Origin of the sequence: Pseudomonas sp. Tn43, assembly GCF_014192635.1 — a bacterium.
GTDB lineage: Bacteria > Pseudomonadota > Gammaproteobacteria > Pseudomonadales > Pseudomonadaceae > Aquipseudomonas.
Genome location: NZ_JACHYG010000021.1, coordinates 1 through 45,579 on the forward strand (window position 1 = coordinate 1; position 45,579 = coordinate 45,579).

Below are 45,579 nucleotides of genomic sequence, written 5' to 3' on the forward strand. Positions count from 1 at the left end.
CTCACTGGAATAAGATTTACGCATATCCACACACCTCAGATTTGGGCGCCATCTTAGCGCCCGATTGAAGTGTCCAAAATCATTAGGCCAGTTCAAGCCCGCTCCCACAGGATTTGTGTTTGACCCCTATCTTGTGATCGACGAAGAACACTGTGGGAGCGGGCTTGCCCGCGAAGAGGCCCTGACAGGCACCAGAGATATCGGATCAGCAACAAAAAAGCCCCCGGACGATCATTCATCCGAGGGCTTTTTCATGTCACGCGAAACCTGATTACTTCTTCAGGCCGTAATGCTCATCGAGCATGCCCGGCGCGTTCGGGGCTTTGGGGGCGTAGTCGCGAGGCGGTTCCTGATCGCGCGGTGGCGTCAGGCGTTCCCGTGGAGCCTGCGCCGCGTCGGCGTGCAGGGCAGCCAGCAAGCGTTGGCGAGTCTGCTCGTCCAGGGCCAGACGATTGGCGCCCTCGGCGAGGTGATCTTGCACTTCCTGATAGCTCTGAGTCAGTTTCTTGACCAGTGTTGCAGTGCTGTTGAAGTGGGTGATCACTTCGTTTTGATAATTGTCAAAACGTTCCTGAATATCATCCAGCTGACGTTGCGTGCGGTTAGGCGCGGCATTCGGCACCAGGCGAGCGATCAGAAATCCAATGGCGACACCCACAACCAGGGCAAGAGTCGGTAACAACCAAACTAAGAGCGAGTGTTCCACGAGTCCTTCCTCTATAAACGGCTTTGCTTTACGTTAACGGCTCGAACCTGCGCTGTATACCGCGATTCACTCGCAATAGATTGGCACAGACAATTGGCTAGACGAGTCGACCCGATTCGAGGTCACGGAGTTCCTTCCTTGCTTATGCGCGAAACCCCCGTAATGATTGATGGCCCGGTCGGCCAACTGGAAGCCCTTTACCTGGATATTGAACAGCCGCGCGGCCTGGCGCTGATCTGTCATCCGAACCCGGTGCAGGGCGGCACCATGCTCAACAAAGTCGTCTCGACCTTGCAGCGCACCGCGCGCGACGCCGGCTTGATTACTTTGCGTTTCAACTACCGTGGCGTCGGCGCCAGTGAAGGCTCGCACGACATGGGCACGGGTGAAGTCGACGATGCCCAGGCGGCGGCCCAGTGGCTGCGGGCCAGGCATCCTGAAATACCTTTGACCCTGTTCGGTTTTTCCTTTGGCGGATTTGTTGCAGCAAGTCTCGGCGGACGTCTGGAAGCCAACGGCGAGCAGCTCGAGCATTTGTTCATGGTGGCGCCCGCCGTCATGCGCTTGGGCGATCAGGATCAACTGCCGCAACAAGGTACATTGACCCTGATCCAGCCGGAAACCGACGAAGTCATCGACCCGCAGCTCGTTTACGACTGGTCCGACGCACTCCAGCGCCCCCATGAGCTGCTGAAAGTGGCAGAATGCGGACACTTTTTTCATGGCAAGCTGACCGATCTCAAGGATCTGATCCTGCCGCGTCTTTCGAATTGATTGCAGTCTGACAAGCGACTACCCATGACGACTCGTACCCGTATCCTCACCGGCATCACCACCACCGGCACGCCGCACCTGGGCAACTACGCCGGCGCTATCCGTCCGGCGATCATCGCCAGCCATGACAGCAATGCCGATTCGTTCTACTTCCTGGCCGACTACCACGCCCTGATCAAATGCGATGACCCGCTGCGCATCCAGCGCTCGCGTCTGGAAATTGCCGCGACCTGGCTGGCCGGTGGCCTGGACGTGGACCGTGTGACCTTCTATCGCCAGTCCGACATCCCGGAAATCCCTGAGCTGACCTGGTTGCTGACCTGCGTGGCCGCCAAGGGCCTGCTCAACCGTGCGCACGCCTACAAGGCCTCGGTGGACAAGAACATCGAAACCGGCGAAGACCCGGACGCCGGCATCACCATGGGCTTGTACAGCTACCCGGTGTTGATGGCAGCAGACATTCTGATGTTCAACGCCCACAAGGTGCCGGTCGGTCGTGACCAGATCCAGCACGTGGAAATGGCTCGGGACATCGGCCAGCGCTTCAATCACTTGTTCGGCCAAGGTAAAGAATTCTTCACCATGCCCGAAGCGCTGATCGAGGAAAGCGTCGCGACCTTGCCGGGCCTCGACGGTCGCAAGATGTCGAAGAGCTACGACAACACCATTCCGTTGTTCAGCAGCGCCAAAGAGATGAAAGACGCGATTTCGCGGATCGTCACCGACTCCCGTGCCCCGGGCGAAGCCAAGGATCCGGACAATTCGCACCTGTTCACCTTGTTCCAGGCCTTCGCTACGCCGGCACAATCCGACGAATTCCGCAGCGAATTGCTCCAGGGCCTGGGTTGGGGCGAGGCGAAAAATCGTCTGTTCCAGTTGCTCGACAGCGAATTGGGTGAATCCCGCGAGCGTTATCATCAACTGATCGAACGCCCGGCGGATCTGGAAGACATGCTGCAGCTTGGCGCCAAAAAGGCCCGCTCGGTGGCGACGCCGTTCCTCCACGAATTGCGCGAGGCGGTCGGCCTGCGTTCTTTCGTCGCTCAGACCCAAGTCGCAGCGACCACGAAGAAGAAAGCCGCAAAAGCCGCGCGCTTCGTCAGCTTCCGTGAAGACGACGGCAGTTTCCGCTTCCGTTTGCTGGCGGCCGATGGCGAGCAGTTGTTGCTGTCGCGCAACTTCGCCGATGGTAAAACCGCAGGGCAAGTGACCAAGCAACTGCAATCCGGTCAAGCCTTGGATGTGCGCAGTGAAGACCTGAGCTTCAGTGTCTGGCTGGAAGGCGAGCGCGTTGCCGACAGCCCGGCCTTTGCCGACAGCGCTGCTCGTGATGCTGCCATCGGTGCTTTGCGCGTTGCCCTGACACCGGTTCAGGAATAATCAACGGCTCGGTCCGACCAAGGGCCGATTGCCATTCCCACGGGCCGTCGCTACAGTGACGGCCCGTTTTTGTTGCCTTGCTAACGAATTATGACGCCCCTAGAACGATATCAAGCTGATCTGAAACGCCCGGAATTCTTCCATGACGCCGCGCAGGAAACTGCCGTGCGCCATTTGCAGCGCCTGTACGACGACCTGGTCGCGGCCTCGCAGAACAAACCGGGCATGCTCGGTAAACTGTTTGGCAAGAAAGACCAGGGGCCGGTCAAAGGCCTGTATTTCTGGGGCGGCGTTGGTCGCGGCAAGACTTACCTGGTCGATACTTTCTTCGAAGCGCTGCCATTCAAGGAAAAGACCCGTACTCACTTCCACCGCTTCATGAAGCGCGTGCATGAGGAGATGAAGACTCTGGGTGGCGAGAAAAACCCGCTGACCATCATCGCCAAGCGCTTCTCCAACGAGTCGCGAGTGATCTGTTTCGATGAGTTTTTCGTTTCTGACATCACCGATGCAATGATCCTTGGCACATTGATGGAAGAGCTGTTCAAGAACGGCGTGACCCTGGTCGCGACCTCGAACATCGTGCCCGACGGCCTGTACAAGGACGGCCTGCAACGTGCGCGCTTTCTGCCGGCCATTGCGCTGATCAAGCAGAACACCGAGATCGTCAACGTCGACAGCGGCGTCGATTACCGTCTGCGTCACCTTGAGCAAGCGGAACTGTTCCACTTCCCGCTGGACGAGGCCGCCCAGGAAAGCCTGCGCAAGAGCTTCCGCGCCTTGACGCCGGAATGCACGGCAGCCATCGAGAACGACGTGCTGGTGATCGAGAACCGTGAAATCCGCGCCGTGCGTACCTGCGATGACGTGGCCTGGTTCGACTTCCGCGAACTTTGCGACGGCCCGCGCAGCCAGAACGATTACATCGAACTGGGTAAAATCTTCCACGCCGTGTTGCTCAGCAATGTCGAACAGATGAGCGTCACCACCGACGACATCGCCCGACGCTTCATCAACATGGTCGATGAGTTTTACGATCGTAACGTGAAGCTGATCATTTCCGCCGAAGTCGAGCTCAAAGACCTCTACACCGGCGGTCGCCTGAACTTCGAGTTCCAGCGCACGCTTAGCCGTTTGCTGGAAATGCAGTCACACGAATTCCTGTCCCGGGCGCATAAGCCGTAGACAATTCGAAAACATAAAAAAGGGCCTGCATATGCAGGCCCTTTTTTGTGCGCTGTAGAAACTCTCTGGCACACCAAGATCCCCTGTGGGAGCGAGCCTGCTGGCGATTGCGGCGTGTCAGTCACATCAATGTTTAATGTGATACCGCTATCGCGAGCAGGCTCGCTCTCACAGTTGGATTTGAGTATTACGCCGCTTGCTGAAACTGCTGCCGATACTGGTTCGGCGACAACTCGGTGTGCTGGCGGAACAGCCGGGCGAAGAAGCTCGCATCGTCGTAGCCGACCTCATAACTGATGGTCTTGATGCTCTTGCGGCTGCCGGACAACAAGCCCTTGGCGGTTTCGATGCGCAGTCGTTGCAGGTAATGCAGCGGTTTGTCGCCGGTGGCGGTCTGGAAGCGGCGCATGAAGTTGCGGATGCTCATGCCGTGTTCGCGCGCCACGTCTTCGAAGCGGAACTTGTCGGCGAAATGTTCTTCGAGCCAATGCTGGATCTGCAGGATGATCACGTCCTGGTGCAGTTTCTGCCCGCCGAAACCGATCCGCCCCGGCGCATAGCTGCGCTGCACTTCATAAAGAATGTCGCGGGCCACGGCCTGGGCCACGTTGGCGCCGCAAAAACGCTCGATCAAATAAATGTAGAGATCACAGGCCGAAGTGGTACCGCCGGCGCAATACAGGTTGTCGGCGTCGGTCAGGTGTTTGTCCTGATTGAGCTGAACCTGCGGGAAGCGTTCGGCAAAGGCATTGAAGAAACGCCAGTAGGTCGTCGCTTCCTTGCCATCGAGCAAGCCGGCCTCGGCCAGCCAGAACACGCCGGTGGCTTCACCACACAACACGGCGCCGCGTGCATGCTGCTGACGCAGCCATGGCAGGACCTGTGGATAACGTTTGCAGAGCGTGTCGAAGTCGTCCCAGAAGGCGGGAAGGATAATGACGTCGGCATTCTCCAGGCCACCGTCCACCGGCATGATCACATCGCTGAAGCTATTTACCGGTTTGCCGTCGGGGCTGACCAGCCGGGTTTCAAACGCCGGTGTCAGGCCGTGGCCCAGTTGTTTGCCGTAGCGCAGGCTGGCCAGATGGAAGAAATCCTTGGCTTGCATGAGGGTAGAAGCGAAAACCCGGTCAATAGCCAGGATGCTGACGCGCCGCAAGGGCGTGGAGACTTGGTTAGACATAATTCAACTTTATTCTTATAGGGGAAAGTGGTCACCAGACGGCTGGATCGTCTTATTTTTTGTCGGATGTGTCCAGTGTCCTGTATCTGAAGCGAGGCTTAGTCTCTAAAGGTCAATTCCGCCTAACAATAACGACAGGTGCCGCATGATTCCCAGAACCTTGTTCAGCTCCGAGCACGAACTTTTTCGCGACAGCGTGCGAACGTTCCTTGAAAAAGAGGCCGTGCCGTTCCACGGGCAATGGGAAAAACAAGGCTATATCGACCGCCAGCTCTGGAACAAGGCAGGGGAGGCGGGGATGCTTTGTTCGCATCTGCCGGAGGAATACGGCGGGCTGGGGGCAGACTTTCTCTACAGCGCGGTGGTGATCGAAGAGGTCGGTCGCCTGGGGCTGACCGGGATCGGTTTTTCACTTCATTCAGACATTGTTGCGCCTTACATCCTGCATTACGGCAGTGAAGCGCTGAAACGCAAATACCTGCCCAAACTGGTGTCTGGCGAAATGGTCACCGCGATTGCCATGACCGAGCCGGGTGCCGGTTCCGACCTGCAAGGGGTGAAAACCACCGCGGTGCTGGATGGCGACGAATACGTGATCAACGGTTCGAAGACCTTCATCACCAATGGCTTTCTGGCTGATTTGGTGATTGTCGTGGCCAAGACCGATCCGAAGGCGGGGGCGAAGGGTACCAGTCTGTTTCTGGTGGAGGCCAACACGCCGGGCTTCGCCAAGGGTAAACGTCTGGAAAAGGTCGGCATGAAGGCTCAGGACACCTCGGAGCTGTTCTTCCAGGACGTTCGGGTGCCGAAGGAGAACCTGCTGGGCCAAGCCGGGATGGGCTTCGCTTACTTGATGCAGGAACTGCCGCAGGAGCGTCTGACGGTCGCGGTGGGTGGTTTGGCGTCAGCTGAAGCGGCGTTGCAATGGACGCTGGATTACACCCGTGAGCGCAAGGCTTTCGGCAAGGCCATCGCCGACTTCCAGAACACTCGTTTCAAACTCGCTGAAATGGCGACCGAAATCCAGATCGGCCGGGTTTTCGTCGATCGCTGCCTGGAACTGCATCTGCAAGGCAAGCTCGACGTGCCGACAGCGGCCATGGCCAAGTACTGGGGCACCGATCTTCAATGCAAGGTGCTCGATGAGTGTGTGCAGTTGCATGGCGGTTACGGGTTCATGTGGGAATACCCGATCGCCCGGGCGTGGGCGGATGCGCGGGTGCAGCGGATCTATGCCGGGACCAATGAGATCATGAAGGAGATTATTGCGCGGTCGCTTTGATTGGCGTTGCCGGATGCCATCGCGGCAAACCGCGCTCCCACAGGATACGGTGATTTTCTATGGGAGCGTGGCTTGCCCGCGATTGGGCTTACGAATCGATCAAGGAGCCGGATTCGGATGGTCCTGGTGAATCGCCTCGATCCCCGCCAACACTTCGTCGGAAAGTTTCAGCTCGACGCTGGCAATGTTGCTGTCCAGTTGCTCAAGCGTGGTGGCACCAATGATGTTGCTGGTGACGAACGGTTGCTGGGTGACGAAGGCCAGGGCCATCTGCGCCGGATCCAGACCGTGTTCACGCGCCAGTGCCACATAACGGCTGCACGCTGCCTCTGACTGAGGATTGAAGTAGCGGCTGAAGCGGCTGTAGAGGCTCAGGCGACCTTTGGGTGGACGCGCGCCGCCTTCGTACTTGCCCGACAGGAAACCGAATGCCAGCGGCGAGTAGGCGAGCAGGCCGCACTGTTCGCGGATGGCGATTTCCGCCAGGCCGACTTCGAAACTGCGATTGAGCAGGTTGTAAGGATTCTGGATCGACACCGCGCGCGGCCAGCCCCGGGCTTCGGCGATGGCGAGGAAGCGCATGGTGCCCCATGGCGTTTCGTTGGACAGGCCGATGTGGCGGATCTTGCCGGCCTTGACCTGTTCGTCCAATGCTTGGAGGGTGTCTTCCAATGGCGTGAGGTTGACTTCACTCGTGTGCTTGTAGCCCAGCTGTCCGAAGAAATTGGTACTGCGTTCCGGCCAGTGCAGTTGATAGAGGTCGATGTAGTCGGTCTGCAAGCGCTTGAGGCTTGCATCCACGGCCTGGACGATGTTCTCGCGATTGTGCTTGAGGTTTTTGTCGCGGATGTAGTCGATGGTGTTGCCGGGGCCGGCGATCTTGCTCGCCAGGATCCAGTCGGCGCGATCGCCGCGACTTTTGAAGTAATTACCGATGTAGCGCTCGGTGGTGGCGTAGGTTTCGGCCTTGGGTGGCACCGGATACATCTCGGCGGTGTCGATGAAATTGATCCCCGCGCTCTTGGCCCGTTCGATCTGGGCGAAGGCTTCAGCCTCGCTGTTTTGCTCACCCCAGGTCATGGTGCCAAGGCAGATTGCACTCACGTTCAGATCGGTTCGGCCTAGCTGGCGATAGTCCATCGGGCGCTCCTTGGGCAAACAATCATAAAAGCAGGTTGAAATATTTTTCGCAATCTGCATAATTGCGCACCTCTTTCTGCAGTGGAAGTGATGCGCCGCCGCCGAAGAATCTTGCCGTTGAACGGACGCGCCGACCCGAGCCCCCGAAAGCGTCTGTATCCGGCTGCCTTTGACTTGTCAAAGTACGCACTATTCAGTAAGATCCGCCGTCTAATTTACAGGGCGGCCCCTGAGGCTATAAAGAATGAAAACTTTTACTGCTAAACCGGAAACAGTACAGCGCGACTGGTTTGTCGTCGACGCTGCAGGTCAGACCCTGGGTCGTCTGGCCACCGAAATCGCGAGCCGTCTGCGTGGCAAGCATAAAGCTGAGTACACTCCTCACGTTGACACCGGCGATTACATCGTCGTTATCAACGCCGAGCAGATTCGTGTAACCGGTGCTAAAACCACCGACAAAATCTACTACTCCCACTCCGGTTTCCCGGGCGGCATCAAGTCGATCAACTTCGAAAAGCTGATCGCTAAAGCCCCTGAGCGCGTGATCGAGACCGCGGTCAAAGGCATGCTGCCTAAGAACCCGCTGGGTCGCGACATGTATCGTAAGCTGAAAGTCTATGCGGGCGCTGTACACCCTCATACTGCTCAGCAGCCCCAAGAACTGAAGTTTTAACGGAATAGTTCATTATGTCGGCGACTCAAAATTACGGCACTGGCCGTCGCAAGACCGCAACCGCACGCGTTTTCCTGCGTCCGGGTACTGGTAACATCTCCATCAACAACCGTTCGCTGGATAATTTCTTCGGCCGCGAAACTGCCCGCATGGTAGTTCGTCAGCCGCTGGAATTGACTGAGACTGTCGAGAAGTTCGACATCTACGTCACCGTGATCGGTGGTGGTGTAAGTGGTCAGGCTGGCGCAATCCGCCACGGTATCACTCGCGCACTGATGCAGTACGACGAAACCCTGCGTGGCGCTCTGCGCAAAGCTGGCTTCGTTACTCGCGATGCTCGTGAAGTTGAACGTAAGAAAGTTGGTCTGCGTAAAGCGCGTAAGCGTCCGCAGTACTCGAAGCGTTAATTCGCTTTCACGTTCAAGAAGAACGCCCAGTTTCCTCGCGAAGCTGGGCGTTTTTTAATGGGCGCGATTTATCGAGGAATTGCGCTGTGACAACTTGCCACATCCGCAGAGGCCCTATACTGCAAGGCTTGGCAGTGAAGCCCCTCGGTAATTACCTTGTCAGGATTGGGGCTTTTCATTACCATTCGGCAAAATTTTTATAAGTTCAGATTTTTACTTAGTAGACGCCTGATTTAACAGGCCACAAAGCTGATGGGAGAGGACTGAATGAGCAATGACGGCGTGAATGCAGGCCGGCGTCGCTTCTTGGTAGCAGCCACATCCGTGGTGGGTGCTGCAGGAGCGGTGGGGGCTGCGGTCCCGTTCGTGGGGTCATGGTTTCCCAGTGCCAAGGCGAAAGCCGCAGGTGCACCGGTGAAAGTGAATGTCAGCAAGATCGAGCCAGGTCAGCAAATGATTGCTGAGTGGCGCGGCCAGCCGGTGTTCATTGTCCGCCGTACCGAGGAAATCCTGGGGAATCTGAAAAAGATCGAGGGCCAGCTGTCTGACCCGACCTCCAAGAACTCGACGCAACCGACCTATGTCGACCCGGTGACGCGTTCGATCAAGCCAGAAGTTCTGCTGCTGATCGGTATCTGCACACACCTGGGTTGCTCACCGACTTTCCGTCCGGAAGTGGCGCCTGCAGATCTGGGCAAGGATTGGGTCGGGGGGTATTTCTGCCCTTGCCACGGTTCTCACTACGATTTGGCTGGCCGCGTCTACAAGTCGCAACCTGCGCCTTTGAACCTGCCAGTTCCCCCGCATTCCTATGAGTCCGATGACATCATTGTCATTGGCGTCGATACGGAGAAAGCGTGATGAGCAAGTTCATGGATTGGGTTGATGCGCGCTTCCCCGCGACCAAAATGTGGGAAGACCATCTCAGCAAGTACTACGCCCCGAAGAACTTCAACTTCTTCTATTTCTTTGGCTCCCTGGCACTGCTCGTTCTGGTCAACCAGATCGTTACCGGTGTCTGGCTGACCATGAGCTACACCCCGTCGGCGGAAGAAGCGTTTGCTTCCGTCGAATACATCATGCGCGACGTCGAGCACGGGTCGATCCTGCGCATGTTGCACGCAGTCGGGGCTTCGATGTTCTTCATCGTCGTTTACCTGCATATGTTCCGTGGCCTGCTTTACGGTTCGTACCAGAAGCCGCGCGAGCTGGTGTGGGTGTTCGGCATGCTGATCTACCTGGCGTTGATGGCTGAGGCCTTCATGGGTTATCTGCTGCCGTGGGGCCAGATGTCCTACTGGGGCGCCCAGGTGATCATCTCGCTGTTCGGTGCGATCCCGGTCATCGGTAACGACCTGACCCAATGGATTCGTGGTGACTACCTGATTTCCGGTATTACCCTGAACCGCTTCTTCGCCTTGCATGTGGTTGCCCTGCCGATCGTGATCCTCGGTTTGGTGGTGGTGCACATTCTGGCGCTGCACGAAGTGGGTTCGAACAACCCGGATGGCGTCGACATCAAGAAGTACAAAGACGAAAACGGCGTACCGCTGGACGGCATTGCTTTCCACCCGTACTACACCGTGAAAGATATCGTCGGCGTGGTGGTGTTCCTGTTCATCTTCTGCTCGATCGTATTCTTCTTCCCGGAAATGGGCGGCTATTTCCTCGAGAAACCGAACTTTGAAGTGGCGAACGCCTTCAAGACTCCTGAGCACATCGCTCCGGTCTGGTACTTCACCCCGTTCTACGCCATTCTGCGGGCGGTTCCGGACAAGCTCCTGGGCGTAATCGCCATGGGCGCGGCCATCGCTGTGCTGTTCGTCCTGCCATGGCTGGATCGCAGCCCGGTCAAGTCGATGCGCTACAAAGGCTGGCTGAGCAAGATCTGGCTCTGGGTGTTCTGCATCTCGTTCGTGATCCTGGGCGTGTTGGGTGTTCTGGCGCCAACGCCAGGCCGTACATTGCTGTCGCAGGTATGTACCTTCCTGTACTTCGCCTACTTCATTCTGATGCCGTTCTACACCAGGCTCGAGAAGACCAAACCGGTTCCGGAAAGGGTGACTGGCTGATGAAAAAGCTATTTGCTGTAATGATTCTTGCGGCGATGCCCGTACTGTCTTTCGCATCGACATCCAGTGGCCCGGAGCTTGAGAAGGTCGACATCGACGTTTCCGACAAGGCGGCCATGCAGGACGGTGCGCGTACGTTCGCCAACTATTGCATGGGCTGCCACAGCGCGAAGTTCCAGCGCTACGAGCGTGTCGCCGATGACCTGGGCATTCCTCACGATTTGATGCTTGAGAAACTGGTGTTCACCGGCGCCAAGATTGGCGATCACATGAACATCGGCATGCAGCCGGCCGATGCCAAGACCTGGTTCGGTGCCGCGCCGCCCGACCTGACCCTGGTGGCTCGTGTTCGTGGCACCGACTGGCTCTACGGCTATCTGCGTTCGTTCTATGAAGACCCGTCGCGTCCATGGGGGGTGAACAACAAAGTGTTCCCGAACGTCGGCATGCCTAACGTTCTTGTCGGCCTGCAGGGTCGTCAGGTGGTAGGCTGCAAACAGGTTCAAGTCGTCGATGACGGCAAGAAGCAATACGATCCGCTGACCGGCACCGCTTTGACCCATGAAGCCTGCGATCAACTGACTGTATTGCCGAAAACCGGCACGCTGAGCGAAGAGCAGTTCGATGAGAAGGTCAAGAATCTGGTGACCTTCCTGGCCTACTCGGCCAACCCGGTGAAGCTGCAGCATCAGCGCATCGGTACCTATGTGTTGCTGTACCTGGCGTTCTTCTTCGTATTCGCTTACTTGCTCAAGCGTGAATACTGGAAAGACGTCCATTGATAAAGCTGTAAGCCATTGCTGTTAATCGCGCGCGCCCAGGGGCGTCTCTGAAGGTGTAACGAGTCTGGTGATCCAGGCGTTACGGGAGACGCCCTCTGGGCGCGTGTGTTTTTCCGTTTCCGATAATTTCAACAAGCGAGGAGGATCGCCATGGGCGTGACCAATCGGTTGGCCTGTTACTCCGACCCCGCCGACCACTATTCCCACCGAGTGCGCATCGTACTTGCAGAGAAGGGTGTCAGCGCCGAAATCATTTACGTGGAGGCTGGTCGCCAGCCGCCTAAACTGATTGAAGTGAACCCTTACGCAAGCCTGCCCACCCTGGTCGATCGTGACCTGGCGTTGTGGGAATCAACCGTGGTGATGGAGTATCTGGATGAGCGTTACCCGCACCCGCCGCTACTGCCGGTTTATCCCGTGGCGCGTGCCAACAGTCGTCTGCTGATTCATCGTATTCAGCGTGACTGGTGTGGCCTGGTGGATCTGATTCTGGATTCGCGGACCAAGGAAGCAGCCCGAGTCGTGGCGCGTAAAGAGCTGCGCGAAAGCCTGACAGGCGTGTCGCCATTGTTTGCCGACAAGCCGTTTTTCCTCAGTGAGGAACAAAGTCTGGTGGATTGCTGCCTATTGCCAATACTCTGGCGATTGCCGATTCTGGGTATTGAACTGCCGCGGCCTGCCAAGCCGCTGCTTGATTATATGGAGCGCTCGTTTGCGCGTGAGGCTTTCCAGGCGAGTCTGTCTGGTGTCGAACGCGATATGCGCTAAGGCTTAAGGAGCCGCTATGAACTCCAGTCGACCTTATCTGGTCCGCGCGCTCTACGAGTGGATTGTGGACAACGATTGCACCCCGCACATGCTGGTCAATTCCGAGTATCCATCGGTGCAGGTGCCTCAGGGTTTCGCCAGTGACGGACAGATTGTCCTGAACGTTTCCCCGGCAGCCGTGCGGCATCTGCACATGGATAACGAGGCTGTCAGTTTCGAGGGGCGCTTCGGTGGCGTGCCGCACACCCTGTATGTGCCTATCGCATCGATCCTGGGCATTTACGCCCGGGAGAACGGTCAGGGCATGGTATTCGATATGGAGCCTCTGGAAGACGAGGAAGAGATCGAGCCGGATGATGATGTTCCGCCACCCGACAGTGAGCCGCCGCGTCCCAGCGGTCGACCCAGTTTGAAAGTGGTGAAGTAATAAAAAAGGCGATCCGAATGGATCGCCTTTTTTATTACTTCACCACGTCAAACGCGTGGGGACGATGGCGACATCAAGGATGCCATCGTGCTCCAACAAGGGGTCAGTCGATGTACTCGAACAACTTCACGATTTTCTGCACCCCGGAAACGCCTTGTACCAAATTGGTCGCCTGAGCCGCTTCCTGCTTGGTCAGCAGACCCAGCAAGTAGACGATGCCGTTTTCGGTCACAACCTTGATGCGCGAGCCCGGGATGGAGGCGTCGGCGAGCATTTGGGTCTTGATCTTGGTGGTCAGCCAAGTGTCGTTCTGACGCGCCAGCAATGAGGACGGTTGCAATACTTGCAGTTCGTTGTGCACCTTCTTTACACGCTGAACGGAGGCGGCAACCTGTTCTGCCTTGGCCTTGAGGTCGGCACGAGGGGTTTGCCCGGCGAGCAGTACCACGCCGTTGAAGCTGGTGACGACGATGTGCGAATTGTTGTCCAGGTCCGGATCGGCCTTGGCAATATTGACACCAGCCTTGGTTTCGATCAGAGAGTCGTCGATCTTGCTGCCGAAGGTGCGGGTGCCACGGTCATCATCGATCGGCGCTTCACGGCTGGCGTTAACCACCGAGGTGCAGCCGCTGATGCCAAGGCACAGGGTCAAGGCCAGAAGGCCTAGGCGATTAGGGGTCATTCTTCACTCCCGAACAGTTGGCTGTCGATCAGATCGCAAAGGCAATGGATCGCCAGCAGGTGGACTTCCTGAATACGTGCTGTGACGTTGGCCGGCACGCGAATCTCGACGTCCTCAGGCAATAGCAGTGACGCCATGCCGCCGCCATCACGACCGGTCAATGCTACGACAATCATTTCGCGATCATGTGCGGCCTGGATCGCTTGAATTATGTTTGCCGAATTGCCGCTGGTGGAAATCGCCAGCAAAACATCACCCGGCTGGCCGAGGGCGCGGATCTGTTTGGAGAAAATTTCGTTGTAGCTGTAATCGTTGGCGATCGAGGTGATCGTCGAGCTGTCGGTTGTCAGCGCGATGGCAGGCAGGCTCGGGCGCTCGCGTTCGAAGCGGTTGAGCAGCTCGGAGGAGAAGTGCTGTGCGTCACCGGCGGAACCGCCGTTGCCGCAGGACAGCATTTTGCCCTCGTTGAGCAGGGCGTTGACCATGACCTGGCTGGCTTGCTCGATGTGCGGTGCAAGTACGTCCATCGCCTGTTGCTTGGTGTCGATACTGGCCTGAAAAAGCTGGCGAATTCGCGATTGCATGTCCATCTGTGTGACCTTAATTAGCGCGGCTACTCGGCACATGAATGTGCAGCCCGCAAAGCAAAGAGCAAAAGTGTTGGGTGAAAGTGTCCGGTTCGGGACGCAAGCGATCAGCTGTCGAAGGCATTCTGCAACCAATTCAACTGATCAAGGTTGCTGTCGATGGCAACCACGTCGAAGCGGCAGGGGGAATTGGCCCAACGCGACTCGCGCTGAAGAAAATACTGCGCGGCGAAAATCAGTTTCTGCCGTTTGCGCCCATCGATGCTATCGAGCGCGCCACCCCATTGGGTGTTTTTTCTATAGCGGACTTCGACGAATACTACTGTATCGCCATCAAGCATGACCAGATCAAGCTCGCCGCGTTTACACAACCAGTTCTGCGCCAGCAGGCGCAGACCTCGTTGCTGAAGATGCTCGAGCGCATGACGCTCGGCATCTTTACCGCTTTGCTGGCGTGACCTGTCAGGCATCAGCGCGAAGTGTCCGGCAGGCGTTGAACCTGACCGTTGATGAACTCCGCCCATGGCAACTGACGCTCGACCCGTTGACTCTGAGTCATTCCCAGGCTGCCCGATTGACCCTGGATGCGGCTGTCCGGCAAGGCCTTGAGTTGCCCCAGGCGCGGTGCCAGGCGATAGGCGTCAACGCCCATCGCATACAGGCGGCCCAGGCTGCCGCCGGCTTGTGGCCATTGGGCAGTGACCTGTTTGCGCAGGGGGTCATTGGCATCCAGCAACCATGGGGTTTCGCAGAAGCGAATACCGTTCATGTCGTTGTATTGGTTCTGATCGCCGCTGGCGCTGAATACATGGGAGGTGGCGTAAACCGGCACGTCACCCGCGTACTGGAAGTTCAGGGTCGGTTTGATCTGTTGAGCCTGTTGCGGCGTTGCGGCCAGGAAGATGAACTCGATGTCCTGGCGGCGCGAAGGTTGGGCGGCAACCTGCGAGCCAACGGTGCTTTGCAGGCTTTTGGCGCGGCCTTCGCTCTGGCGCAGCTGGAACATGTCGGCAATCTGCTGGGCCAGTTGCACCGGCTGGTCGACGCGTTCGGTAGCGACGATGCTGCCACCGTTGGCTTGCCAGTCCTGGCTGAACGCCCTGAGTACGCGGTCGCCCCATTCGCCTTTCGGCACCATGATCGCGGCGCGGTGCAGGCCATCGGCGCGTGCGCGACGTGACACTTCGCGGGCTTCGTCTTCGGCGGCAAGACCGAACTGGAACAGTTGAGCCGGACCTTGTTCGCCTTCGCTGTAGTTCAGCGCCAGGGTGGTGATCGGCAATTGCGGGCGCGCGCTGAGTTGTTTGACCAGCGGCTTCTCCAGAGGGCCGACTACCAGTTGCACACCGTCGGCCTGGGCCTTGCGATAGAACTCGTCGAGAGAGGTCAGGCGCGAGCTGTCATAGAACTCGATGGCTGGCGGCTTCTGCCCGGCTTGTTGCGCCTGGTAATGAGCAGCCATGAAGCCTTCGCGCAGTGCTTTGCCAACCGAACCCAGTGGGCCGTCCTGGGGCAGCAGCAGGGCGATCTTGCTCAAGGGCTGGCTGGCCAGTTCTTTGAGTTTTGTCAATGGCAACGGCAGCTGGATGGCAGCCGGGTGCTTTGGATTCTGTTCGCGCCAGGTGTCGATCGCGGCTTGCTGCTGTTCCAGCGTGCCGGCCGTTTTCACCACCAGCGCCAGACGGATCCAGCCGCCGAAGTCATCGTCGGTGATCGGCTGCAATTGATCGGTTGGCAGCGAAGCGATCAGGTTCCAGATCGCTTCGTGGTTTTTGCTCGCGGCTTCACCTTCCAGCATCGGCGCAATAAAGATGCGCTCCCGTGCGGCGGCCAGGGTCTGGCCGTCGGCCTCAAGGGCGCGGGCATGAACGGTGGCGGTGCGAACCTGTTGTTCGGCGGGCAGTTCGCCCAGGCGTTGCAGGCTCGGATGGCTCAGGGCAGTCAGCGCCGCTTTGGGCTGATTGCGGACCATGGCCAGTTCAGCCGCCAACGTACTGGCGAAGACTTGCTGGCCCGGCTTGAGTTGTTCCACCGGCACCTGTTGCAGGATTTGCGCGGATTGGCCGGCATTGCCCTGGCGATAAGCCAGGTCTGCCGCGCTCAAGCGCAATAGGGCGGCTTTTTCCGGGTCTTTGCTTTTAGTGGCCTGTTCGAGCAGTTGCTCGATACTGGCATCCGGGGTCCGTGGAAGTTCGCCAAGGCTGGAGGAGGGCGAGCTGGCGCAAGCCGCCAGCAAGGCAGCGAGGCAGAGGGCAGTGAACAGCCGCAGGCAAGCGATCATGTAGTGTTCCTGGTACTCGATCAAATTAGCGTGGAATTGTACCCAAGCACTGGCCGGGGCGCGATGTTACTGGCGTGAATCGATCAATTTAGCTCGTGTAAATGTTGCCGCACTGCTCAAAAGGCTGGAAAACCCGCGCAGAGTGAGGCGTATCGCAAGCGCCGCTACGCGCTACAATGTCGCCTTTTACCGATCATGAGGTGTGCGCTTTGACTGCTCCAGGTGCTTTGAATTCCGCTGCTGGCTCGCTTTATGTGGTGGCGACGCCCATCGGCAACCTGGACGACATCAGTGCGCGTGCGCTGAAAATCCTGCGCGACGTCGCTTTGATCGCGGCCGAAGACACTCGCCATTCCCAGCGATTGATGCAGCATTTCGGTATTCCCACGCCGCTGGCGGCCTGTCATGAACACAACGAGCGGGAGGAGGGTAACCGCTTTATCACGCGTCTGCTGGCGGGTGACGATGTGGCGTTGATTTCCGACGCCGGGACGCCGCTGATTTCCGATCCGGGCTATCACCTGGTGCGTCAGGCTCGTGCCGCGGGAATCAATGTGGTGCCGGTTCCGGGAGCGTGTGCCTTGATTGCGGCATTGTCGGCGGCGGGTCTGCCGTCGGACCGTTTTATCTTCGAAGGTTTTTTGCCGGCCAAGGCTGTCGGCCGCCGGGCGCGTCTGGAGCTCGTTAAAGAAGAGCCGCGCACGCTGATTTTCTATGAAGCACCGCACCGCATCCTCGAATGCCTGCAAGACATGGAGCTGGTATTCGGTGGCGAGCGTCCAGCGTTGCTGGCGCGTGAGCTGACCAAGACCTTCGAAACCCTTAAAGGCTTGCCTCTGGCCCAATTGCGCGAATTCGTCGAGTCGGACAGCAATCAGCAGCGTGGCGAGTGCGTGGTGTTGGTGGCGGGTTGGTCTGCCCCTGAGACCGAAGACGCTGTCAGCAGCGAAGCCATGCGTATTCTCAATCTGTTACTCGAAGAGATGCCGCTCAAGCGTGCGGCGGCATTGGCGGCGCAAATTACTGGCGAACGCAAGAATGTGCTCTATCAGGTCGCCCTGGATAAACAGAAGGGCGAGTAAAACCGATGTGCAGCGCCGGCCAGAGGCTTTTAGCGCTTGTTCTTCGGCCGCTCTGCCGTTAATCTTCGCGGCGGAGAGTCGATCGGACAGTCGCTGCCCTCTATGAAAATTAGGGGGGGGAGGAAAGTCCGGGCTCCATAGGGCGAAGTGCCAGGTAATGCCTGGGAGGCGTGAGCCTACGGAAAGTGCCACAGAAAATAACCGCCTAAGCGCTTCGGCGCCGGTAAGGGTGAAAAGGTGCGGTAAGAGCGCACCGCACGTCTGGCAACAGTTCGTGGCTAGGTAAACCCCACTTGGAGCAAGACCAAATAGGGTCCCAAGGCGTGGCCCGCGCTGGGACCGGGTAGGTTGCTAAAGATGTCCAGTGATGGCCATCGTAGACGAATGACTGTTCAAGACAGAACCCGGCTTACAGATCGACTCTCCACCTTTTTTTCCTCTCTGCCGGATCATTGGCAGCGATGTGTGTAATGGCAATTTCCCTCCCTGCTGAATCAATAGCAGAAGCGCTTTTGTAATACCGAAAAAATCTTACTCTTAACAAACTACTTTAACTTTTGAACGCAGCCTTCTGTGCTGATTCAAGTTATCGATCGAATTCATCCGTCAGATTCTCGTTAACCCTTCTTTCCCGCGGCTAAATCTCCGTTCTGTAAGGCTTTTCCTTTAATGCGCGCCTTGACGGTGTGGTGGGCGCATTCCTATAGTGTGCGCAAGTGGCGGAAAGTGGCATGAAGTGGGTTTTTTGAGCGCAAAACGCTAATATTTGGAGAAACGCTGACGTGTTTCGCGGAGCTAACGCTATCAGTCTCGATGCAAAGGGCCGTCTCGCAATGCCGAGCCGGTACCGTGACGAGCTGGTTTCGCGTAGTTCCGGTCAATTAATCGTCACCATCGATGCCGTTGATCCGTGTTTGTGTGTTTATCCCCTCGATGAGTGGGAAATTATCGAAACCAAACTGCGCGCATTGCCTTCGCTTCGCGAAGAGAACCGCCGCCTGCAACGTTTACTGATTGGTAATGCCGTCGACCTCGAGCTCGACGGCAGTGGTCGTTTTCTGGTTCCGCCGCGTCTTCGCGAATATGCCAAGTTGGATAAGCGCGCGATGTTGGTAGGCCAACTGAACAAGTTCCAATTGTGGGACGAGGATGCCTGGAATGCGGTTTCTGCCGCTGACCTGGCTGCTATTCAACAACCGGGCGCCATGCCTGATGAACTGCGTGATTTAATCCTGTGACTATTGATAGCGGCTTTAACCACATCACCGTACTGCTTGACGAAGCCGTCGAGGCTCTCGCCGTACGTCCTGATGGCTGCTATCTGGACGGTACGTTCGGACGTGGCGGGCACAGTCGGTTGATCCTCAGTCAGCTCGGACCTGATGGCCGGTTGCTCGGATTCGACAAAGATCCCCAAGCGATTGCCACCGGGCAAACGCTAGCGGCCGAAGACGGCCGCTTTGTCGTTGTGCAGCGCAGCTTTGCCGAGCTCGGTTCGGAAGTCGCCGAACGCGGTCTGGCCGGCAAGGTCAGCGGTGTTCTGCTCGACCTCGGCGTGTCCTCGCCACAGCTCGACGACCCGCAGCGCGGTTTCAGCTTTCTCAACGACGGTCCGTTGGACATGCGCATGGACCCGTCCCGCGGGATAAGCGCCGCCGAGTTCGTCAACACCGCGCCGGTGGAAGAAATCGCCCGGGTGTTCAAGCAATACGGCGAAGAGCGTTTCTCCGGACGCATGGCACGTGCCGTCGCCGAGCGTCGCGACATCAAGCCGTTCGAGCGCACTGGCGATCTGGCTGAAGTGCTGAAAGTCGCCAACCCGGCATGGGAAAAGGGCAAGCACCCGGCCACCCGTGCATTCCAGGGCCTGCGTATTCACGTCAACAACGAATTGGGCGATCTGGAAGCCGGCCTCGAAGCGGCGCTGGAATGCCTTGAAGTGGGCGGCCGTCTGGTCGTTATCAGCTTCCACTCGCTGGAAGACCGCATCGTCAAACTGTTCATGCGCAAGCTGGTGAAAGGCGAAGCCGACAACTTGCCGCGCAACCTGCCGGTCCGTCATGTCGCTTTCGAACCGATCATCAAAATCCATGGCAAAGCGCAGACCGCCTCGGAGGCCGAACTCAAAGCCAACCCACGTTCTCGTAGCGCCGTCATGCGCGTCGCGGAGAAGCTGCGGTGAGCAAGCTTTTCGCCAAGCCACTTCCCGGCGGAAGCTTTTTCATGCTGCTGTTGTTTGCCGGCGTGCTTGTGTCGGCTATAGGCGTGTCCTATAGCGCGCACTGGAATCGTCAACTGCTCAACTCTCTGTACGGTGAATTGAGCGTGCGCGACAAGGCGCAGGCGGAGTGGGGGCGGTTGATTCTCGAGCAAAGCACCTGGACCGCCCATAGCCGCATCGAAGTCCTGGCTACCGAGCAACTGAAGATGCGCATTCCCGGCGCCGCTGAAGTGCAGATGGTGGCGCCATGATGAAACTCGAAGGCGCGCTCTTTCCCTGGCGGTTCCGTCTGGTGGTCGGGTTGCTCGGCATCATGGTGGCGGCGATTGCCTGGCGCATCATTGATTTGCAAGTGGTCGACCGTGCCTTCCTCAAAGGTCAGGGCGATGCGCGCAGCGTTCGCCATATTCCGATTCCGGCTCACCGTGGTCTGATTACCGACCGTAATGGCGAGCCGTTGGCCGTGAGTACTCCGGTCACTACCCTGTGGGCCAACGCCAAGGAAATGCAAACGGCCAAAGAGAAGTGGCCGGCACTGGCGGCTGCCTTGGGACAGGATCCGAAAGCCCTGGCTGAGCGCCTCGAAGCCCAGGCCAACAAAGAATTCATTTATCTGGTGCGCGGGTTGACCCCCGAGCAGGGCCAGGCCGTGCTCGATCTGAAAGTACCGGGCGTTTATGGCATTGAAGAGTTCCGGCGTTTCTACCCGGCCGGCGAAGTCACCGCCCACATGGTCGGCTTCACCGACATCGATGACCACGGGCGCGAAGGCGTCGAGCTGGCTTATGACGAATGGCTGGCCGGCGTGCCCGGCAAGCGGCAGGTGATCAAGGACCGGCGCGGCCGGCTGATCAAAGATGTCCAGGTCACCAAAAACGCCAAGGCCGGCAAGCCCTTGGCGTTGTCCATTGACCTGCGCCTGCAATATCTGGCCAACCGTGAACTGCGCAATGCAATCATCGAGAATGGCGCCAAGGCCGGTAGCCTGGTGATCATGGACGTGAAGACCGGCGAGATCCTGGCCATGGTCAACCAGCCGACCTACAACCCGAACAACCGTCGTAACCTGCAACCTTCGATGATGCGCAACCGCGCGATGATCGACGTGTTCGAACCGGGTTCGACCATGAAGGCGATCTCCATGAGCGCCGCGATTGAAACCGGGCGCTGGAAGCCGACCGACACGGTTGAGGTGTACCCAGGCTCTTTGCAGATTGGCAAGTACACCATCAAGGACGTCTCCAAGAGTGAAGGCCCGGTACTCGACCTGACCGGCATTCTGATCAATTCCAGTAACGTCGGTATGAGTAAGATTGCGTTCGATATCGGCGGCGAAACGATTTTCCGCCTGGCGCAGAAAGTCGGCCTCGGCCAGGACACCGGGCTCGGTTTCCCGGGCGAGCGCGTCGGCAACCTGCCGAACTACCGCGAATGGCGCAAGGCTGAAACCGCCACGCTGTCCTACGGCTACGGTATTTCGGTGACGGCGATCCAGTTGGTCCACGCCTTTTCGGCCTTGGCCAACAATGGTCGCCTTGCACCCCTGACCCTGATCAAAACCGACAAGGCACCGCAAACCACACAGGTATTGCCGGAAGCCGTCGCGAAAACCATGCAAACGATGCTGCAACAAGTGATCGAAGCCCCGCGCGGTGTATTCCGTGCGCAAGTGCCGGCATATCACGTGGGCGGCAAGTCGGGTACTGCACGTAAAACGTCGGTCGGTACCAAAGGCTACGCCGAGAATTCCTACCGCTCGCTGTTCGCCGGATTCGGCCCGATGAGCGATCCGCGCTACGCAATCGTGGTGGTGATCGATGAGCCGACCAAAGCCGGTTACTTCGGCGGTCTGGTATCGGCGCCGGTGTTCAGCAAAGTGATGTCCGGGACCTTGCGCCTGATGAACATCACCCCGGACAACCTGCCTGCCACTCAACAAGCGAACGCCACACCGGTCGTTCCGCTGAAAGCCAATGGAGGGCGCGGCTGATGTCGCTGAGCCTGAACAAGATATTCGCCCACGCCGGTCGCGATCTGCTGATTCGCGAATTGGCGCTGGACAGCCGTAACGTACGAGCAGGCGATCTGTTTCTCGCGGTGCCTGGTGGCAAGTTCGACGGGCGCGCGCACATCGCCGACGCCTTGCAACGCGGCGCTGCTGCCGTGGCTTATGAAGTCGAAGGCGCGACTGTGCTGCCAATCACCGACGTGCCGTTGATTCCGGTCAAGGGCCTGGCGGCGCAGCTGTCGGACATTGCCGGGCGTTTCTATGGCGATCCGAGCCGTCATTTGAACCTGATCGGCGTGACCGGTACCAACGGTAAAACCAGCGTGACCCAATTGATCGCCCAAGCGCTCGACCTGCTGGGTCAGCACTGCGGCATTGTCGGCACCCTGGGCTCCGGTTTCTACGGCGCGCTGGAAAGCGGTCTGCACACCACGCCGAACCCGATTGCGGTGCAAGCGACCCTCGCCGACCTGAAAAAAGCCGGCGCCAAAGCCGTGGCCATGGAAGTCTCTTCCCACGGGCTGGATCAGGGCCGCGTGAGCGCACTGGCCTTCGATGTGGCGGTGATGACCAACCTGTCGCGCGACCATCTGGATTACCACGGCACCATGCAGGCTTATGGCGAAACCAAGGCCAAGCTGTTTGCCTGGAATGACCTGAAGTGCCGGGTGGTCAACCTGGACGACGAATTCGGCCGGCAACTGGCTGCCGATGAGGGCGAGTCGCGACTGATCACTTACAGCCTGGAAGATGCCGGCGCCTACCTGTATTGCCGCCAGGCGCAGTTCGACGATGAAGGTGTGCGCGCCACGCTGGTCACGCCGCAAGGCGAGCACCATTTGCGCAGCACCTTGCTCGGTCGTTTCAACCTGAGCAACGTGTTGGCCGCGGTCGGCGCCTTGCTCGGGCTGGACTACGCGCTGGACGAAATCCTCAAGGTGCTGCCCAAACTCGAAGGTCCGGCCGGTCGCATGCAGCGCCTGGGTGGCGGTACCCAGCCATTGGTGGTGGTCGATTACGCCCACACGCCGGATGCGCTGGAAAAAGTCTTGATGGCCCTGCGTCCACACGCCAAAGGCCGGTTGCTGTGCCTGTTCGGTTGCGGTGGTGATCGCGATCGCGGCAAGCGTCCGCTGATGGCAGAAGTGGTCGAACGTCTGGCCGATGGCGTACTGGTCACCGATGACAATCCGCGCACCGAAGACCCAACCGTGATTTTCGACGACATCCGCGCCGGTTTTACCGCTGTGGATAAAGTGACCTTCGTCGCTGGCCGTGGCGAGGCGATTGCCCAATTGATCGCCAGTGCATCGGCCGATGACGTGATTGTCCTGGCCGGTAAAGGTCACGAGGACTATCAGGAAATCAACGGCGAGCGCCACGCTTTCTCCGATCTGGTCGAGGCTGATCACGCCCTGACCGCGTGGGAGGTGGCTCATGCTTAAGGCCTTGAAACTGAGCGAACTGACCCGTGCATTGAATGGTCGCCTGATTGCCGGCGACGCCAGCTTCGACGGCGTCAGCATCGACAGTCGCGCAATCAAGCCTGGCCAGCTGTTTATTGCCCTGGCCGGCCCGCGTTTCGATGGCCATGACTACCTCAATGACGTCGCCGCCAAAGGCGCCGTGGGTGCCCTGGTCGAGCGCGAAGTTGCTGGCAGCGCGCTGCCGCAACTGCTGGTCAAGGACACCCGTCAGGCCCTCGGCCAATTGGGCGCGATGAACCGTGCGGCGTTCACTCAACCGGTCGTGGCCATTACCGGTTCCAGCGGCAAGACCACGGTCAAGGAAATGCTCGCGAGCATCCTGCGCACGCGCGGTCCTGTATTGGCGACCCGTGGCAATCTGAACAATGACCTTGGTGTTCCGCTGACCCTGCTCGAACTGGCACCGGAACACACGGCGGCAGTCATTGAACTGGGGGCCTCGCGGCTCGGCGAAATTGCCTATACCGTTGCCATGACCAAACCCCATGTCGCCGTGCTGAACAATGCCGGTACTGCTCACGTTGGCGAGTTCGGTGGCCCGGAAAAAATCGTCGAGGCCAAGGGCGAGATCATTGAAGGGCTGGATGCTTCGGGCGTCGCCGTTTTGAATCTCGACGACAAAGCGTTTCCAATCTGGAAGGCTCGTGCCGCTGCCCGCCAGGTGATGAGTTTCTCTCAACTGGATGCCGGCGCGGATTTTTATGCCAGTTTCATCGTTTCCGATGCACGCGGCTGCCCTGCATTCGAACTGCACACACCGCAAGGTATTGCCCGAATTCAATTGAACCTGCTCGGCGGGCATAACGTTACCAACGCAGTTGCTGCCGCTGCCGCCGCTTATGCCTTGGGCGTGTCCTTGTCGCATATCGCTTCGGGGCTCAATGCGGTGCAACCGGTCAAGGGGCGCGCCGTTGCGCAACTGGCAACTAACGGTATGCGCGTGATCGATGACACGTATAACGCAAACCCCACCTCCATGTGCGCCGCCGTTGATATACTCGCCGGCTTTTCCGGCCGCACCATTCTGGTGCTCGGAGATATCGGCGAGTTGGGCGATTGGGCGGAGCAGGGGCACCGCGATGTGGGCGAGTACGCCCGCGGCAAGGTTTCCGCGCTTTACGCGGTCGGGCCAATGATGGTTCACGCCGTAAACGCTTTCGGCGAGCAGGCTTTTCACTTCAGTACTCAGGCTGAACTGATCAAGGCCCTGGAAGCCGAGCAGGACCCAAACACCACCATTTTGATCAAGGGCTCGCGCAGCGCCGCGATGGAAAACATCGTCGCCGCTTTGTGCGGGACCCGTCTGGAGAAACATTAATGCTGCTGCTGCTAGCGGAGTATCTGCAACAGTTCTACAAAGGCTTCGCGGTCTTCCAGTACCTGACCCTGCGGGGGATTCTCGGTGTGCTGACCGCGCTGGTCTTGTCGCTGTGCTATGGCCCGTGGATGATCCGCACCTTGCAGAACCGTCAGATCGGTCAATCCGTTCGCAACGATGGCCCGCAATCGCACCTGTCCAAATCCGGTACCCCGACCATGGGCGGGGCGCTGATTCTTTCGTCCATCGGTGTCAGCACCTTGCTCTGGGCCGACCTGGCCAACCGTTACGTTTGGGTGGTGTTGTTGGTCACCTTGCTGTTTGGCGCCATCGGCTGGGTAGACGATTACCGCAAAGTCATCGAGAAAAACTCCCGTGGCCTTCCGAGCCGCTGGAAGTATTTCTGGCAGTCGGTGTTCGGCCTGGGCGCGGCGGTCTTCCTTTATATGACCGCGGCAACGCCGGTAGAAACCACCCTCATCCTGCCCATGCTCAAGGACTACAGCATTCCGCTGGGCGCGGGTTTCATCGTCCTGACCTATTTCGTGATTGTCGGCTCCAGCAACGCAGTCAATCTGACCGACGGCCTCGACGGTCTGGCGATCATGCCTACCGTGATGGTCGGCGGCGGCCTGGGGATCTTCTGCTATCTGTCGGGTAACGTGAAGTTCGCTGAATACCTGCTGATTCCCTACGTGCCGGGCGCCGGTGAGTTGATTGTGTTCTGCGGTGCGTTGATCGGCGCGGGTCTGGGTTTCCTCTGGTTCAACACCTATCCGGCCCAGGTATTCATGGGCGACGTCGGTGCACTGGCGCTGGGCGCGGCCCTGGGCACCATCGCGGTGATCGTCCGCCAGGAAATCGTCCTGTTCATCATGGGCGGCGTGTTCGTGATGGAGACCCTGTCGGTTGTCATCCAGGTTGCCTCCTTTAAGTTGACCGGTCGCCGTGTGTTTCGCATGGCACCGATACACCACCACTTTGAACTCAAGGGCTGGCCCGAGCCGCGCGTGATCGTCCGTTTCTGGATCATCACCGTGATTCTGGTGCTGATCGGCCTTGCCACCCTGAAGCTGAGGTAGAACGAGTGTCCCTGATCGCTTCTGACCACTTCCGCATCGTTGTCGGCCTCGGCAAGAGCGGCATGTCCCTGGTTCGCTTCCTGGCGAACCGGGGCGTGTCGTTTGCTGTCGCCGACACGCGGGAAAATCCACCGGAACTGGCCACGCTCAAGCGTGACTATCCGCACGTGGAAGTGCGTTGTGGCGAGCTGGACGTCGAGTTCCTGTGCCGTGCCGACGAGCTCTACGTGAGCCCCGGCCTGGCGCTGGCGACCCCGGCCCTGCAGGCTGCCGCCGCCCGTGGCGTGAAGTTGTCCGGCGACATCGAGCTGTTCGCGCGTAACGCGAAGGCGCCGATTGTCGCCATCAGCGGTTCCAATGCGAAAAGCACCGTCACCACCCTGGTGGGTGAGATGGCCGCGGCAGCCGGCAAGCGTGTCGCCGTTGGTGGCAATCTCGGCACGCCGGCGCTGGATTTGCTCAGCGATGACGTCGAGTTGTACGTGATGGAGTTGTCGAGCTTCCAGCTCGAAACCACCGATCAACTCAACGCCGAAGTGGCGACCGTGCTCAATATCAGCGAAGACCACATGGACCGCTACAGCGGTCTGCCGGCCTATCACTTGGCCAAGCACCGGATCTTCCGGGGTGCCCGGCAGTTTGTGGTCAATCGTCAGGACGCCCTGAGCCGTCCGCTGATGGGCGAAGGTCAGCCGTGCTGGACCTTCGGTTTGAGCAAACCCGATTTCAAGGCCTTCGGGATCCGGGAAGAGGACGGCGAGAAGTACCTGGCCTTCGAATTCCAGAACCTGATGCCAGTGCGCGAATTGAAGATTCGTGGCGCGCATAACCAGTCCAACGCCCTCGCGGCATTGGCGCTGGGCCACGCCGTGGGGTTGCCGTTCGACGCCATGCTTTCGGCCTTGCGCAATTTCGCCGGGCTTGAGCATCGCTGCCAATGGGTACGCGAGCTCGATGGCGTGAGCTATTACAACGATTCCAAAGCCACCAACGTCGGCGCCGCGCTGGCCGCCATCGAAGGCCTGGGTGCGGACATCGACGGCAAACTCGTGCTGATCGCCGGTGGCGATGGCAAGGGTGCCGAGTTCAAGGACCTGCGTGATCCGGTCGCGGCCAACTGCCGCGCCGTCATTTTGATGGGCCGTGATTCCGACAAGATCGGCGAGGCCATCGGCGACGCCGTGCCACTGATTCGCGTCGGCTCGCTGATCGAAGCAGTCGCCCAATGCCGCGCCATCGCCGAAAAGGGCGACGCAGTGCTGCTGTCGCCGGCCTGTGCCAGTTTCGACATGTTCAAGAACTACGAAGATCGCGGTCACCAGTTTGTCCGCGCCGTGGAGGACTTGGCATGAGCCTCCTGAATATCATCAAGCCGTACCCGTCGCCGATCATCACCGGGCGCGGCATTGACCTCGATTTCCCGATGCTCGCCGGTTGCCTGGCACTGCTGGGGCTGGGGCTGGTGATGATTGCATCGGCATCCACTGAAGTGGCGGCGGTGCAATCGGGCAGTGCCCTGTATTACATGATCCGCCACCTGATCTACGTGGTGCTGGGCCTTGGTGCCTGCATCGTCAGCATGATGATTCCGATTGCTACCTGGCAACGCCTGGGCTGGCTGATGCTGATTGGCGCTTTCGGTTTGCTGGTGATGGTGATCATCCCCGGGATCGGTCGCGAGGTGAACGGTTCGATGCGCTGGATCGGCTTCAGCTTCTTCAACGTTCAGCCTTCCGAGATCGCCAAGGTGTTCGTGGTGATCTACCTCGCCGGTTATCTGGTGCGTCGCCAGAAAGAAGTGCGTGAAAGCTGGATGGGCTTCTTCAAGCCGTTCATCGTTCTGCTGCCGATGGCGGGCCTGTTGCTGATGGAGCCGGACTTCGGTGCCACGGTCGTGATGATGGGGGCCGCTGCGGCGATGCTGTTCCTTGGCGGCGTCGGGCTGTTCCGTTTTTCCCTGATGGTTGTCCTGGCTGTCGGTGCGGTGGTGTTGTTGATTCAAATGCAGCCGTATCGAATGGCGCGACTGACCAACTTCGCGGACCCGTGGGCCGACCAGTTCGGTGCGGGCTATCAGTTATCTCAAGCCTTGATCGCTTTCGGTCGTGGCGAGTGGCTGGGCGTTGGCCTGGGCAACAGCGTGCAGAAGCAGTTCTACCTGCCGGAAGCCCACACTGACTTCGTGTTCTCGGTGCTGGCCGAAGAACTGGGGGCCGTGGGTTCGTTGTGCACCCTGGCGCTGTTCGTCTTTGTCTGTATTCGTGGCATGTACATCGGTTACTGGGCCGAGAAGGCCAAACAGTTTTTCGCCGCTTACATTGCGTATGGCTTGTCGTTCCTGTGGATCGGTCAGTTTCTGATCAACATCGGAGTGAACGTGGGCCTGCTGCCAACCAAGGGGCTGACCCTGCCATTCCTCAGTTATGGCGGCAGCTCGTTGGTGATCTGCTGTGCCTGTCTTGGCTTGTTGTTACGCATCGAGTGGGAGAGTCGAACCCACTTGGGCAGTGAAGAGATGGAGTTCCATGAGAGCGACTTCGCCGAGGAGCCGACCCATGGGCGCTAACGTATTGATCATGGCGGGCGGCACCGGGGGCCACGTGTTCCCGGCACTGGCCTGCGCTCGCGAGTTCCAGGCCCGCGGTTACACCGTGCACTGGTTGGGCACGCCGCGCGGGATCGAGAACGATCTGGTGCCGGCGGCCGGCCTTCAATTGCATCGGATCAACGCCAGCGGTTTGCGCGGCAAGGGCAAATTGTCCCTGCTCATGGCGCCGTTCATGTTGCTCAAGTCGATCTGGCAGGCACGGGCGGTCATTCGTCAGCTGCGGCCAGTCTGCGTGGTCGGCTTCGGAGGTTATGTGACCGGGCCGGGCGGTGTTGCAGCCAAATTGTCCGGCGTGCCGGTGATCGTTCATGAGCAGAACGCCGTCGCCGGTACCGCCAATCGGTTGCTGGTGCCGTTGGCCGCCCGAGTCTGTGAAGCGTTCCCCGACACCTTTACCCTGTCGAACAGCCGTCGCACCACCGGTAACCCGGTGCGTACCGAGCTGTTCCTCGAAACACCGCGACCTGCCCTGGCCGGTCGCAAGGCGCGTTTGCTGATCCTGGGCGGAAGCCTGGGCGCAGAGCCGTTGAACAAATTGCTGCCTGAAGCCCTGTCGCAAGTCGCTGCCGACCTGCGTCCGGACGTGTTTCATCAGGCCGGCAAAAACCATGATGAAGTGACTGCAGAGCGCTATCGCGCAGCTGGCGTCGAGGCGCACGTGCAGCCTTTCATCAAAGACATGGCCCAAGCCTATGGCTGGGCCGACCTGGTGGTGTGCCGTGCAGGCGCATTGACCATCAGTGAACTGGCGGCTGCCGGTCTGCCCTCGATGCTGGTGCCTTTGCCCCACGCGATCGACGATCACCAGACCCGCAACGCCGATTATTTGGCCCGTGAAGGCGCTGCCTTCCTGATGCCGCAAAGAACGACTGGCGCAGCGGACCTTGCCGCTCGCCTGACAGAGGTCTTGATGCAACCGCAACGACTCAACGACATGGCCACCGCGGCACGCCGCCTGGCCAAACCCGATGCCACTCGTAACGTGGTCGATACCTGCCTGGAGGTGGCCCATGGTTGAGAACAAGAAAGCCATGCCGCACCCGGAAATGCGCCGCATCCGTCGCATCCACTTCGTCGGTATCGGCGGCGTGGGCATGTGCGGCATTGCCGAAGTGTTGCTGAACCTGGGCTATGAAGTGTCCGGTTCCGACCTCAAGGCATCGCCGGTGACCGAGCGCCTGGAATCCTTCGGCGCCCACATTTATATCGGCCACCGTGCCGAGAACGCCGCGAACGCCGATGTGCTGGTCACCTCAAGCGCTGTGAACACGTCCAACCCGGAAGTGGCCACCGCCCTGGAACGCCGTATTCCGGTGGTACCACGGGCCGAGATGCTGGCTGAACTGATGCGCTACCGCCACGGCATCGCCGTCGCCGGTACCCACGGCAAAACCACCACCACCAGCCTGATCGCTTCGGTGTTCGCCGCCGGTGGCCTGGACCCGACATTCGTGATCGGTGGTCGTCTGAATGCCGCGGGCACCAATGCCCAGCTCGGCACCAGCCGCTACCTGATTGCCGAAGCCGACGAAAGCGATGCCAGCTTCCTGCACTTGCAACCGCTGGTGGCTGTGGTCACCAATATCGACGCCGACCACATGGCGACCTACGACGGCGACTTCAACAAGCTGAAGAAAACCTTCGTCGAGTTCCTGCACAACCTGCCGTTCTATGGTCTGGCGGTGATGTGCCTGGACGATCCGGTGGTGCGTGAAATCCTCCCGCAGGTGAAGCGTCCGACGGTCACTTATGGCTTTGGCGACGATGCCGACGTGCGTGCCATCAATGTGCGCCAACAAGGCATGCAGACCTTCTTTACCGTGTTGCGTCCTGATCGTGAGCCGCTGGATGTGTCGGTGAACATGCCGGGCAACCACAACGTGCTGAACGCACTGGCGACCATTTGCATTGCCACTGACGAGGGCGTCAGTGATGAAGCCATCGTCCAGGGCCTGTCCGGGTTCCAGGGTGTCGGTCGTCGCTTCCAGGTGTACGGCGAACTGCCGGTTGAAGGTGGCAACGTGATGCTGGTGGACGACTACGGTCATCACCCGACCGAAGTCGCGGCCGTGATCAAAGCCGTGCGCGGTGGCTGGCCGGAGCGTCGTCTGGTGATGGTGTATCAGCCCCACCGTTACAGCCGCACCCGCGACTTGTACGACGATTTCGTCAATGTGCTGGCCGACGCCAATGTGCTGCTGTTGATGGAAGTCTATCCGGCCGGTGAAGAACCGATTCCGGGTGCTGACAGCCGCAAGCTGTGCAACAGCATTCGCCAGCGCGGTCAGCTCGACCCGATCTACATCGAGCGTGGCGTCGACCTCGCGCCAATCGTCAAGCCGCTGCTGCGTGCCGGCGACATTCTGTTGTGCCAGGGCGCCGGTGATATCGGCGGTCTCGCACCGAAACTATTGAACAGTCCGTTGTTCGCTGGCGCGGTTGCCGCGCCAAGCGTGGGGAAGTTGAAATGACTGCTGCTTACGCCAACCTCGTTTCCACGATCGCGCCGAAAGATTTCGGCCGTGTCGCCGTGCTGTTCGGCGGCAAGAGTGCCGAGCGTGAAGTCTCCCTGAAATCGGGTAACGCGGTGCTCGACGCACTGCAAAGCGCCGGTGTGGACGCCTTCGGCATCGATGTGGGCGATGACCTGCTGCAGCGTCTGCTGAACGAGAAAATCGACCGCGCCTTCATCATCCTCCACGGTCGTGGCGGTGAAGACGGCAGCATGCAGGGCCTGCTGGAATGTGCAGGGATTCCGTACACCGGCAGCGGCATTCTGGCCTCGGCCCTGGCCATGGACAAATTGCGCACCAAGCAGGTCTGGCACAGCCTCGGTATTCCGACGCCACGCCACGCGGTACTGAGCTCTGAGGCCGATTGTATTTCGGCGGCCACGGAACTGGGCTTCCCTTTGATCGTCAAACCGGCCCATGAAGGTTCCAGTATCGGTATGGCCAAAGTGACTTCCGCGTCTGAATTGATCGACGCGTGGAAAGCGGCCAGTACCTACGATTCGCAAGTGTTGGTCGAGCAATGGATTCAAGGACCAGAGTTCACCATCGCCACCCTGCGTGACCAGGTGTTGCCTCCAATTGCCCTGGGCACAACCCACAGTTTCTACGACTACGACGCCAAGTACGTGGCTTCCGATACCCAGTACCGGATTCCGTGTGGCCTGGACAGCAACAAGGAAAAAGAACTCATGGACCTCACGGCCAAAGCCTGTGAGGCGCTGGGGATCGCCGGTTGGGGCAGGGCAGACGTGATGCAGGACGCCGACGGGCAGTTCTGGTTCCTGGAAGTCAATACCGCACCGGGGATGACCGATCACAGCCTGGTTCCGATGGCGGCCCGTGCCGCTGGCCTGGATTTCCAGCAATTGGTTCTGGCGATTCTGGCCGCCAGCGTTACCGGCAATGCTGCCGGTAACCAAGAGCCGACAAGAGGTTAAGACCATGCAAGGCGCTCAGCTACGTCATCAGCCTTCCGCTCCCGGCCGCAAGCCGGTGCCGCGGGGTGCCAGCCGAATGGTGGCCAAAGAGCCGATGTCTGCGCGCCTGCCGAAAGCCAATTTTGGTTTTCTGAAAAGTCTGTTCTGGCCCGTGCTGTTGGTCGCGCTGGGGTTTGGCACTTATGAAGGCGCACAGCGTTTGCTGCCGTACGCCGACCGGCCGATCACCAGGATCGCGGTACAGGGCGACTTGAGTTACATCAGCCAGCAAGCGGTGCAGCAGCGGATCGCCCCATTCGTGGCGTCGAGCTTCTTCACCATCGACCTGGCGGGCATGCGCACCGAGCTTGAACAGATGCCATGGATTGCTCACGCCGAAGTGCGCAGGGTATGGCCCGATCAGGTGGTGATTCGCCTGGAAGAACAACTGCCGGTGGCCCGTTGGGGCGATGAGTCGCTGTTGAACAACCAGGGGCAGGCGTTCACCCCGCGTGAACTGGCGAACTACGAACACTTGCCGCAGTTGTTCGGCCCGCAGCGGGCCCAGCAGCAAGTGATGCAGCAATACCAGGTGCTGAGCCAGATGCTCAGGCCATTGGGCTTCTCGATTGCACGCCTGGAGTTGCGTGAACGAGGCAGTTGGTTCCTGACCACCGGCGCCGGCAGCGCGGGCCCGGGAATCGAACTGCTGCTGGGACGCGGCAAGCTGGTGGAAAAGATGCGCCGCTTCATTGCCATCTATGACAAGACGCTCAAAGAGCAGATTACGAACATTGCGCGCATCGATCTGCGCTACGCCAACGGCCTCGCTGTTGGCTGGCGGGAACCTGTAGCGCCCACGACAGCCCAACCCGCTGTCGCGCAGAATTAAGAAGAGGCAGGACCATGGCAAACGTGCAAAGCGGCAAAATGATCGTCGGTCTCGATATCGGCACCTCCAAGGTGGTGGCGCTGGTAGGCGAGGTCTCGGACGACGGCACGCTCGAAATCGTCGGGATCGGTACTCATCCGTCCCGCGGCCTGAAAAAAGGCGTAGTGGTGAACATCGAGTCCACCGTGCAATCGATCCAGCGCGCGATCGAAGAAGCGCAGCTGATGGCCGGTTGCCGGATCCACTCGGCATTTGTCGGCGTGGCGGGCAATCACATTCGCAGCCTGAACTCCCACGGCATCGTGGCGATTCGTGATCGCGAAGTCAGCTCTGCCGACCTTGAGCGCGTTCTTGACGCTGCCCAGGCGGTGGCGATCCCGGCTGACCAGCGCGTGCTGCATACCTTGCCGCAAGATTACGTGATCGATAACCAGGAAGGCGTTCGCGAGCCGCTGGGCATGTCCGGCGTGCGTCTGGAAGCCAAGGTTCACGTTGTCACTTGCGCCGTCAACGCCGCACAGAACATTGAAAAATGTGTACGCCGCTGCGGTCTGGAAATCGACGACATCATTCTCGAGCAATTGGCCTCGGCCTACTCGGTCCTGACCGACGACGAGAAAGAGCTGGGCGTGTGCCTGGTGGACATCGGCGGTGGCACCACTGACATCGCGATCTTCACCGAAGGCGCGATCCGCCACACCGCGGTGATTCCGATTGCGGGCGATCAGGTGACCAACGACATCGCCATGGCGCTGCGCACCCCGACCCAATACGCCGAAGAAATCAAGATTCGCTACGCCTGTGCCCTGGCCAAACTGGCGGGTGCCGGTGAAACCATCAAGGTGCCGAGCGTCGGCGACCGTCCACCGCGCGAACTGTCACGTCAGGCCCTGGCCGAAGTGGTCGAGCCGCGTTACGACGAGCTGTTCACCCTGATCCAGGCCGAACTGCGTCGCAGTGGCTACGAAGACCTGATCCCGGCCGGCATCGTGCTGACCGGCGGTACGTCGAAGATGGAAGGCGCGGTGGAACTGGCCGAAGAAATTTTCCACATGCCGGTTCGCCTGGGCGTGCCGCATGGCGTCAAGGGCCTGGACGACGTGGTCCGCAACCCGATTTATTCCACCGGCGTCGGCCTGTTGATGTACGGCCTGCAGAAGCAGTCCGACGGGATTTCGTTCTCGGGCATCGGCAGCCGCGACAGCTACAGCAACGACGAACCGAAAGTTGCCTTGCTCGATCGCTTCAAGAGCTGGGTCCAAGGCAACTTCTGACAAAGCAGTTTCAAGCGACAAGTTTCAAGCGGCATGCGGTAAAAGCAGCAAAACGCAGTAGGCGAAAAAAACTAGAGAACGTAAGGAGAGGGAACATGTTCGAACTCGTAGACAACATCCCCGCAAGCCCGGTAATTAAAGTTATCGGTGTTGGCGGTGGCGGCGGCAACGCTGTCAATCACATGGTCAAGAGCAACATTGAAGGCGTTGAATTCATCTGCGCCAACACTGATGCCCAGGCGCTGAAAAGCATCAGCGCGCGGACCATCCTGCAACTGGGTACCAGCGTGACCAAAGGTCTGGGCGCCGGTGCCAACCCTGAAGTAGGTCGTCAGGCCGCTCTCGAGGACCGTGAGCGCATTGCCGAAGTCCTGCAGGGCACCAACATGGTGTTCATCACTACCGGCATGGGCGGTGGTACCGGTACCGGTGCTGCGCCAATCATTGCCGAAGTGGCCAAGGAAATGGGGATCCTCACCGTAGCGGTGGTGACCCGTCCGTTCCCGTTCGAAGGTCGCAAGCGCATGCAGCTCGCCGACGAAGGTATTCGTCTGCTGTCTGAAAGCGTCGACTCGTTGATCACCATCCCCAACGAGAAGCTGCTGACCATCCTCGGTAAAGACGCCAGCCTGCTGTCGGCTTTCGCCAAGGCTGACGATGTACTGGCCGGTGCCGTTCGCGGTATCTCCGACATCATCAAGCGTCCGGGCATGATCAACGTTGACTTCGCCGACGTACGCACCGTGATGTCCGAAATGGGCATGGCGATGATGGGCACTGGCTGCGCCAGCGGTCCGAACCGTGCGCGCGAAGCCACCGAGGCGGCTATTCGCAACCCGTTGCTCGAAGACGTGAACCTGCAAGGCGCACGTGGCATCCTGGTGAACATCACCGCCGGTCCTGACCTGTCCCTGGGTGAGTACTCCGACGTGGGTAGCATCATCGAAGCCTTCGCTTCCGAGCACGCAATGGTCAAGGTCGGTACCGTTATCGATCCGGACATGCGCGACGAGCTGCACGTGACTGTTGTTGCCACCGGTTTAGGCGCTAAAATCGAGAAGCCTGTCAAGGTCATCGACAATACCGTTCACACCTCGATGGCTTCCCAGCCACAACAACAAGCCCCTGTTCGTCAGGAACAGCCTGCGGTGAATTACCGTGACCTGGACCGTCCGACCGTCATGCGCAACCAGGCTCAGGCCGGTGCTGCGACTGCCGCGAAGATGAACCCGCAAGATGACCTGGACTACCTGGACATCCCGGCTTTCCTGCGTCGTCAGGCCGATTGATGAAATGTATCAGGGGTATTAGGGTGATTGGTGTTCAGCAAAGGTCTGGTCTGCTATCATCGCCAGCCTTTGTTGATACCAGTTCGCAATTTGCGCTGAAGCGGCCCATGCCATGATAAAACAACGCACCCTGAAGAATATTATCCGTGCCACAGGTGTCGGCCTGCACTCCGGGGAGAAGGTCTACCTGACCCTCAAGCCAGCGCCCGTCGACACCGGCATTGTGTTTTGTCGTGCTGACCTCGACCCTGTGGTGCAGATTCCTGCCCGCGCGGAAAACGTTGGCGAAACCACTATGTCGACCACGCTTGTTAACGGTGACGTCAAAGTGGACACGGTGGAGCACCTGCTCTCGGCCATGGCTGGCCTGGGCATCGATAACGCCTACGTCGAGCTCTCCGCGTCCGAAGTCCCGATCATGGATGGTAGCGCTGGACCCTTCGTATTCCTGATTCAATCGGCCGGCCTGGAAGAACAGGACGCCGCCAAGAAGTTCATCCGGATCCTGCGGGAAGTGACAGTGGAAGACGGCGACAAGCGCGCCACTTTCGTCCCTTTCGAAGGTTTCAAAGTGAGTTTCGAGATCGATTTCGATCACCCGGTTTTCCGTGACCGCACACAAAGTGCAAGCGTGGATTTTTCCAGCACTTCGTTCGTAAAAGAAGTCAGCCGCGCCCGTACCTTTGGTTTCATGAGTGACATCGAGTACCTGCGCAAGCACAACCTCGCACTCGGCGGCAGCGTTGAAAACGCAATCGTGGTCGACGCGGATGGTGTACTGAACGAAGATGGCCTTCGCTATGAAGACGAATTCGTGAAGCACAAGATCCTCGATGCAATTGGTGACCTCTACCTGCTGGGCAATAGCCTGATTGGTGAGTTCAAGGGCTTCAAGTCCGGACATGCATTGAACAACCAGCTGCTGCGCAAGTTGATTGAGCAGACAGATGCTTGGGAAGTCGTGACGTTCGAAGACGCCAGCACTGCACCGATCTCTTACATGCGCCCTGTTGCGGCCGTGTAAGCAAAAAACCTCTCTAGTTTTTTAAAGGCTACCTTCGGGTGGCCTTTTTTTATGGGGGCGGGAAAGTGGTGTTTTGTGGTGTCTGCCATGGCCTCTTCGCGGGCAAGCCTCGCTCCTACGGGACAGCGGCGCATTTAATTTCCACACTTCGTAGGAGCGAGGCTTGCCCGCGAAGAGGCCGGCCGCCACAACATAGAATCTCAGTCTGCTGCAACCACCCGATTCCGACCACTTTCCTTGGCCTGATACAGCGCCTTGTCTGCCCTATACAACAACTGCTCCAGGCTGATATCGGATGCCGTCGTCCAGGTGCTGATACCAATACTGACAGTAATCGGCGATGCATCGTCCCCCACCAATGGCAGCTGCTCCACGGCTGCGCGAATGGTGTCGGCAATCTGTTGCGCGCCAACGCTGTCGGTTTCAGCCAGAATCACCGAAAATTCCTCGCCACCGTAACGGGCAACCAGGTCCGCCGGTCGTCGAACATGGGTGCTGATCACCTTGGCCACCCAGCGCAGGGCATCATCGCCACCCTGATGGCCATGGCGATCGTTGTACGCCTTGAAGTGATCGACATCGATCATCAGCACCGACAAGGGCAGGCCGGAACGTTGGGCGCGAAACCATTCATGGTGCAAGGCCTGATCCAGGCTTCGACGGTTGGCCAGGCCGGTCAAGGGGTCGGTAGCGGCCAGTTGTGCCAGTTCATGCTCGGCGCTTTGGCGTCGACGCAATTCCCGGCAGAGCAACCAGGTCAGCCACAGCAAGCTCACACACAGGGCAATGGTCGCAAAGCTGACCACCACCGCAGTGCGTTTCCAGGCCGCAAAGACTTCATCACTCGATAGCGCAACGATGACGATCAACGGCAAGTTTCCGACCTTGGAGAACGTGTACAAACGCTTTTCCTGGTAGCGGCTGGACAGGCTGGTGAAGCTGCCGTTGCCTTCTTTGACGATGCGCTGGAAATTGGGACGGTGACTGAAGTTCTTGCCGATCAGCTCTTCGGCCAGTTGTGGTTGTTGAGCCAGAAGTGTCCCGTCCTTGCTGATCAGATTGACCGTGCTGTCGCGCCCGATGTTCAAGCTGTTGAACAACTGATCGAAGTAACTCAAGCGCATGGCGGCTTCGGCCACACCCAGGAACTCACCGTGGGGGCCGTTCACCCGGCGGCTGAAACTGATTCGCCAATCCTGTTCCGGCGACCGGGCTCTGAAGGGGGGACTGATGAACATACCCGGGTCCGGGTTATCCACGTGAGACTGGAAGAATTCACGATCGGCATAGTTGCCTTGTCTGGGCTCAACCGAGGCCGAGTCGGCGATCACGTCGCCCTTGTTGTCGAGCAACAAAATGTTGCCTTTGTAGGGCGCGGCAGTGGCACGGTCGAAATAGGCCAGATGGCGAATGGCCGGGGACACGCTCTTGAGGTCTTCTCGCTGGGAGGCAGCGATCAAACCCAGCAGGGACACATCATAGAGTTCGACATTGCGCAGGACGTCGGCGTCGATCAATTGCACGATATTGTTGGCGGCACGAGCGGCGGACAATTCGGCATTGGCGCGTTCACGGATCAGCAGGAACGCCACGATGCTCAGTATCGCAATCACCAACAACAAACTACCCAGAACCAGAAGCCGCTCCGATCGTGTCGAACGGATCGGATGTTGAGATTTCGCACTGCTCACACTCATGGTTCTGACTTCTGCAAATAAGGCGTTATGAAAGTTCTTTTACAACAATCGGGCAGAGTCCCAGAAACCGGTCGCGTCCAGAGCGCCTGTATAAATGCCGGATAAAAAAAAGGCCAGCAAAACATGCTGGCCTTTTGCTAATTGAAGCTTAGAAGACATTCAGTGGGTAGTCGATAATTACCCTGGCTCGGTAGTTTGTGGCGAGGGGGCTCGCCCCCGTTGGGCTGCAAAGCGGCCCCTGAACCGCGTGAACCCCCGCCTCAGTCCGTGGTTGCCAGCGCCGGCAGCGGTGCGGGTTTAGGCCGATGGAATATCCGCTCGAGCCACAAGTAGATGACCGGCGTGGTGAACAGCGTCAGCGCCTGGCTCACCAGCAAACCGCCGACCACGGCGATGCCCAATGGCTGGCGCAGTTCGGCGCCGGTGCCGTAGCCGAGCATCAGCGGCAGGGCGCCGAGCAGGGCGGCGAGGGTGGTCATGATGATTGGCCGGAACCGCGTCATACAGGCCTCATAGATCGCCTCTTCCGGCATCAGGCCACGGTTGCGCTGGGCGTCCAGCGCGAAATCGATCATCAGGATGCCGTTTTTCTTGACGATACCGATCAGCAGCACCAGCCCGATCAGCGCCATGATCGAAAAGTCCTGGCCGCAGATCCACAGCATGATCACCGCCCCGAGCCCCGCCGAGGGCAGCGTCGAAATGATCGTCAGCGGGTGCACGAAGCTTTCGTACAGAACGCCAAGAATGATGTACACCGCCAGCAGCGCCGCCAGAATCAGCCACGGCTGGCTGGCCAATGAACTTTGGAACGCCTGGGCCGCCCCCTGGAAATTACCGCTGATGGCCACCGGCATACCGATATCGGTCTTGGCCTGGTTGAGCATAATCACCGCATCGCCGAGCGCGACGCCGGGCGCCAGGTTGAACGACAGGTTGGCCGCCGGGAACATCCCGTCGTGAGCGATGGACAACGGGCCGATGGTGGGCGCCTCGAATTTCGCCAGGGCCGACAGCGGCACCATTTCCCCGCTCAGCGGCGAACGCAGGTAGAAATAGTTGAGGCTTTCGGCCTTGCCGCGCTGCTTGGTGTCCAGTTCCAGAATCACATTGTATTGGTTGGTCTGGGTCTGGAACTCGTTTATCTGCCGCTGGCCGAAGGCGTCATACAACGCTTCATCGACATCGCTGGCGGTCAGGCCGAAACGCGCCGCCGCGCTGCGGTCGATGCTGATGTGGGTGATGCTGCCGCCCAATTGCAGGTCATTGGAAATATCGCGGAACGCCGGGTTGGCGCGCAGTTTTTCCGTCAGGCGCTGGGTCCAGGTGCTCAGGAGTGCCCCGTCGTTGCTCTTGAGCACATATTGGTACTGCGCGCGGCTCGGGCCGGCGCTGAGGTTGATGTCTTGCCCGGCGCGCAGGTACAGCACGATACCCGGGACTTTCATCAGTTGTGGACGAATCCGGTCGATGAATTGACTGGCCGATACGTCTCGCTCGCTGCGTTTTTTCAGCGAAATCCAGAAGCGGCCGTTGGCAATGGTCTGGTTGCTGCCCGCAACGCCGACCGAGTGGGAGAACGTCGCTACGGCGGGATCGGCGGCGACGATTTCGGCCATCGCCAAGTGTTTTTTCACCATGTTGCCGTAGGAAATGTCTGCCGCCGCTTCGGTGGTGCCAAGAACGAAACCGGTGTCTTGTACCGGGAAGAAGCCTTTAGGGATAAAGATGTAACCGGCGATGGCCAGCCCCAGCGATAGACCGAATACACCGATCATCAACTTCTGATGGGCGAGGGCGCGGCGCAAGCCTTTTTCATAAAGCGCCAGCAAGCGCTCGCCGAAGCCGGATCGGCTGTGTTCCGGCGCACGCATGAATAGCGCGGCCAACGTCGGCGCAAGTGTCAGGGACACCACCACGGAAATCATGATGGTCGAGGTGGCGGTCAGGGCGAACTCCTTGAACAGCCGCCCGACCACACCGCCCATGAACAGCAGCGGAATAAACGCCGCCACCAGCGAGAAGCTGATGGAAACCACAGTAAAACCGATCTCGCCGGCGCCCTTGATGGCCGCTTCGCGCATTCCGTCGCCGGCTTCCAGGTGACGGTGAATGTTTTCCACCACCACAATCGCATCGTCCACCACAAACCCGACGGACACCACGATCGCCACCAGCGTCAGGTTATTCAGGCTGAAGCCCATGATGTACATCAGGGCGAAACTGGCGATCAGCGACACACCGAGCACCGAGGCCACGATCAGGGTCGCCGATAACTGCCGCAGGAACAGCGCCATCACCGCGACCACCAGCAGGATCGCGATCAGCAGAGTGACTTCCACTTCATGCAACGAAGCGCGGATGGTCTGGGTGCGGTCGACCAACACCTTGACCTGCACCGAGGCCGGCAGCATGGCCTCCAGCGTCGGCAGGGCCGCTTGAATACGGTCGACGGTCGCGACGATGTTGGCCCCCGGTTGCCGGAAAATCACCAGGTTCACCCCCGGCTGACCGTCAGCCCAGGCCTGAATGTAGGCGTCTTCCGAACCGTTGACGACTTTCGCTACATCCTTGAGATGAACCGGTGCGCCGTCCTTGTAGGAAACAATCAGCTGACCGTATTCCTCGGGGTGGAACAATTGGTCGTTGGTGGACAAGGTCGAAATGCTCGACTCGCCATACAACGCACCCTTGGCCAGGTTGAGGCTGGTCTGCTGGATCGCCAGGCGAATGTCCGCCAGGGTCAGGCCGATGGCGGCGAGTTTGTCCGCTGACGCCTGTACGCGGATCGCCGGACGTTGCTGACCTGTGATGTTGATATTGCCTACGCCGTCGATCTGGCTGATCTGACGGGCGAGCAGGGTTTCCACCAGGTCACTGACTTCGGTGCCGGGCATTTGCGGCGAGTTGATGCTGAGGATCAGCACCGGGCTGTCGGCCGGGTTGACCTTTCTCCAGTTCGGCAGGTTCGGCATGTCTTTGGGCAGTTTGCCGGCGGCGGTGTTGATCGCGGCCTGGACTTCCTGCGCGGCGGTGTCGATGCTTTTTTCGAGGGTGAATTGCAAGGTCAGAATGGTCGAGCCCAGGGCGCTGCTCGAGGTCATCTGGGTCACGCCGGGGATGGCGCTGAATTGCACTTCAAGCGGTGTGGCCACCGACGAGGCCATGGTTTCGGGGTTGGCACCGGGCAATTGCGCGGCGACCTGGATGGTCGGGAATTCCGCTTCCGGCAGTGGCGCAATCGACAGTCGCGGGAAGGCGATGACACCGAGCAGTACCAAGGCAAAGGTCAGCAGGACCGTCGCCACCGGATGATCGATGCACCATGCGGAAATCGAGCCATGGCCCTTCATGGTTTCGGCTCCGATTGCACCACTTGCGGCGGGTCGGTCACCACCTGCACGGTGGAACCCGGTTTGAGTCGCGAATGCCCGTCGCTGACCAGCACATCGCCCGCTTTCACGCCTTTGATGAGGTCTTGGCCGCTGCCTTGGTAAACCATCTGCACCTGAACGGCTTCGACCTTATCGCCGTTGACCCGATAGACAAAATGTTGATCGGGGCCACGTTGTACGACGGAGGGCGGCACCACCAGCGCATTTTTATCCAGTGCTGTCTGAATTTTTACCGTTACCAGCAGGCCTGGCCAGAGTTTCTGGGCGGGGTTGGCGAACTCGGCCTTGGCGCGGATGGTCCCGGTGTTGACGTTGATCTGGTTGTCGATCAGGGTCAGGCGGCCTTCGCCTAGCAGGTTGCCGGTTTCGCCGTCGGTGTCGGCACCGATGTAAGCCTTGACCGGTGTGTGCTGGGGATCATTGATCAAGCCCTGCAGGGTCGGCAACAGGTGTTGCGGCAGGGAAAACTCCACGGCGATCGGGTCGATCTGAGTCACCGTGAACAAGCCTTGGGTGTCGCTCATGCGCAGGAAGTTGCCTTCGTCCACGGTGCGAATACCGACGCGACCGGTGACCGGGGAGCGTATCTGTGTGTAGGAAAGCTGAACCAGAGCGGCGTCGATCGAGGCCTGATTGCCTTGGGCGGTGGCTTTGAGTTGGTTGACCAGAGCTTGTTGCTGGTCATAGGTCTGCTTGGACACGCCGTCGTCGACGCTCAGCAGCTTGTAGCGTTTGAGGTTGACCTGAGCCACTTGCAGTTGCGCCTGACTTTCACCCAGTTGCGCCCGGGCCTGGTCGAGGCTGGCGCGGATTGAGCGGTCGTCGATGGTGGCCAGCAGATCACCTTTGTTCACCAATTGGCCTTCCTTGACCAGCAGTTTGGTGAGGATGCCGTCGATCTGCGGACGCACGACCACGCTGTGCAACGACAACACCGAGCCAATGCCGCTGATGTAGCGGGGCACGTCTTTTTCGGCGACGCTGACCACTCGCACGGGAATGGCGGTGGAAGGGGCCAATTTGGTCGTGGCGGGTTTGGCGGCGTACCACACGCCCAGCGCTGCCAGGGTGATCAGAAGGGCGGCGAACAGGGCGATTTTTTTCTGAATTCGCATGCGAGTGGGGCGCCGGGCAGAGTGGTCGGAGTGTTATCAGGTTTATACCTTCCTTTATAAACCTGTTCGCCCGTCAGGAGAGTGACTGGTAACTGACGGCGCTGTCAGTTTGGACCTCTTTGGATTGATGCGGATTCCCCCTGATCAAAAGCTGAAGGCGAGCTAACGCTCGGCCTAATGATGGTGATGGCGGGTGCACCGCTCCACTATAGGAGCGGGCTTGCCCGCGATAGCGGCAGGTCGGTCAACACAAAACCCGACTGACCCACTGCAGCTTGCGGCTCCGGACACAGGTATACTGCCGCCTTTCGCGGCTCGCCTACCGGGCCCGACTCTTTGAGCATCACCCGGAGCTTTCATGACTTCCCCGACCCAACCGCCGGTTGCCGACGCTTTGAGCGACGACCAGGCAGACCTGCCAGACAGCGTCGACTCCAGCGCAGACAGCGAAACCAAAGCAGCGATCCCGGCATTCAAGTTTCCGTTCAAGCCAGGTGAATTGGCCGCGGCGAAAAATGCCAGCCAGCCTTGGTACAAGAACGGCGCCAAGAATGGCCATACCAAAACCCCGGGGGCAGCACCTCCTGGCACTCGTCGTTCGATGGGTAAGCGCTGAGAATCAGGCATATGTTGGCGGGTAATTATTCCTCCCGCCAATGAGACAGTTCCCACAAGGACGCGCGATTACTCCTCTAGGAAAGGCGGTTGTCATTTGTCAAGAATTCACGCCCTGTGAATTTTTGATGAAGGCCGCCAAATGTTTCTGCTCAAAACCCTGTCGCTGTTCTCTCTGGTGGCCCTGACTACCGGCTGTATGTCCTCGGCGGTCGATCCGCAGATCCGCTTCGGGGTTGAAGCCCTGGTTCCACCGTTCGAGAGCCGTAATGACAAAGGTGAGCTGGTCGGATTGAACATCGAGTTGGGCAACGCATTGTGTGCTGAACTCGAATCCCGCTGTGTCTGGATCGATCAGGATTACGCGACTAACCTCCCTGCTCTTGAAGCCGGCCGCTTCGACGTGATCATGCCGATGACGGCTACACAGGCGCGGCGCGAGCGGGTCGATTTCACCGACAATCTTTATCCCCTGAACAGCCGTCTGGTAGCGCGCAAAGGCGCGACGTTGCAAACGGACGTGCAATCGCTCAACGGCAAACGTATCGGCGTGCTGGCGGGTACCAGTCGTGAAGCGTTCGCCAAGGCGCGTTGGGCGGACGCAGGTGTAACGGTGCGCAGTTTTCAATTCAACGATCAGTTGATTGCCAGTCTTCTTGCGGGTGAGATCGATGCCACGCTGCAAGACTCCATCGAAATCACTCAAGCGTTGCTAAGCCAACCTCAGGGGCAGGCGTTTGACTTCGCCAGTCCCGCCCTCAATGATCCGATGCTGGGCAATGGTGTGGCGATGGCGGTGCGCAAAAGCGACACCCGTTTGCGCGATAACTTGAATGCGGCCCTTGAGCGCCTCAAGCACAATGGTCAGTACCAAGCGATTACCGAGCGCTACTTGCCGCCAGCAGTACCCGATTCCCCACGTTACTTTCCGAATGAAGAAGGCTTGCCATTTTCCGATGCGGTACAGGCCGGTGAGACCCTTTATCTTTCCGGGATGCTCGGTCTGGATGCCGATGGCCAACTGGTCAAGGGCGGGATTGGCCCGCAAATGACCCAGGCCATGGAGAACCTGCGCACCGAACTGCAACGCCGAGGCTCCTCCCTCGCTCATGTGGCCAAATGCACGGTCATACTGGCCGATATCAACGACTTCGATGCCATGAATGCGGTATACCGCCAGGCTTTCCCGGCCGATCGCCTACCTGCCCGGACAACGTTCGCGGCTAAAAAACTGCTGGCGAATGCTCGAGTGGAAATCGAATGCCTTGCGGTTGCTGCTCGCTGATTCACCATCAGACAAACCGCTGCGCAACCAATGTTGTGCAGTGGTTAAGTGTTTCAAGCTGCCCGCAACGAAATAAACCCATAGCTGACCGGTGTATCGGTTGCCACCTGTGCACCCGCTGCTTGCACTTGCCTGGCAATATCTTCACCCGACACGTGAAACAGCCAGTCACTGCTCGACTTTATCTGCGATTGCGTTGAAACCTGATCGATGACCGTGGCAAACGCGTTCATATCCGGCAAATAAGCGGTAAAGCCATCGCCCTTCAATGCTGTCGTCTGAATCCCCAATAACGCGCAAATCGCCTCCTTGGTCTGAATCTCATCGCGATCGGCCTGACGGGAGCGCTGGATCAATTCCGTCAGTTGCTGATCCACCAACTCACCCCCGATGATCAAATCCGGCCCTGTTTCCCAGGACTCGGGCGGGCATTCCTTGATTGCCGGGTTGAGCGGGATGTGCGGGTTGATTTCCATCGGGTAGATGCGGCATACCAGCGGTCGGCGTTCGTAGATACGGCAGAGGTTGTCTTCGTCAAGATTACGGCAGGGGCCGACGTTGTAGGCGGCAAAGGTGATCGCCACATGCGCCTGGCAGGCGCCGCTTCGAACCACCACCGAGCGGCGTTCGGCGTGTTCGCGTTGCTGCGTGGGCAGGCCCAGGCCATTGGCGAGAAAGGCCTCCAGCAGCACGATCACCTGACCGCCATCAGCCGCCCACATCCGGGCTTCGGCCAGTGTCAGGGGCACGTGGTGGTCGTTGCAGCATTTGCCACAACCTACGCAGGAAAACGTTGTATTCATGGAACGGCCAGTCACCTTTGAAGGTATGAAATGGCGACAAAAAGCCACCGCAAAGGCCTGGGCCGAAGCAAGTTATGCGCCAGTCACTGCGCTTTTGCGGGTGGGCGGATGGAGTCCCACTCGGTCACATAGGCGGTTTTGCTTTTCTTGTTGTAGAGGCATAGCTCAGTGCCTTGCTGGTCTTTCATGTGTTTCTGCGGGTACTGGCCTTGCAGCAGGAGCGCGGTATATCCGACCCGGTCATCGAATTGCGCGACGTTGCCGACGGGTTTGACGTTTTTCAGGCCGCTGGTTTTGGTGCAACTGGCGAGCACGGCTTTGTCGTGGGCGGCCCAGGCATCGGGGCTGGAGGCATGGGCTTGGGTGGTGAGGGCAGTGAGGCAGAGGAAGGTCAGGGTGGTGGCTTTCATGGTTTGGGCATCCTTGGCGTGTGGTGGCCGAGGTCGGAGTATGCCTGATGGTTTTGGATGGTTGTGCGGGCCTCTTCGCGGGCAAGCCTCGCTCCTGCACAGGTCATGTATCGTTCACCGAACCTAATGAAATGGCTACCCCCGCCTCCCCCCCTGTGATCGCCCACTAAGCTTTCACCGGGGGCTCATCGGAGATCATTGCCATGAACAACGTA

The 45,579-nt window shown here is 59.1% G+C and carries 42 protein-coding genes and 1 other RNA gene; 31 read left to right on the forward strand and 12 right to left on the reverse strand.

Features of this window, described 5'->3' with window-relative positions; translation table 11 throughout:
* Positions 1-271: 271 nt before the first annotated feature.
* Positions 272-706 carry a YhcB family protein gene (locus FHW68_RS26400; protein WP_095632543.1) on the reverse strand — a complete coding sequence of 145 codons (435 nt, stop codon included), beginning with the start codon at positions 704-706 and terminating at the stop codon, positions 272-274.
* Between the two features lie 144 nt (positions 707-850).
* Between FHW68_RS26400 and FHW68_RS26405 the strand changes: the two genes are divergently transcribed.
* The 3 genes from FHW68_RS26405 (at position 851) to zapE (ending at position 4,045) form a co-directional block, all read left to right on the forward strand.
* Positions 851-1,480 (forward strand): alpha/beta hydrolase, encoded by a 630-nt coding sequence (locus tag FHW68_RS26405; RefSeq protein WP_183683835.1) that lies wholly within the window; start codon positions 851-853, stop codon positions 1,478-1,480.
* Between the two features lie 24 nt (positions 1,481-1,504).
* Positions 1,505-2,860: a tryptophan--tRNA ligase gene (locus tag FHW68_RS26410; RefSeq protein ID WP_183683837.1), complete on the forward strand. Its 1,356-nt coding sequence runs from the start codon at positions 1,505-1,507 to the stop codon at positions 2,858-2,860.
* A 90-nt stretch (positions 2,861-2,950) separates the two neighbouring features.
* Positions 2,951-4,045 (forward strand): cell division protein ZapE, encoded by a 1,095-nt coding sequence (zapE, locus tag FHW68_RS26415; RefSeq protein WP_095632540.1) that lies wholly within the window; start codon positions 2,951-2,953, stop codon positions 4,043-4,045.
* A 187-nt stretch (positions 4,046-4,232) separates the two neighbouring features.
* Here zapE and FHW68_RS26420 read toward each other — a convergent pair whose 3' ends face one another.
* Complete coding sequence (locus FHW68_RS26420) at positions 4,233-5,129, reverse strand: GlxA family transcriptional regulator (protein WP_173667540.1); 897 nt, start codon at positions 5,127-5,129, stop codon at positions 4,233-4,235.
* Positions 5,130-5,373: 244 nt separating this feature from the next.
* On the opposite strand from FHW68_RS26420, the gene FHW68_RS26425 reads away from it, so the two are divergent.
* Positions 5,374-6,510: an acyl-CoA dehydrogenase family protein gene (locus tag FHW68_RS26425; protein WP_183683839.1), complete on the forward strand. Its 1,137-nt coding sequence runs from the start codon at positions 5,374-5,376 to the stop codon at positions 6,508-6,510.
* Positions 6,511-6,609: 99 nt separating this feature from the next.
* Here FHW68_RS26425 and FHW68_RS26430 read toward each other — a convergent pair whose 3' ends face one another.
* Positions 6,610-7,650 (reverse strand): NADP(H)-dependent aldo-keto reductase, encoded by a 1,041-nt coding sequence (locus FHW68_RS26430; protein WP_183683841.1) that lies wholly within the window; start codon positions 7,648-7,650, stop codon positions 6,610-6,612.
* Positions 7,651-7,894: 244 nt separating this feature from the next.
* Between FHW68_RS26430 and rplM the strand changes: the two genes are divergently transcribed.
* The 7 genes from rplM to FHW68_RS26465 all read left to right on the forward strand — a co-directional run bounded on the left by rplM (position 7,895) and on the right by FHW68_RS26465 (position 12,779).
* Positions 7,895-8,323, forward strand: a complete 429-nt coding sequence (rplM, locus tag FHW68_RS26435) for a 50S ribosomal protein L13 (RefSeq protein ID WP_007905295.1) — start codon at positions 7,895-7,897, stop codon at positions 8,321-8,323.
* Positions 8,324-8,337: 14 nt separating this feature from the next.
* Positions 8,338-8,730, forward strand: a complete 393-nt coding sequence (gene rpsI / locus FHW68_RS26440; RefSeq protein WP_002555064.1) for a 30S ribosomal protein S9 — start codon at positions 8,338-8,340, stop codon at positions 8,728-8,730.
* Between the two features lie 267 nt (positions 8,731-8,997).
* Positions 8,998-9,591 (forward strand): ubiquinol-cytochrome c reductase iron-sulfur subunit, encoded by a 594-nt coding sequence (gene petA / locus FHW68_RS26445; protein WP_095632536.1) that lies wholly within the window; start codon positions 8,998-9,000, stop codon positions 9,589-9,591.
* Complete coding sequence (locus FHW68_RS26450) at positions 9,591-10,802, forward strand: cytochrome bc complex cytochrome b subunit (RefSeq protein WP_007905302.1); 1,212 nt, start codon at positions 9,591-9,593, stop codon at positions 10,800-10,802. The genes petA and FHW68_RS26450 overlap by 1 nt, the downstream gene beginning before the upstream one ends.
* Positions 10,802-11,584, forward strand: a complete 783-nt coding sequence (locus FHW68_RS26455) for a cytochrome c1 (protein WP_095632535.1) — start codon at positions 10,802-10,804, stop codon at positions 11,582-11,584. The genes FHW68_RS26450 and FHW68_RS26455 overlap by 1 nt, the downstream gene beginning before the upstream one ends.
* Positions 11,585-11,734: 150 nt before the next feature.
* Positions 11,735-12,352 (forward strand): glutathione S-transferase N-terminal domain-containing protein, encoded by a 618-nt coding sequence (locus FHW68_RS26460; RefSeq protein WP_183683844.1) that lies wholly within the window; start codon positions 11,735-11,737, stop codon positions 12,350-12,352.
* A 16-nt stretch (positions 12,353-12,368) separates the two neighbouring features.
* The gene (locus FHW68_RS26465; protein WP_095632533.1) at positions 12,369-12,779 is read left to right on the forward strand and encodes a ClpXP protease specificity-enhancing factor; all 411 of its coding nucleotides are present in this window, start codon (positions 12,369-12,371) and stop codon (positions 12,777-12,779) included.
* Positions 12,780-12,882: 103 nt separating this feature from the next.
* On the opposite strand, the gene FHW68_RS26470 is transcribed toward FHW68_RS26465, so the two are convergent.
* From FHW68_RS26470 to FHW68_RS26485, 4 genes are all read right to left on the reverse strand, one after another.
* Positions 12,883-13,461, reverse strand: coding sequence for a BON domain-containing protein (locus tag FHW68_RS26470; RefSeq protein ID WP_095632532.1), 579 nt, complete (start codon positions 13,459-13,461; stop codon positions 12,883-12,885).
* Positions 13,458-14,051 carry a phosphoheptose isomerase gene (locus FHW68_RS26475; protein WP_007904374.1) on the reverse strand — a complete coding sequence of 198 codons (594 nt, stop codon included), beginning with the start codon at positions 14,049-14,051 and terminating at the stop codon, positions 13,458-13,460. The genes FHW68_RS26470 and FHW68_RS26475 overlap by 4 nt, the downstream gene beginning before the upstream one ends.
* 104 nt (positions 14,052-14,155) lie before the next feature.
* A complete protein-coding gene (locus FHW68_RS26480) occupies positions 14,156-14,518 on the reverse strand; it encodes a YraN family protein (RefSeq protein WP_095632531.1) in 363 nt (120 codons plus the stop codon).
* Positions 14,518-16,329, reverse strand: coding sequence for a penicillin-binding protein activator (locus FHW68_RS26485; protein ID WP_095632530.1), 1,812 nt, complete (start codon positions 16,327-16,329; stop codon positions 14,518-14,520). The genes FHW68_RS26480 and FHW68_RS26485 overlap by 1 nt, the downstream gene beginning before the upstream one ends.
* A gap of 176 nt (positions 16,330-16,505) precedes the next feature.
* Here FHW68_RS26485 and rsmI point away from each other — a divergent pair, with 176 nt between their 5' ends.
* From rsmI to lpxC, 18 genes are all read left to right on the forward strand, one after another.
* Entirely contained in the window at positions 16,506-17,411 is a 906-nt protein-coding gene (gene rsmI / locus FHW68_RS26490; RefSeq protein WP_168185088.1) for a 16S rRNA (cytidine(1402)-2'-O)-methyltransferase, read from the forward strand.
* Positions 17,412-17,485: 74 nt separating this feature from the next.
* Positions 17,486-17,839, forward strand: an RNA gene (rnpB, locus tag FHW68_RS26495) — RNase P RNA component class A.
* 354 nt (positions 17,840-18,193) lie between these two features.
* Entirely contained in the window at positions 18,194-18,649 is a 456-nt protein-coding gene (mraZ, locus tag FHW68_RS26500; protein WP_003205355.1) for a division/cell wall cluster transcriptional repressor MraZ, read from the forward strand.
* Positions 18,646-19,593, forward strand: coding sequence for a 16S rRNA (cytosine(1402)-N(4))-methyltransferase RsmH (gene rsmH, locus FHW68_RS26505; protein WP_168185087.1), 948 nt, complete (start codon positions 18,646-18,648; stop codon positions 19,591-19,593). Before mraZ ends, rsmH begins: the two co-directional genes overlap by 4 nt.
* Positions 19,590-19,883 (forward strand): cell division protein FtsL, encoded by a 294-nt coding sequence (gene ftsL / locus FHW68_RS26510; RefSeq protein WP_032830409.1) that lies wholly within the window; start codon positions 19,590-19,592, stop codon positions 19,881-19,883. The genes rsmH and ftsL overlap by 4 nt, the downstream gene beginning before the upstream one ends.
* Positions 19,883-21,622 carry a penicillin-binding protein 2 gene (locus FHW68_RS26515; RefSeq protein WP_183683865.1) on the forward strand — a complete coding sequence of 580 codons (1,740 nt, stop codon included), beginning with the start codon at positions 19,883-19,885 and terminating at the stop codon, positions 21,620-21,622. The genes ftsL and FHW68_RS26515 overlap by 1 nt, the downstream gene beginning before the upstream one ends.
* A complete protein-coding gene (locus FHW68_RS26520) occupies positions 21,622-23,085 on the forward strand; it encodes a UDP-N-acetylmuramoyl-L-alanyl-D-glutamate--2,6-diaminopimelate ligase (protein ID WP_183683846.1) in 1,464 nt (487 codons plus the stop codon). The genes FHW68_RS26515 and FHW68_RS26520 overlap by 1 nt, the downstream gene beginning before the upstream one ends.
* On the forward strand, positions 23,078-24,445 hold the full coding sequence (murF, locus tag FHW68_RS26525) for a UDP-N-acetylmuramoyl-tripeptide--D-alanyl-D-alanine ligase (RefSeq protein WP_095632526.1): 1,368 nt from the start codon (positions 23,078-23,080) through the stop codon (positions 24,443-24,445). The genes FHW68_RS26520 and murF overlap by 8 nt, the downstream gene beginning before the upstream one ends.
* The gene (mraY, locus tag FHW68_RS26530) at positions 24,445-25,527 is read left to right on the forward strand and encodes a phospho-N-acetylmuramoyl-pentapeptide-transferase (protein WP_095632525.1); all 1,083 of its coding nucleotides are present in this window, start codon (positions 24,445-24,447) and stop codon (positions 25,525-25,527) included. The genes murF and mraY overlap by 1 nt, the downstream gene beginning before the upstream one ends.
* Positions 25,528-25,532: 5 nt before the next feature.
* Entirely contained in the window at positions 25,533-26,879 is a 1,347-nt protein-coding gene (gene murD, locus FHW68_RS26535) for a UDP-N-acetylmuramoyl-L-alanine--D-glutamate ligase (protein WP_183683848.1), read from the forward strand.
* The gene (gene ftsW, locus FHW68_RS26540) at positions 26,876-28,093 is read left to right on the forward strand and encodes a putative lipid II flippase FtsW (protein ID WP_095632523.1); all 1,218 of its coding nucleotides are present in this window, start codon (positions 26,876-26,878) and stop codon (positions 28,091-28,093) included. The genes murD and ftsW overlap by 4 nt, the downstream gene beginning before the upstream one ends.
* Positions 28,083-29,153, forward strand: coding sequence for an undecaprenyldiphospho-muramoylpentapeptide beta-N-acetylglucosaminyltransferase (gene murG / locus FHW68_RS26545; protein WP_095632522.1), 1,071 nt, complete (start codon positions 28,083-28,085; stop codon positions 29,151-29,153). Before ftsW ends, murG begins: the two co-directional genes overlap by 11 nt.
* Positions 29,146-30,606 (forward strand): UDP-N-acetylmuramate--L-alanine ligase, encoded by a 1,461-nt coding sequence (gene murC, locus FHW68_RS26550; RefSeq protein WP_183683850.1) that lies wholly within the window; start codon positions 29,146-29,148, stop codon positions 30,604-30,606. The genes murG and murC overlap by 8 nt, the downstream gene beginning before the upstream one ends.
* Positions 30,603-31,586: a D-alanine--D-alanine ligase gene (locus tag FHW68_RS26555; protein WP_095632520.1), complete on the forward strand. Its 984-nt coding sequence runs from the start codon at positions 30,603-30,605 to the stop codon at positions 31,584-31,586. Before murC ends, FHW68_RS26555 begins: the two co-directional genes overlap by 4 nt.
* A 4-nt stretch (positions 31,587-31,590) precedes the next feature.
* The gene (locus FHW68_RS26560; RefSeq protein WP_095632519.1) at positions 31,591-32,457 is read left to right on the forward strand and encodes a cell division protein FtsQ/DivIB; all 867 of its coding nucleotides are present in this window, start codon (positions 31,591-31,593) and stop codon (positions 32,455-32,457) included.
* Positions 32,458-32,471: 14 nt separating this feature from the next.
* Positions 32,472-33,731: a cell division protein FtsA gene (ftsA, locus tag FHW68_RS26565; protein ID WP_007904319.1), complete on the forward strand. Its 1,260-nt coding sequence runs from the start codon at positions 32,472-32,474 to the stop codon at positions 33,729-33,731.
* A 95-nt stretch (positions 33,732-33,826) separates the two neighbouring features.
* Positions 33,827-35,020, forward strand: a complete 1,194-nt coding sequence (gene ftsZ / locus FHW68_RS26570; RefSeq protein WP_007939850.1) for a cell division protein FtsZ — start codon at positions 33,827-33,829, stop codon at positions 35,018-35,020.
* A gap of 112 nt (positions 35,021-35,132) precedes the next feature.
* Positions 35,133-36,044, forward strand: a complete 912-nt coding sequence (gene lpxC, locus FHW68_RS26575) for a UDP-3-O-acyl-N-acetylglucosamine deacetylase (RefSeq protein ID WP_007939852.1) — start codon at positions 35,133-35,135, stop codon at positions 36,042-36,044.
* Between the two features lie 200 nt (positions 36,045-36,244).
* On the opposite strand, the gene FHW68_RS26580 is transcribed toward lpxC, so the two are convergent.
* The 3 genes from FHW68_RS26580 to FHW68_RS26590 form a co-directional block, all read right to left on the reverse strand.
* Positions 36,245-37,741, reverse strand: a complete 1,497-nt coding sequence (locus tag FHW68_RS26580) for a sensor domain-containing diguanylate cyclase (RefSeq protein ID WP_183683852.1) — start codon at positions 37,739-37,741, stop codon at positions 36,245-36,247.
* 260 nt (positions 37,742-38,001) lie between these two features.
* Complete coding sequence (locus FHW68_RS26585; RefSeq protein WP_183683854.1) at positions 38,002-41,094, reverse strand: multidrug efflux RND transporter permease subunit; 3,093 nt, start codon at positions 41,092-41,094, stop codon at positions 38,002-38,004.
* Positions 41,091-42,251 (reverse strand): efflux RND transporter periplasmic adaptor subunit, encoded by a 1,161-nt coding sequence (locus FHW68_RS26590; RefSeq protein WP_183683856.1) that lies wholly within the window; start codon positions 42,249-42,251, stop codon positions 41,091-41,093. Before FHW68_RS26590 ends, FHW68_RS26585 begins: the two co-directional genes overlap by 4 nt.
* 358 nt (positions 42,252-42,609) lie before the next feature.
* Here FHW68_RS26590 and FHW68_RS26595 point away from each other — a divergent pair, with 358 nt between their 5' ends.
* Both FHW68_RS26595 and FHW68_RS26600 read left to right on the forward strand, forming a co-directional pair.
* Positions 42,610-42,867, forward strand: a complete 258-nt coding sequence (locus FHW68_RS26595) for a hypothetical protein (RefSeq protein ID WP_007905458.1) — start codon at positions 42,610-42,612, stop codon at positions 42,865-42,867.
* A 141-nt stretch (positions 42,868-43,008) separates the two neighbouring features.
* The gene (locus FHW68_RS26600) at positions 43,009-44,151 is read left to right on the forward strand and encodes a transporter substrate-binding domain-containing protein (RefSeq protein ID WP_183683858.1); all 1,143 of its coding nucleotides are present in this window, start codon (positions 43,009-43,011) and stop codon (positions 44,149-44,151) included.
* A gap of 53 nt (positions 44,152-44,204) precedes the next feature.
* On the opposite strand, the gene FHW68_RS26605 is transcribed toward FHW68_RS26600, so the two are convergent.
* On the reverse strand, positions 44,205-44,954 hold the full coding sequence (locus tag FHW68_RS26605; protein WP_183683860.1) for a YkgJ family cysteine cluster protein: 750 nt from the start codon (positions 44,952-44,954) through the stop codon (positions 44,205-44,207).
* An 83-nt stretch (positions 44,955-45,037) separates the two neighbouring features.
* Positions 45,038-45,364, reverse strand: coding sequence for a hypothetical protein (locus FHW68_RS26610; protein WP_183683863.1), 327 nt, complete (start codon positions 45,362-45,364; stop codon positions 45,038-45,040).
* Between the last annotated feature and the right edge of the window lie 215 nt (positions 45,365-45,579).

Coding starts and splice junctions, on each gene's coding strand:
- FHW68_RS26405 (WP_183683835.1), top strand. CDS start 851: ATGCGCGAAACCCCCGTAATGATTGATGGCCCGGTCGGCCAACTGGAA.
- FHW68_RS26410 (WP_183683837.1), top strand. CDS start 1,505: ATGACGACTCGTACCCGTATCCTCACCGGCATCACCACCACCGGCACG.
- zapE (WP_095632540.1), top strand. CDS start 2,951: ATGACGCCCCTAGAACGATATCAAGCTGATCTGAAACGCCCGGAATTC.
- FHW68_RS26425 (WP_183683839.1), top strand. CDS start 5,374: ATGATTCCCAGAACCTTGTTCAGCTCCGAGCACGAACTTTTTCGCGAC.
- FHW68_RS26430 (WP_183683841.1), bottom strand. CDS start 7,650: ATGGACTATCGCCAGCTAGGCCGAACCGATCTGAACGTGAGTGCAATC.
- rplM (WP_007905295.1), top strand. CDS start 7,895: ATGAAAACTTTTACTGCTAAACCGGAAACAGTACAGCGCGACTGGTTT.
- rpsI (WP_002555064.1), top strand. CDS start 8,338: ATGTCGGCGACTCAAAATTACGGCACTGGCCGTCGCAAGACCGCAACC.
- petA (WP_095632536.1), top strand. CDS start 8,998: ATGAGCAATGACGGCGTGAATGCAGGCCGGCGTCGCTTCTTGGTAGCA.
- FHW68_RS26450 (WP_007905302.1), top strand. CDS start 9,591: ATGAGCAAGTTCATGGATTGGGTTGATGCGCGCTTCCCCGCGACCAAA.
- FHW68_RS26455 (WP_095632535.1), top strand. CDS start 10,802: ATGAAAAAGCTATTTGCTGTAATGATTCTTGCGGCGATGCCCGTACTG.
- FHW68_RS26460 (WP_183683844.1), top strand. CDS start 11,735: ATGGGCGTGACCAATCGGTTGGCCTGTTACTCCGACCCCGCCGACCAC.
- FHW68_RS26465 (WP_095632533.1), top strand. CDS start 12,369: ATGAACTCCAGTCGACCTTATCTGGTCCGCGCGCTCTACGAGTGGATT.
- FHW68_RS26470 (WP_095632532.1), bottom strand. CDS start 13,461: ATGACCCCTAATCGCCTAGGCCTTCTGGCCTTGACCCTGTGCCTTGGC.
- FHW68_RS26475 (WP_007904374.1), bottom strand. CDS start 14,051: ATGGACATGCAATCGCGAATTCGCCAGCTTTTTCAGGCCAGTATCGAC.
- FHW68_RS26480 (WP_095632531.1), bottom strand. CDS start 14,518: ATGCCTGACAGGTCACGCCAGCAAAGCGGTAAAGATGCCGAGCGTCAT.
- FHW68_RS26485 (WP_095632530.1), bottom strand. CDS start 16,329: ATGATCGCTTGCCTGCGGCTGTTCACTGCCCTCTGCCTCGCTGCCTTG.
- rsmI (WP_168185088.1), top strand. CDS start 16,506: ATGTCGCCTTTTACCGATCATGAGGTGTGCGCTTTGACTGCTCCAGGT.
- FHW68_RS26515 (WP_183683865.1), top strand. CDS start 19,883: ATGAAACTCGAAGGCGCGCTCTTTCCCTGGCGGTTCCGTCTGGTGGTC.
- FHW68_RS26520 (WP_183683846.1), top strand. CDS start 21,622: ATGTCGCTGAGCCTGAACAAGATATTCGCCCACGCCGGTCGCGATCTG.
- murF (WP_095632526.1), top strand. CDS start 23,078: ATGCTTAAGGCCTTGAAACTGAGCGAACTGACCCGTGCATTGAATGGT.
- mraY (WP_095632525.1), top strand. CDS start 24,445: ATGCTGCTGCTGCTAGCGGAGTATCTGCAACAGTTCTACAAAGGCTTC.
- ftsW (WP_095632523.1), top strand. CDS start 26,876: ATGAGCCTCCTGAATATCATCAAGCCGTACCCGTCGCCGATCATCACC.
- murG (WP_095632522.1), top strand. CDS start 28,083: ATGGGCGCTAACGTATTGATCATGGCGGGCGGCACCGGGGGCCACGTG.
- murC (WP_183683850.1), top strand. CDS start 29,146: ATGGTTGAGAACAAGAAAGCCATGCCGCACCCGGAAATGCGCCGCATC.
- FHW68_RS26555 (WP_095632520.1), top strand. CDS start 30,603: ATGACTGCTGCTTACGCCAACCTCGTTTCCACGATCGCGCCGAAAGAT.
- FHW68_RS26560 (WP_095632519.1), top strand. CDS start 31,591: ATGCAAGGCGCTCAGCTACGTCATCAGCCTTCCGCTCCCGGCCGCAAG.
- ftsA (WP_007904319.1), top strand. CDS start 32,472: ATGGCAAACGTGCAAAGCGGCAAAATGATCGTCGGTCTCGATATCGGC.
- ftsZ (WP_007939850.1), top strand. CDS start 33,827: ATGTTCGAACTCGTAGACAACATCCCCGCAAGCCCGGTAATTAAAGTT.
- lpxC (WP_007939852.1), top strand. CDS start 35,133: ATGATAAAACAACGCACCCTGAAGAATATTATCCGTGCCACAGGTGTC.
- FHW68_RS26580 (WP_183683852.1), bottom strand. CDS start 37,741: ATGAGTGTGAGCAGTGCGAAATCTCAACATCCGATCCGTTCGACACGA.
- FHW68_RS26585 (WP_183683854.1), bottom strand. CDS start 41,094: ATGAAGGGCCATGGCTCGATTTCCGCATGGTGCATCGATCATCCGGTG.
- FHW68_RS26590 (WP_183683856.1), bottom strand. CDS start 42,251: ATGCGAATTCAGAAAAAAATCGCCCTGTTCGCCGCCCTTCTGATCACC.
- FHW68_RS26595 (WP_007905458.1), top strand. CDS start 42,610: ATGACTTCCCCGACCCAACCGCCGGTTGCCGACGCTTTGAGCGACGAC.
- FHW68_RS26600 (WP_183683858.1), top strand. CDS start 43,009: ATGTTTCTGCTCAAAACCCTGTCGCTGTTCTCTCTGGTGGCCCTGACT.
- FHW68_RS26605 (WP_183683860.1), bottom strand. CDS start 44,954: ATGAATACAACGTTTTCCTGCGTAGGTTGTGGCAAATGCTGCAACGAC.
- FHW68_RS26610 (WP_183683863.1), bottom strand. CDS start 45,364: ATGAAAGCCACCACCCTGACCTTCCTCTGCCTCACTGCCCTCACCACC.